This is a genomic window from Rhizobium sp. SG570 (genome assembly GCF_012275345.1).
Lineage (GTDB): Bacteria > Pseudomonadota > Alphaproteobacteria > Rhizobiales > Rhizobiaceae > Rhizobium > Rhizobium lusitanum.
Genome location: NZ_JAAZQI010000014.1, coordinates 56,445 through 113,493 on the forward strand (window position 1 = coordinate 56,445; position 57,049 = coordinate 113,493).

The following is a 57,049-nucleotide window of genomic DNA, read 5'->3' on the forward strand; positions in this document are numbered from 1 at the left end:
TTTTAAGGTCTTCAACGTCAGTGTTCAGGCCATACCACTTGATGACCTTGCCGCTCTCGTCACGGATCGGCACAGCACGCAGCAAGAAAGTACGCGAGGTGCCGTCACGAGCGACCATGCGAGCCTCGACGCCCCCCGCGACCTCGTTGGTCAACAGCCCCGTCCATAGCTCCTGGACACGTTCCCTATCGTCTGGATGGAAGACCCGCATGTATCCGAAGCCCATCGACTCTTCTTTTGTAAGACCGAAGTAGCTCAACCACTGTCGATTGACGTCCTCCAGCCTCCCGTCCGGGCTCGTGTGCCAGGCGTGGGCTGGAAGCGTATCCCACGAAAGACGAAGCTCCCATTCGGCAAGGCGAGCTCTCTCCTGCGACTGACGAAGCTGGGCGTTGATCGAGGCATTCTCGATCCGCACGGCGGCATAGGAGGCCAGATTTTCGAATGCATTGGCCAGGTCCTCGTCGAACTCCGCGACTGTGGAGCTTTCAATCTTCAAGACGCCGAGAACAACCTCCCCGACGAGAAGCGGAACGAGCAGCTCATGGGGCAGACGGGAACCATTCTCGCCCGCCGTGGCGACCGGCATTTTGTTTCCCCGGAGCGAGGACATAACCGACGAAGTGAACGGTGCGGGACCGTCTTCTGTGAGGAAGACTACCTCCGCCCGGCCGACCCCGCCGAACTCAAGACAGGCGGCCGCGAGCGCATCGGCTATACCATCGCGGTCCGCATCGACGGGCAGCGCTCGGAGCATTCGCAAGCCTGATGTTGTGTCCATGACGATGTTCGCCAGAGGTGGTCCCCGGCAAGCAGAGTAGCAGGCCCCGAGATATGGGCAAGCGGCAGCCCGATTTCGTTAAAGTACGATAGCGGACGCCGGTTGCTGGATGCCTCTCGACAGGCGAATGGAACGAGTGCCTTATGCGTGAGAGGCAACGAAAGGGGGGCGGGCATGGATCAGAAGTATCCGCCGCTGTCACCACTCAAGACGGGCGTTCGCGGATTGTGCCCGCGATGCGGTCGAGGTCATCTGTTTAGCGGCTTCCTAACATTACGCAAGGAGTGTGAGGTCTGCGGTCTTGACTATGCGTTCGCCGATCCCGCCGACGGGCCTGCGTTCTTCGTGATCTGTTTCGCCTCCGTTCCGACCGTGCTGCTGGCAGTCTGGCTCGCGGTCGCGCACCACGCCTCGATCTGGGCGCAGATCTTTGTGACGGGGCCATTCATGATCCTGACGTGCATCCCGCCGTTGCGCCCGCTCAAGGGGGTGGCTTGTCGCTAGCCAGTATTTCTACAAGGCCGAGGAGGGGAAACTGTCCCGTGGGGACGACGCTGGCGAAGAATAGGGGATTGCATATGCGTTCAAAAGCCGTCGAGCACCGCACGACGCACGCCTTCCAGGAGGCGCTGAAAACGGTCACAAATGCGATCGGGAAGGCTGGGATGACAGTGTTCGCGGAGATCGATCACGCGAAGGCCGCACGAGATAACGGGCTGTCGATGCCGGAGACGCGTGTAATCGTCTACGGCAATCCGAAGGCGGGAACGCCAGTCATGCTGCACACGCCGCTGACCGCCCTCGATCTGCCATTGCGAATTCTCGTCCGGGAGCTGCCCGGGTGCAGTTCCGCCGTTGCGTTCCATCCGATGGCGGAGATGTTCGAAGAACTTGGAGTCAAGCGCGAACTCGCGGCCCGATTTGATGCGATCCAGCAGGCGATCATCGACGAGGCCTGCGGCGGCTGTCCGACGGCGACTCGCGAACAGAAAGGCACCTCATCCCATTCTTAAAAAGGAGAAGCCGATGAGCAATTCTGTTAACGGAAAAGTGGCGCTTATGACGGGCGGCTCCCTTGGTCTCGGCGCTGCGGTAGCGCTTGCTCTCGCCGACGAGGGCGCGGACGTCGCGATTAGCTACGAAAAATCGAAGGAGCGTGCGGAGGCCGTCGTCGCGCAGATCGAACGGCGCGGCCTCCGCGCCGTGGCGATACAGTCGGACCACGGCGATCCGTCGACCGCCGGACCTCATCGCAAAAGTGGTCGAGCATCTCGGAAAGCTGGACATCCTTTGTGAACAACGCCGCCGTCGCGTGGCAGGGGGCAAGGATTGATGATCCGGAGATCGACAACTTGGCAATGGACCGGCAGTGGGCGATCAACGTGAACGGCGTAGTCGCCAACATCAGAGCGGCGTCGAAGGTTCTCCCTGAGGGCGGGCGCATCATCTCGGTCGGTTCCGGCGTGGGCACGCGCGCGGGCTTTCCTGGAACTGCGGACTATGCGGGCACCAAGGCAGCCCTGATCGGCTACACGACGGGCGTCGGGCGTGATCTTGGTCCCCGAAAGATAACCGTCAACGTTGTCCAGGCGGGGATCATGGCCACCGACATGCTGGCTGGTTCGGAAGACAAGCTGCCCGCAGGCATCCTGGACCTTCATGCCCTCGGACGGATCGCGACTGTAGAGGAAGTGGCGGCCGGCATCGTATTCCTTGCAAGCCCGGCCGCGAGCTACGTGACGGGGTCGGATCTGGACGTTAACGGCGGCTATCTCGCCTAGCTGGCAGTGCTAATCAAAACAGACGTTTTCGAAAGACCGGCTGCTATCACCACGCGACAATCGTGCCGCTTTACGAGGCGGCCGGTATGCGCGGATTGCCGTAGACGCGAGCCACGAACTGGAGGTTCTTCCGATGACATCGTCGTCAGTTATTTCCCTTACGAGACGAGACGCCCTTCTTGCAGGATCCGCCACCGCGTTCGTACTGGCAGTCGGTCAGTCGGCTTCAGCCGCCACCAAATCGAAACAATCAACAACGGAGAACAAGTTCATGGGTACTGTGAAGGTGAAGGACGGAACCGAGATCTTCTATAAGGACTGGGGCCCGAAGAACGCGCAGCCGATCGTCTTCCACCACGGATGGCCGCTCAGCGGCGACGACTGGGACAATCAGATGCTCTTCTTCCTTGGGGAAGGATTCAGGGTCATCGCGCATGACCGCCGCGGTCATGGCCGGTCCTCGCAAAGCCGAACTGGTCACGAGATGGACACCTACGCAGCCGACGTCGCCGAGGTGGCGGAAGCTCTCGATCTCAGGAACGCGGTCCACATTGGTCACTCCACCGGAGGAGGCGAGGTCGTGCACTACGTCGCCCGGGCAAAGCCGGGGAGGGTTGCCAAAGCGGTCATTGCTGGCGCTGTCCCTCCGGTCATGTTGAAGTCCGACAAGAACCCCGGTGGCCTGCCGATCGACGTCTTCGATGGGTTGCGCAAGGCGCTCGCCGCCAACCGCGCGCAGTTCTACATCGACGTTCCGACCGGACCTTTTTATGGCTTCAACCGTCCTGACGCCAAGATCTCTCAAGGTCTGATCAACAACTGGTGGCGGCAGGGCATGATGGGTGCCGCTAACGCACACTACGAATGCATCAAGGCGTTCTCGGAGACGGACTTCACCGAAGACCTGAAGAAGATCGAGGTGCCGGTATTCGTAATGCATGGCACCGACGACCAGATCGTCCCCTACCGGGACGCCGCCCTTCTGTCGGTCAAGCTTCTGAAGAACGGGACTCTGAAAACCTACGATGGATATCCGCATGGAATGCTGTCGACGCATCCCGAAGTGCTGAACCCGGACATCCTGGCGTTCATCAAGGGATGACACGCAAGCGGGGCCGGCAATCGGCCCCGCAACGCTTGCGGCGGTTGCCGTCTCTAGCATCCGCCGAGCCGCCGCGCATACGTTCTAACGCAAACTCACAAGCTCTTCCTGCAACTCCTTAGCCTCGCATAGACGCAAGGAGTACCGTCTGGTCATCGTAGCCGATCAAGCGGACATAGGAGATCAACATGCGGCTCCAGGCAAAAATTGCAGTCGTCACAGGCGCCAACAGCGGCATCGGCCTCGCAGCCGCCAAGCTATTTGCAGAGGAGGGCGCTCGGGTCTTCATGACCGGCCGGCGTAGCGAGCAACTCGACGCGGCCGTCCGCGAAGTCGGTGGGAGCGCCCGAGGCATCCAAGGCGACATTGCCAACCTCGGCGATCTCGATCGTCTCTATGAAATCGTGAAGGCTGAGGCCGGCCATCTGGACATCTTGTTCGCAAACGCTGGAGGAGGAGAGTTCGCACCGCTCGGCGCAATAACCGAGGAGCACTACGACCGGACCTTCGACATCAACGTCAAAGGCACGCTCTTCACCGTTCAGAAGGCCCTGCCGCTGCTGAAAGATGGCGGGTCCATCATCCTGACCGGTTCGACGGCTGCGTCGACGGGCATTCCGGCGTTCAGCGTCTACGGCGCGACGAAGGCCGCCATCCGCAGCTTCGCCCGGAACTGGATACTCGATCTCGCGCCGCGCGGCATCCGGGTGAACGTGCTTGCGCCCGGCGCGACGTCGACGCCCGGCTGGCACGATTTGGCGACGTCGGAGGAAATGAAGAAGGAGATGATGCGGCTGACCTTGGCCGGTATTCCGCTTGGACGAATGGGCGATCCTCGGGAAATCGCCAATGCCGCGCTGTTCCTCGCTTCGGACGAAAGCAGCTTCGTCAACGGATGCGAGCTTTTTGCAGACGGTGGATCGGCGCAAATATAGGCGCGTCCTCTTCGTCGTCGACGCCGGATTTTTTTGCATCGGCACCGTCGAATGTTCTAGTATCGCGCGCCGGCTCGAAGCAAGGCCGATCGGAGCATCGTGATGGACATGTCTCGATACCAGCGCCAGCTTCTCCTGGAGGACGACAGCTTCGTTCTTTACCGCGGCATCTCCGAGGATGGAAACACCTCCGTCCTTATGAAGGCTTCGGTTTCGGCCGATTCCTCACATGGGGGACTACAGCGCTTCGAAGCCGAAATGTCTCTTGCAGATCGGCTCGATCTCGGCTGGGCGGCGAAACCGCTCGCACTCGAAAGTCACGACGGACAGGCGTTCCTCCTGCTAACGGATGGCGGCGGCATGCCGTTGAGCAACTCCAAGGGAGAGGCCTTCGACACCGGTTTTTTCCTTTCCTTCGCGATCAATGTCACCACCGCCCTGAGGAAAGTCCACGCTCGAGGGCTCGTCCACGGGGATCTCAGACCTGCCAACGTGCTCACCGACGCCTCTGGTAAGGTATAGCTCACCGGCTTCGGCAAGGCGGTACCAGTTGGGACCGTGAGCGAAGCATCGGGAGGTTTCCAGAGCGGCCATCTGAATTCGCTGCCCTACATCGCCCCTGAGCAGACAGGCCGGATAAAGCGGTCGGTGGACCCCCGTAGCGATCTGTACGCCCTTGGCGCGGTGTTCTACGAGACGCTCACGGGGGAGCTGCCGTTCGTAGCCGTCGATGCAATGGAATGGGTTCATTCGCACGTCGCGCGGCGGCCGATCCCTCTGCGCCAGCGAAACGAGGTCATCCCACCCGTCCTCGAGCGCATCGTCCTGAAGCTCCTCGCCAAAAGGCCGGAGGACCGATATCAGACCGCGGCGGGTCTCGAAGCCGATCTCCAGCGATGCCTCGGCAGCTGGAACTCGACCGGTCGCATCGAAGAGTTTGAAGTGGCCTCCGGTGACGCTGCAGACCGTCTTCGAGTCCCTGAAGGACTATATGGTCGGGCACGTCAGACGGGCGCCATCCGGGCGGCTTTCGATCGTGTAAGATCGCAAGGCGCGACCGTGGTCGTGCTGGTTTCCGGTCCGGCAGGGGTCGGAAAATCGTCCGTCGTGCATGAGCTGCGAAATTCGCTGGCGCAGACGGGCAGCCTGTTCGCATCCGGCAAATTCGACCAGTACACGCGCGACATTCCATATGCGACGGTCGCGCAGGCGTTCCGAGGTCTTGTCCGTCAGATCCTCAGTTTCGGCGACGCCGACCTGGAGCGCTGGCGGAAGGAGCTCTCCGAAGCCTTGGGGCCGAATGGTCGGCTGATGATCAACCTTGTTCCGGAACTCGTCCTGATCATCGGCGAGCAGTCGCCGGCCCCCGATCTTCAGCCTCACGAGGCCAAAGCCAGGTTCCACCTCGTCTTCCGGCGGTTCCTTGCGGTCTTCGCACGTCCGGAACGACCGTTGGCGTTGTTCATCGACGATGTCCAGTGGCTCGACTCTGCCACTATCGAGCTCGTCGAAACGATCACTCTCGATCCAGAGGTGAGAAATCTGCTTCTCATCTGCGCCTATCGCGACGACGAGGTTCCGCTGCAACATCCGTTCAGTGCGACGCGGAACGCAATGCGGGAGAGCCTGGGCAAACTTGAAGAATTGAGGCTCGGTCCGTTGACGCCCCTGGACCTCCAGCATCTACTGTCCGACATGCTGCGATCGGACGCCCGCTCCGTCGGGCCTTTGGCAAGACTTGTGGTCGACAAGACGGAAGGCAATCCTTTCTTCGTGCTGCAGTTCTTGTCCTCCATGGAGGAGGAAGGGCTGGTCGTGTTCAATGCCGGCGAGGGCAGGTGGCGATGGGACGTCGACCGTATTCAAAACACGCGCATCACCGGCAACGTGGCCGAGCTTGTGGCGTCTAAACTAATCCGCCTCCCTCATCTGACGCTGGAGGCCGTCAAGCTCCTCGCCTGTCTCGGAAGCGGGGCTTCGCTGGCGACTTTGAACATCGTATCCGGCAAGGCCAAAAGACAGATCGTCGCGATCCTCTGGGAGGCAGTTCAAGCCAGGTTCCTGCTGCGTGTCGACGACGGTTTCGTCTTCGCTCACGACAGGGTGCAGGAAGCAGCCTACCTGTTGGTGACGGCAACCGACAGGCCGGTCGCCCATGTCCAGATCGGGCGGGCGTTGATGTCGAACCTGACCCCAGCGGGTGTCCGAGAGCACATATTTGAGGTGATCGATCAATTCGGCCGAGGACTTGGACAGGTCACCTCGGACGGCGAACGCGAGCAGGTGGCCGAACTCTTCTTGGAAGCCGGGATCTGCGCAAAAACGTCCGTCGCCTACCCGTCGGCGCTGAGGTATTTCCGGACAGGTCTGGGACTTCTGAAACCGTCGCACTGGGAAACGCGCTATGACCTCATATTCGCACTCGAACTCCAACGAGCGGAATGCGAGTACCTAACCGGCGATCACGCAGTCGCCGAAGACCATCTTCTCGAATTGTCTCTGCGTGCCAGAAACCTCGTTGACGGCGCGGCGGTGGTGCGCCTCCGGTCGTCGCTTTATGTTACGCTCGGAGATCAGGCGAAGGCGGTCGACGTCGCTCTCGTCTATCTTCGCGACTTTGGCATTGAGTGGTCTCCCCATCCGACCGAACAAGAGCTGCAGGCGGCGATCGAGGCGTTGCGCGGGCTGCTTGCGGACCGTCCGATCGAAGATCTCGCAGACCTCCCAAGAATGACCGACCCCGACTGGCTCGCCGCGATGGATGTCCTCGCATACACAATCCTTCCGGCCATCTTGACCGACGGCAATCTCGAAGACCTCATATATACACAGATGGTCTCGCTAAGCCTGCAGCACGGCAATTGCGACGCCTCCTGTTATGCCTACGTGTCTATCATGGTGGCGCTGGGGCTTCGTTTCGGCGATTACGATTCCGGCGGCCGCTTCGGCGATGTGGGCCTAGCTCTGGTCGACAAGCACGGGATGGACCGCTTCAAGACGCGGACCTACACCTGCTACGCCTGCTTCGTCGTTCCCTGGACAAAATCTCTTCGCATATCGGAAAAATTCAGCAGGAAAGCCATGCAGGTGGGTGTCGCGGCGGGCGATCTAGTCTTTGTCGTTACGACCGCCCAAATGCTGGTTTCGCATCTATTGGTCGCAGGCGCCGACTTGGCACTGGTGGAGGAGGAGGCCGAACGGTTCCTGGCGTCAGCACAAAGGACGGGGTTCAGCCTTGCCGCGGACTCAGCGATCGGCCAGCTACTTCTTATTCGCGAGCTGCGCGGTCGAGGCGGTCCGGAGACGCCGGGTGGCTCGGTGCTTCCTGAGAAGGCGTGCTACCAGCAACATCTGCAGGACGCTGGCGCGCAACTCGTCCTTCCGCTCGCATGGTTTTGGATCCAACAGATGCAGGCGCGATATGTTGCGGGCGACTACCCTTCGGCGATCGAGGCGGAGAGCGAAGCTCGTGCCGTCGCTCTGGCCACCAGGTCTTTCATCGACATTGCCGAATACCATTTCTACGCCGCGCTTATCCATGCGGCCGTCTGCGAGGCCGCAGCAGGCGAGGATCAGCGAGAGCACTTCGAGGCGATAAGGCGGCACCAGAAACAGATCGAGACATGGGCCGATAGCGGGCCGGAGAACCATGGCAACCGCCGCGCGCTTGTCGCTGCAGAAGTCGCACGTCTCGAAAACCGCGAGATCGAAGCCCTCGGGCTTTATGAAGAAGCCGTTCGCTCGGCGAGGCAGTACGGCTTCATTCAAAACGAAGCCATGGCGAACGAACTGGCGTCGCGGTTCTGCGAGGAACGTGGCCTGAAGACGAGCGCGATCGCATTCCTGCGGAACGCGCGGTCCTGCTATCTGGCATGGGGCGCTCATGGAAAGGTCCGGCAGCTCGATCAGGCAAATCCAGGTCTCAACCCGGACGTCAACGGGAAAAGGATGACGCCTGGCTTCGAGGTGCAGCACCTTGATATGGCCGCCGTACTGACGATGTCTCAGGCCGTATCCGGCGAGATCGTTCTCGACCGCCTCGTCGAGCGTCTGATGATCAATGTCGTTGAACACTCCGGTGCGGTCCGCGGACTGCTGTTCCTTCCGAAAGGAGCCGAGATGAGTATCGTCGCCGAAGCGCTCACCGATGACGAGGGCGTTTCGGTCAGGTTCGAGGGGTTCGAGAGGAAGCTACCGGAAACGATCCTCAGCTACGTGACCAGAACACAGGAGGTCGTACTTCTCGACGACGCCCGGAGCGCCGAGCTGTTTTCAGCGGATCCCTACGTCGAAGAGACAGGTTCAAGTTCGATCCTCTGCCTTCCGCTGGTGAAGCAGAAGCAACTGGTCGGAGTGCTCTATCTCGAAAACGACCTGTCGTCCCATCTGTTCACCCAGGGCCAGGTGGCCGTCCTTCAGCTCCTTGCCTCCCAGGCGGCAATTTCGCTCGAAAACGCCTCGTTGTATCGCGAGGCGCAACAAACCCAGGAGCAGGCCCGACTCGTGGCCGAGGAACTTCGCCTTTCGTACGATATGATCCCGGCATTGGCATGGCACATCAGTCCCGAAGGCCTCAATCCAGTGTTCAATAAGCAATGGCACGACTATACCGGAATGACTCCGGCGTGGGCCCGAGAAGCGTGGATAGAGTCATTCCATCCAGAAGACCGAGAAAAGGCGTTCCAGAAATGGACCGAGTGTCTCGAGACAGGAAATGCTGGCGAGGCAGAGCTACGACTTATTCGACACGACGGTGTTTCTCGCTCTTTTCTCGTGCGGGTAAGGCCTGTGCGGGACGAAGGTGGGACAATCCTAAAGTGGGTCGGCACGAGCACGGATATCGACGATCTCAAGAGGATCGAGGAGGCTCAGGAACTGTTGGCCCGTGCGGGACGACTGACGGCGTTGGGCGAGCTCACCGCGTCGATCGCGCATGAGGTCAACCAGCCTTTGATGGCGATCGTGATGAACGCAGCGACCTGTCTGCGCTGGCTAACCGACGACCAGCTCGATGTCGAGGAGGCCCGGCTGGCAGTCGAGCGTATCATCCGGGACGGGCATCGCGCCGGAGACGTGATTACGAGCATCCGCGCGCTGGCGAGGAAGTCGCCGTTGACCATGGAGGAGGTCGATATCAACTCGTTGATCGAAGATGTCCTCCTTCTAACCCGCGGCGAACTACAGCGGCACGGGATCACCCTCGACAAGGAGCTGGATGCAGGTTCCGGATCGGCGGTTGGAGACCGAATCCAATTGCAACAGGTCGTCCTGAATTTGATCCTCAATGCGGTCGAAGCGGTCGCTTCGACAAAAGGGAAGCCTCGTCGACTTCGGGTGCGTTCGGAAAATTCGGGCGGCGGGAAGATCATGGTGACGATCGCCGACAGCGGACCCGGCGTCGACGCTTCAAAAGTGGATCAAATTTTCGACGCGTTCTTCACCACGAAGCCGGAAGGTCTCGGTATGGGACTTTCCATCTGCCGCTCGATCATCGAGGCACATGGAGGTCGGCTGTGGACTACTCCCAACGAGCCCGATGGGAGCGCGTTTTCGTTTACGCTGGTGGCAGCGGGCCTCTTGCATCCCCGTTGAGAATGACTGCGGCCCGATTGGCAGCGACGTTTCCTAACCAGAACTCACAGGAAAACACTCGCGCCTCGATGAGAGAGAGGCGGCAAACCCCCAAAACCATTTGCCGCATCCTGCATCCGATACTCGACCAAGGAGACCGAGATGACCAGAGATAACGAGAAACTTCCACCCGGTGTCCTCGCTGGTGGCTTCCACAAACTGAAGCACGGTCTCTTCGACGTCACTATTCTCAGCGACGGTTTCATCACCCTGCCATCGAGTATCCTGGCGCCCGACGGCACTCCAGAAGAGATGAGCAGCATTCTCGGCCGGCTCGGTGGAGATACAGACAGCGCGCCCCTTCAAACGAACATTCCACTCATCCGCTGGGGAAGCGATTTGATCCTGATTGACACCGGAGCAGGCGCAAACTTCCAATCCAGCGACGGCCGGCTCGCGGATAATCTGTCGTTGATCGGTGTCGATCCAGCATCGATCACAAAGGTCGTCTTCACTCACGTTCATCCCGACCACTCCGGCGGGACCACGAAGGACGACGGGTTTCTCCTATTTCCAAACGCGCAGTATTACGTCAACGAGGCCGAGTGGTCGTTCTGGACGGATCCCGACTACGAAAGGAAGATGCCGGATGTGCTCCATGACTTCGCGCGCGGCGCCCAGCGCGACTTATTTGCGGTCAAGGATAAACTGACGATGGTAAGACCGGGGGATGAGATCGTTTCGGGAATGAAGGTGGTCAGTACGCGAGGGCATACGCCGGGGCACATATCGTTGGAGTTGTCTGGGGACGGGAACCTGTTGATCGCGGGTGACGTCATTCCGAACAACATCATTTCCTTTGAGAACCCCCGGTGGCACTTTGGATTCGATACCGAGCCAGAAGTCGCGCTGACCAATAGAGCCGCGTTGTTGGACAAAGCCGCAACAGAGAAGCTGCGGATACTCGGATACCATTGGACATATCCGGGCGTCGGTTATGTCGAGCGGAACGGTTCGGCCTATCGGTTCGTCAGAGGTTAGAACATCAAAGGATGGCTAAGGGCTCGCTGGGTCGCGCGCGATGACACTCATGTCGTCCTTGTCAAAAACGCGCTCGGCAATGCGTAAGGAGGTCCAGATCGCCTCGCGCCGAGCCTATTGACTCCCTACGACTTGTTCTCTATTTGTTCCAATGTGAGACAGCACCTGCGAATATCCACGATACGGTAACCACCTCGCGCCTCTCCGCCAGCGGCAACGGTTTTCTCGTATCGTGAATTTCTCAGATGTTCGACAAGACTCTCGCCAATAAGGCATACCTCGACGCAGTCTTTCGGCAAGCCTCGAAAAAGAAGTTCCTCCCAAAAGCGACTGTTCGGTGCCCGGCCGATCCTGTGTTCCGAACACAGCTTGCACGCGATCTCGCTTGCCTGCTCGACGTGGACGACAACGTCGCCGCTCTGCTTCGGCGTCGTTGTCAACCTCTTCGCCAAACTCAAGGACTGGCTGTGCCACAAACAGTGAGGCGGAAGAGAGTTGACCGCTGTATAGGACAGATATTTGAAAAAGTTTTCAAACGACCAATATAATTCCGCTTGCTAGTCATTTGGCAAATGACTAGCAATAGGTTTGCTAAACATTTGCCAAATGACTAGCAAGGAATGACATGCGACCTCTTGCACCTTCGTTGAACATCGCATTTGCGGATCTCGTTGAAAACGCACATGAGAAAGCGTTCAACGCCCACTTTCCCGCAAATGGGACATTTCATAAACTGAAGCGCGTGGGGAAGGAGTATTGGTATCACATCATGCGCGACCCGACTGCACCTAGCGGCAGACGAACGAGCTACGCCGGGTTGGTCGGCGATCCTGATGTAGACGCGCTTGTCGAACGACATGGCCACGAACATGCACGTCACAAACTGCAGAAGGAGGCAGCCTCTATGCTGCGCCGATCGGGCCTTCCGGTACCCGATCCCATGGAAGGAAAACTGGCGCAGGCATTCCAGAAAGCCGGCCTGTTTCAAGCCGGCGCGATTCTCGTTGGATCAGTGGCATACCAGGCCTACGGCGGGATTCTTGGTGTCAAATTGAGTGGTGACCTCCACCGCACGCAGGACATCGACCTTGCCCAAGACCGCGAAATCGCGCTTCACGTGAGCCACACGGGCCAAATGCTGGAGGATTTTCAGGATATTCTCAAATCGGTCGATGCGTCGTTCGCGCCAAAGCTCAATCCTAGCTATCCGACCACTGAGCCGACGCGCTACGAGAACGCCAGCAACTACAAGGTTGACCTCCTGACGGCTCACAAGAACTCAGACCGCGATGGTAGAGCGCCAGTATCGATTTCGATTATGCCGGGCGCAGCTCTTCAGCCACTCGATCTGATGGAGTTCCTTATCAAAAAACCGATCCGTTCTGCACTCCTATATGAAGACGGTGTGGCTGTCGTAGTGCCCGATCCAGTTAGGTATGCCCTCCACAAGGTGACCATCAGCCAGATGCGAGGTCTATCGGGTGAGTCGGGAAAGGATAGCAAGGACCGCATGCAGGCCGCAGAACTGGTAAGGGCCATCGAACATGCCGGCCGCACCAGCGAACTCGCAGAGGCTTGGTCAGAATTATGGCGCGACAAGCCGAAGCAACAGAACTTCGTGCTGCGCGGAATCCTATCGCTGCCCGACGACGCTGTTGACATCATCGCGCGCAGCGCCATTCGATACGGAGAGGAACCGTTTCGCGACGGTGAACCACCCACGGCCACACTTCAGCGTCTCATTCGCAAGAAAACCAAGGACGGTTAGGACGGCCATGGCGCATATTTCAGTCGTTAACGTCTTCCCCATTTAGGAATGGTAGCCGGTTTTGTCGACTGGCAAGTGCGTTCGAACAGATGTTCCTTCGGTCAGGCCCAGTTGATGGCGTAAGAGGTTACCGATCTTGTGGCACTTGCTCCATAATGCCGGATATTTGCGACAGGAAGTATTCCACATCTAGGTCAGGGTCGGGCTGAGGGTCTAATCTCCCGGCTTTCATTGCCCGGATTAGCCGAGCAAGTCGCGCCGCCTTCGTCAAAGTTGCACGGACATAGTCTTGTCGCTGATCGTTTGCCGCAACGGTTATGGCTGCCTGCGAATTGGGTGAAATACGAATACGGTGGCGTTGACTAATGCAACGCCGCCGCCCAGCGAACCACGTGAGTGGCAACGGTTGCGACTTGATCGACAACCGTGATCCCGGACACAGCCTTTCGTGGACGGAAGTCATGGTCTCCGTCTTCAAGCCAGAGAATTTCGATCTTGTCGGAGAGCTTGTAGCTGGAAACTTCCTCCCGCGATCCGAAGAGGTCCCGAGTTCCCTGACAGATTAAGGAAGGCGTCTTCATCTCCTCGAGATGAGCGGTCCGCAGGCTTTCAGGCTTCCCAATCGGATGGAACGGATATCCAAGGCAGAGCAGCCCGGAGATCTTTCTCGCATCGCGAATGTCGTCCGCGATCATGCTCGCCACGCGGCCACCCATCGATTTACCCGCGATGACGATCGTTCCCTCCAAACCGAGTTCGTCGATCACGGCTTCGAATTCATGCTTGAGGACTTCTGCGCGGGGCGGTGGCGCCCGCTTTCCTGAAAATCGTCGCGCCGCCATGTAATCGAACTCGAACCGGACGATCCGCAGGCCTTTATCGGACAGCGCTGCAGACATGGTTTCCATCCACGTCGTGTCCATCGCACCACCCGCCCCATGCGCGAGGACGATATTGATCTTGGCGTCTTCGGGGCCGGTGACGAGGAAATCATGAGGCATTCGGGGTTCTCCTGGTTGGTGACATCACAATTTGCAGGATAAAGGCCGCCGCCGACCGTACCGCTGCCGACCGATCGAATTCGACCTGTCGAGCAGACTCTGGACGGACGCCGTTCACGTCATCGGCGGATTCTTGCCGTTCTTATTCCGGCGCAGCGAAAACTCAAATTTGTGATGGTCAAGACTATACGCGGTGGCTGTTCTGCGGTGACCGAGGGGAGGGAGTCCAGTCAAGATTCTCAGTTATCTCATTCTTGCTTCGCTATCGGCTCGAACTCGCTCAGTTTGGCCCGTTCTACCTTCATTTTTTCAGCAGAAACAGGACACTTTAACTTTGCGGCTACATTCAATGTGGCGGGGAAGTTGAAATGTCCGTTTGTGCGCAAAGTTAAAGTGTCACGTTGTCTTTTTCGGCGAACCGGGACGCGATCATCTCGAGAACAGATGACTTTCCGGCACCCCAGTATCCATGAACTCCAATCGTCAGAGGTCGGTCATCACCATCTGTAATGATGTTGATAATCGTTCCAGCAATTGCTTCATTCCGAAGGAGGTCGACCTCAGTTTCGTGATCACTGATGTATCCCAGTCGTTTGTTATGTTGAGAAATTTCCATTGCAACTGACGCCCCATATCGCCTCTGACAATATATTCCTCAAGTTGAATCGATTCGCAAAGGACTGGCATCGGCACGCACAGGATTATCTGTTTCGCTGCATGCGATTAGCTCCGATAGATGACTTTGGCTGTGCGCTTAGGCATTATCGCCGCAGGAAATCCGGCCTGCTTCGACTTACCCGGCAAAAGAATATTTGCCAATTTTCTTTTTGCAGTGCACAATATTTTCACTGCAAACCGGGATGTGAGCCATTGAGGATTTGCGTCTACAAATCGTACGAAGCCCCTGAAATAACGCTTTTTTTGCGAGAAGGTGCGGCGATGCCTGCACACGTCAAAAGCCAACATTGGCGACACTTTAAAGTGGTTATCAGTGCGGAGATGAGAGCGGACCTTCTGACACAAATAGAGGTCGGCAACGGATGTCTTTTGGTCAATCTTGGGGCATCAGTGACGCACTGATTTACCCTGCCGCAGTGCCACAGTATGCGATATCCGATGTGGCCTCTGTTCCGAACGTTCCGCTGGTAACAATCGCTGCCGCGCTTATCGCGATGGTAACCGGTGTTCCGCCGCTCCGCCAAATTTTCTGAGACATTCTTCGGCCTCGTATAGGTTTTCGAGATGATACCGATCCTGAATTCTCGACCATGTCGTGTAGGCAATGTGTGAGCCGCACATCGGTTACCTTTGAGCGGCGTTCCGCCATCCTCCGTAGCATAGTTTTACAGCCGCCCCGGATCCCACTTCAAACTTCTCGGATGCCCACGGCTCGTCGAACTTCAGAGCATTTGCTCATACAAGGTATTTGGAAATGACAAGAGCTAGCAAATAGACGCTGACGAGTGACTGGATACCAGCCACTGTTCGCGGCCAACCCGTTGCTTGAAACTCGTAATTTACAGGTAGCAAGCGAGCGATCCACTCACCGACGCTGATCTGGCCCCAGCCAATCCTAAAGGCCGAAAGAATGCTGAACCAAGCACCGAGGAGGAGGGGATTGCAGTTCTGGCTCGTCAGCTTAACTGGCCGCTTGGCAAGATCTTTATTTATCAGCTCTGGCGGCTTTGGTCTAAATACCCAGATAGCGTGCCGACTATGCGGCGATCGGGAGATGCAGAAAGCGTAGAACAACGAAAAGATTCCAGCTACTAGCCCGCCTGATAGCGCGAGTCGTTCGGGTCTTAAACCGTAGGCGTAGGGAACGCCAAAGAGGAGCCAGTTTATCGAGCCTTGCATGGCATAGGCACGATTATCACGCGCGGCCGACTCATACGCGTTCCTCTCGTTATTCAATGCGTAATTGATTTCCGCAGCCGGGACATTGAGCTTCGCCGCGTCGAGCTTGTTTCTTAGGTCCGCCAATGTCGCCTCGGAGCCTCCGTAGCTTGAGATTGACGTCAGATCCTTTGCATCCCGCAGCGATTCTACCTGTGGCAAATGCCCAGATCGGATATTTAGATTAAGCTTCGCCAATTTGGCCTTAGGAAACGCCGCGCCATCAAGATCGACGTTACGCATTGTTGCACCGCTCAAGTCAGCACTGTCGAATGAAGTATTTGAGAAGTCATCGTTGTCCAAATTGCCAAACCGCATTATCGCTTCCGAGAAGTCCCAATTCCGGAAGTCGCTTTCATAGATCTGTATTCCCCTTAGGTTGGCTCCGTAGAAACTGCCACCCGGCGTCGAGCCGGTTTGCCTTAGCTGCCACATCCCGGCCATTTCAAGGTTCGACCACCGAAGGTCCACGCCAACTATCTCTGAAGAGACTATACGTGCGCCCATCATTCGAGCGTATCTCAGGTCTGCGGCCTTGAAAGAAAGGCCCGTGATCCTTGCTCCGCAAAGGTCGGCTCTTCCATCCTGCGTGTATTCGAAACTTTCGCCGGTTATCGAAGGCGGCATCGGGCTGGCATAGCCTTCACGGGCGAAATTTTCCTCTGTGTTATGGGCGGCGACCCGATCATATGGGGGGCCTACTTTGGGCGTAAGTTGTTGTCTGGCCAAGGCGGCGTTTCCCAACCAAACTGCGTGGTCGGCAATCACCTGATCGAGCTGCGCTTGCGTCAATGCCACGTTGTTGAACTTCCCATGGCATGGCGTTTCGATCTCTATGACAGGATCTTGTGGATCGCCAGTTACCTTAACGGCCGTGATCCAAGCGCTGAGCGTGAATGCTATGACTATGGCTATCAGCGCTAAGCCGATAGGAATCGCCGATGACACGAACCGAACGACTTTCGACATACGACGCCCCCGCCTGCTGCATCCACAAACTACAGTTGAAGAAAAAAGTTTGCAATAAGTTGGAACGAAGCCGAAACCAGTAGGTGATTGGTCCTGTCCGGAAGGCGTTGGTCAGCAATCTTCCGTCAGGGGCTTTGCGGTCACTCGTTGCAACGCTGATCAAAGCCGTGCCAATAAATTCTATAGAACTGCCACTGCACCATTTCTTATAGCACTCAGGCGAAATGGCTCGCTTTCGCTTGTGACGGGTCCGATTGCAATATCGACAAGCGGACCACATTCGAAGCGTCCCTATTTAGACGGCCAGTCCGCGTAATTGAGCTGGACCCATTCGTAGGCCTTGCCTGCCCGCTTGATATAGCCGACACCGGGGAAGGGTAGGTGGGGAGCCGCAATCAACTGACGCTCGGACGCGATGCTCTTGAATGCAGCCTCGCGCGTCTTCTCAGCTACCTTCTGGTCGGTATCAAAAATGATTGTGATTTCCGGGTTCTGAAACTGGACGGCAGAGTGAACAATGTCCCCCACGAAAATAATCTTCTGCCCTTCGCTGTCGAGGGTGTAAAACGCGCTTCCAGGAGTGTGCCCAGGATGAACAGTGCCCGTGAGGCCTGGCGCGATTTCTGCTGTGCCCGTGAAGCCCTTGACCTTGCCAGCCTTGTCATAAGGTCCCAGCATTTCGGATGCCTCCTTTTTAAGAGAGGCATCCGCGCCAGATCCCGAGTCGCGAAGGAAGAAGTCTAGGTCTGGTTGTCCGAGATGAACCGTGGCGTTGGGGAACATGATTTTACCGCCTCGCACGAGGCCGCCTATATGATCAGTATGAACATGCGTGATGAGCACGTCACTGATCTGGGCTGGAGCTACGTTAATCGCGGCGAGAGCCCCTGGTAGCTTCCCTGCAGTTTCGGGACCGAACAAATCACCGGTTCCGGTGTCGATGAGAAGCTTGCGATCTCCGATCTGGACAAGGTACGCATTGATCGATGTGTGTACCGGGTTTGCCAGAAAGTCACCATCCAGAAGGTCGTCGATCTTCTTTTCGGAGGCGCCCTTCAGCAGCTTATGGAGATCAAGGGCTGCCGTGCCGTCGGAGAGCGCGGAAATCTTGGCAGCGCCGACCTTGAACGAATAGACGGTCGGTATTTGCGACACGCTGATTGGCTGATTGATCGCCCCGGCGAAAGCGGGAGCCAGGGGTGCGGTTGCTGAGAGCAGCCCCACGAGAGCGGTGAAAAGAAGCTTCTGACGCGACGACTTCTTGCTTGAATTAAGCAACATGCGAACCTCCCGGTAATTCCTCAAACCTGATAGTTATCATGTATGGTCGTGTCGAGACGTCTCTGTCAAGACGACTGATTATAATGGTTTCTGCAGAAGGTGAGGCGTCGTCGGAGGGCGCGAAGCTAAATGAAGAGTGGACGCACTACCTCTTTGGTTGCGCTTGGAGGCAACTTGCAATGCACCATTCGCCTTTCTAATGTGTCGCCACTTGATACTGTCAACTCCCGACACCGCTGACGAAGCGCCTCCAGGAGTGTCGTCCCGACCCCACCCCGCGAAGCAACCGAATGCCTTCGAAGTAAAAGGGACAGCTTGCGAGCAAGGATGAATTGTGCGGCCATTATTCGCCGAGCGGAATGAACTTCGGTGTTCGGCGGCCTCTGTTCGAAATGCCGAAAATTGAATTCTCGACATTTCGAACAGCGTTCGTGACGGTCGACGATTGTTCGGCATAAGGTGGTAATCCGGTCGGCCGTCGAGCAGGGCAGTCCGTCGCTGTCCGTCAATAGCACCTGGGTATGAATTGCAAATCGGCGAAGGACCGTGGGTATTGCAAGGGCTGCGATGCCGCGATTTGGCCGCTGGCGCCCACTCATGGCTTTGCCATCCACACATGGAGATAACAGATGACCGTCGATGCGAAATATAAAACCAGTGCAACAGCAACGGGCGGCGGCCGCGATGGCCATACTGCTTTGGCTGATGGCACGCTCGAATTCGACCTCGTTATCCCAAGGGAACTGGGCGGCCCCGGTGGTGATGGAGCGAACCCGGAGAAGCTTTTCGCGCTCGGCTATTCGGCATGCTTTCTTGGCGCACTTCGAGTCGGTGCTCAGCAGCTGAAGACGAAGGTTCCTGGTGGCTCGACAGTGTCCGCTACAATAGGCATGGGGCCGCGCACAGAGGGTGGTTTTGGTATCACCGCAGCTCTGGACGTCTATCTGCCCGGCATGACGGAGGCCGATGCCCAGCACCTCGTTGAAGCGACGCACAGCATTTGCCCGTACTCTAACAGCATCAAGGCGACGGTTGACGTAGCATTTTCAGTCAGAACCTGATCCCAAGCGAAATCGGCCGTTCTGTAAAGGAGGGCCGATCGACCGTTCTTCCTTCCTTCCTGCCTGCCTTGCCGCCCTTGATTCCGAACGCAGCTATCCCCATCCAATAGTCCACGGTTATATTATGAGCAGAGATATGTTGTTTAATAGGGAACGCTTGAGCCTGGGCTTGGTTTTGCCAGCTCAGCGAAGAATCCGTTCGGACTTCGAATTTGAGACTCAACTTTCACTGGCCGCGAGAGCAGATCGGGTAGGTTTCGGGTCGCTGTGGGTGAGGGACGTCCCCCTAAATAGTGAGGGGTATCCCGATCCAATCGGACATTCCGATCCTTGGGTGCTACTCGGAGCGTTGGCCGCTACCACGTCGCAAATTCGACTGGCCACTGGGGCGATCGTATTGCCACTCCGCCACCCTTTGCATATCGCAAAATCCGCACTTTCCGTCCAAGCCCTTTCGCGGGGTCGCTTCACGTTGGGGCTTGGCTCCGGGGATCGCCCGACGGAGTACGAGGTTTTCGGCCAGGACATCGAGCAGCGAAAGCTGGTCTTCCGAGACCACTGGCAGCAGCTGGCTGTCGCACTGGGCGACGGTCAGGCAGTCGCCGGGGTAGACGGCAGGATCCGGTCGGAGTTTAGCATTAGACCTCGTGTCGACACCCCGGTCCAAATGCTTGCTGTCGGCTCGTCATCGCAGTCGCTGGAGTGGATTGCCCGGCACTCGATTGGTTGGATGACCTATTACCGAGAACTAGATGCACAAAAGGATCGGATCGCGCTTTGGCATGCTGCCGTCGGTAAGGTCACCGAAGATTTTAGGGGATTTGGGCAATCAATGGCGCTCGAACTGGTTGAAAACGCCCAGTCGCGACCTGAACCTATCAATCTTGGCATTAGGACCGGTCGCCAAGGTCTGATCGAAGCCCTGCAGGCAATGAGAGACGTCGGCGTTCACCATCTAGCGCTGAACATCAACGCGGCTACAAGGCCACCCGCTGACGTTATCGACGAGATCGCGTCCGATGTGATTTCGGCAGTTTGATTGCCGCTTTCGACCTCAAGGTCAACAGGCAAAGATTCCTTAGATTCCGAGTTTTCGGGAGGGGGGTCAACACTTTGGATTCGTTGATTTGTCGAGGTCGCTAATATACGCAATCCACTAACTTCTGACAGAAATCCCCTAACTTCTGGACTAGAAATGCTTCGAAACTCGAAATGTTTTCTTTTCGAGAATTCGAACATTGTCCGGCAATCCCGACTTCTTTTCGGGGCGGTGAACAAAGCCCTCCGATGAAATGTCTCTGGGGCGACAAATCGATGAAGGGTAATCCGTAGCCATCGTACTTGATGGAAGACACATCCCATCACTTCCGCGATGACAATGCCATGGTGTTTGCCAATTGACCCTCATCATCTCAGACATCATCCCAGCTATAATCTGCAACTGAAAAAGCCCACTATGAATTGGGAACCGCGGGCAGATTTGTTGCCTTGCAGCCCATTGCTGCTGGGCCACCTGCCAACCGAAGTTTGGTGCCGGTCCTCGTCTAGCACCTTTGTATGAGTGTGCCCGCTGCCAAAAGCTGCCAGAAAATGGGCGTTTTTGACGGTTGGAGACTCCAATGGACTTCCTTTTCGATTTCACAATTCTCCATGTCTTGATCAGCGTGATCGCTCTCGTCTCCGGTGTTCGGCTGACGGTCGCTTTTACCAAAGGCGACGATCCTTACTCCATAAAGTTCGTCTTCCTGGTCTCTACGGCCGCCAATCTGCTCACCGGGTTCTTGTTTACGTTTCACGGCGTTACCCCAGCAATCGTAATCGGTGCATTGAACGCCGTTATTCTGTTAGGGACAATCGCTGCCAGCGCTCGGAAAAGCAGCACCCGTCTTTGGGGCCTTTCCTACGTAGTCGGCTCACTCGCGCTCCTGTACTTCAACTGTCTTGTCTTTATCGTTCAAAGTTTCCAGAAGGTGCCGTGTCTTCACGCGATGGCTCCGGTCGGGAACGAACCGCCCGTCATCGTCTCGCAAGGCGTATTGTTCTTGGTCGCGATTGCGGCGGGCTATCTCTGTCTCCGTCGAACCAGACGCCCGGCGATCTGAATTCCACGCGACGCCTAAAGTCAGTCATGGCTTCGAGCGCCATGGCCCCCGTATTCAAAACAATAAGAGAGTATCTAATGAGCAAACTCACTGGAAAAGTGGCTTTTGTCACTGGCGGTAGCCGTGGCATCGGAGCCGCTATTGCGAAGAAATTGGCAACAGACGGTGCTCTTGTCGCTATCACCTACGTGACCGGCAAGGCTTCAGCTGAGGCCGTGGTATCGGCCATCGAGACCAACGGCGGGAAAGCTGTTGCCATTATGGCGGACAGCGCGGATCCTGTGCAGGTCGACAAGGCCGTTTCAGAAGCCGGAGAATTACTCGGTCCCATCGATATCCTGGTCAACAATGCTGGCGTGTTCCCGACTGGCTTGATTGGCGATACGACCGATGCCGAATTTGACCGCGCGTTCGCGATCAACGTTCGTGCCGGTTTCGCCGCCACACGAGCGGCGCTTAAAACGATGCCGAATGGCGGCCGCGTCATTTTCATTGGCAGCAGTCTGGCGCTTCGTGTCCAAGGTCCTGGTCTCAGCGTCTACTCCGCAACAAAGGCAGCAGTTGCAGTGATGTCGCAGGCGCTGGCGCGAGAACTCGGACCGCGCGGGATCACAGTCAACACTGTTCATCCCGGCTCGACGAATACAGATATGAACCCAGCCGATGGGCCTTGGGCAGCAAATCAAATTGGTATGATGTCCAACCCTGCCGGTTTTGCGAGCGCAGGGGAAGTTGCGGACGTCGTCGGCTACCTCGCCTCATTCGAAGCCCGCTCAGTGACCGGCGCTGCGTGGACAATCGACAACGGTGCCACTGCCTGATCAAATTGGCCGCGCCGGGTGAAACCCGGTGCGGTCATAAACGTTGGGCGCTGAACGGATGGCCTGGAATGGATTGTCGTCTGTGCAGCCAGAAGATCCCGAGAGAGGGCGAGTCCATGACCCAACCGAAAACGCCGCTCCGCATCTCAAACGCTGGGATGCAGGACAACGCCCACATCATTACGATCGAGACCGAAGATCAAGCCATCTTCATGGACTTCGCCAAGCGTTGGCATGTGGAGGCTCGGCGAGTTTCTCCGACCATTATCTCGCTATTTTTCCCGGCTCGCGATCGTGAATTGCTTGAGCGGTTTGAAGCGGATTTCCCGACGACGCCGAAATAGGTCGCGTCACATACCTGGCTTACTACAAAGACTCCATGCTCTTTGTCACCGCAATAGCCAAAGCGTCTAGCTCGTCGTCCAGCACGCCACGACTTCGAAGCCCCTCTGCTGTTTGAAAGAGATAGTCAGCGGACGTGCCCAAGAAGCCGGAAGCGCTAGCAAGTCGCGAGATAATAACCTCACGTTCGAGGTTCCCGGCATAGTTTGGACTGTTGTGATCGATCGTAAAGGCGATCGCGTTGCCAAATCTATCTCCGTCGGCATCAAAAACGTCGAGCCAGCGTGGAGCGTAGGCGCCGGTGATCATCTCTCTCTTCCAGAGGACCGCCAGCTCGGATTCAAGGTCTGGTTCGGCAATCCGGAACGCGACACCCGCACAGGTCCCTCCCTGATCAAGTCCGAGAACCAAGCCGGGTGTCTCAACAGTGCCTCGGCCCGCAGACACGGAAAGGCAGAACGACCGATGCCAGTCATTGATGACCGCGACGCGACTTTCTTCAAATTTAAATGTTGGGTTCCATATCAGCGAGCCGTAGGCAAATACCCAAACATCACCCGGCGGGCGTACTTCCAAAGTAGCCTGAATACTTTCCGCCCTCTGTTCATCCGTCCAGAGAACGACGGCAGGGGCATCACGGGCAATATGGTCGCCCCAGGTTCCGGCCTCTAACTGTTGCCGTGTTACGCCGACCTGTTTGTCCATTTCGAAGGTTCCGGGCTTGAGAGGCAGGACCAGATGCTCGATTTCATACGGTCACAGTTTGAAGGCCAATGCGGCAGGACGCGATTTACATCTCCGAGTAGCTTGATGACTGAAATACACAACGATGCGAACGCAATCAATCACTAACTTCAAAATTAGAAGCTTATGTGGGTGGTTGCCTCCGGGCTTCGCCCGGAGGCGGGAGTCCCTACTTCGCCAGCGCGGCCTTTTCGATAACCGCGGCGACTTCCTTGGCGTGGACGACCAGCGATGCATGGCTGCCTGCCACTTCCGTCGTTTTTGCCTTGATGCGGCCCGCGAACATCTTCTGCGCTTCCGGAGCCACAGTCTTGTCCTTGGTGCTGATCACATAGAAGTTTGGCTTATCGTGCCATGCGGCGACGGTGACGGGTGCGGTGTAGGCTGTAACGTTGAGAGGAAGCTGCGAGTTCGCCAAGCTCTCGGCGACCTTAGCCGGTAGATCGGCAGCTACCGCCGAAGGGAAAACCTTCGGATCGATATACAGATTACCCTTGTCATCCGGGTGGATGGCGGCCGTTCCCTCGGTTGCCGGGCCACCTTTGGCAAGAGCCGCCAGAGATTCACCGACGTCGGGAGCGAAAGCCGACACGTATACCAAAGCCGATACCTTTGGATCGTCGCCAGCCTGAGTGATGACAACGCCGCCCCAAGAATGGCCGACGAGAACTGTCTTGCCATTCTGCTTGGCGAGCGCTTCCTTCGTCGCCTTTACATCGGCATCAAGCGAAGTCAGGGGGTTCTCGACCAGAGTGACGTGGTAGCCCTTCTTGGTCAGGATATCAGCGACGGGCTTCCAGCTCGTCTGGTCTACAAAGGCGCCGTGAACAAGCACGATATTATGGGCGGCGCCCTTTGGTGGCTCGGCCGCCAAAGCGGGAGCGGCTATCGAGGCTCCGGCCAGGAGGAGAGTTGCTGCAGACAGAAGAAGATTTTTCATTTTTTAAGCTCCATTTGAGTTGCCAAACAACGGTTGGATCATTGAGTGCGCAGGCGTTTTGGCAAAGTTACAACTGCTGATCCGAACTCACTATGTCGGACGGAATTTTACTTCCGCCGCTCGCAAACGCTCTGTAAAATGCCGAGATCGCTCGCATAAGAAGGTAGGTTAGGTGGCTTTGAAACCCCATGACAGCAACGACGATGTTCTTGCTCCAGCGTCCGATTTTACGCCGGGATATGATCTGTTGTCCGATATCCTCCGGTTTGTTCAGCTGTCGGGGGAGTTCGTGTTCACGACCGAACTCAGGGAGGGATCCAATCTTCACATTCAGTCGAATTCCGCCTTCCTTCATGTCGTTCAGGACGGGGAGTTGTCTGTCGAGCTGGACGGGCAAGCGCCCCTCCGACTGTCGTCGGGTGACGTTCTGGTCCTCCCGCATCCAGTCGATTATCGGTTTCGCGAAATTGGCGCGAAGCATCAACTTCACCCCCCTCTAGTTGTCAAAGAATTCGGTCCCGGAGACACGGTTCTCCGTCACGGTGAAGGCGAAACTCGAGCCCGGACAATCAGCGCCACGTTCCAATTCGCAAACCAAAACAACATCTTGCCCCTTCTAGCCTTGCTCCCGGACATGATCCACATCGCCAAAGATGCCGATCAATCGGCCGTGCTGATCCGCGATGTTGCCCAATTCCTGATCGTCGAAACCGCGGCGCGAGAGCCTGGGGCCGCGCTCATGATCTCCCGGGTCATCGACATTCTGATCATCCGTTCAATTCGGACATGGGCGAAGTCGCTGAGTCCGAGACAGGGATGGGTTGGAGCGCTACAAGACGCGCGGATCAGTCGGGCAGTAGCCGCGCTTCATCAAAATCCATCGCGAGAATGGTCCGTGGACGATCTGGCATCTGTCGCTGGCATGTCGCGTTCTCGGTTCGCCCAGCTTTTCTTGATGACGGTTGGAGAACCTCCGCTTCGTTACCTTCACAAGTGGCGGCTGGCGACCGCTTCAGATTTGCTAAAGCGGTCAAGTGTTGCGGTCGGAGAGATAGCTCACAGGGTAGGCTACGATTCCGAGGCAGCCTTTAGCAGAGCTTACAAGGCGATGTACGGGGTCAGTCCACGAGACGCACGCTCCACCTGACTGGTTGGTCGTCCCGGAAGCTTCATTTGGATCAGCCCCCAGGATGCCGCTTAGTTCTTGAGGAAATCCTTTAGGTAGCCAATGAGGGCTTCCGGCTTCTCTTCGGCGATGAAGTGGCCACTTCCTTCGACGTGAATAGTTGTCGATCCTGGAGCCCGATCGTCAAGCGACGCCTTCAGCCGTTTAAAACCAGGCCCACCAAGGCCGAGGACCGGCATAGTCAGCTTGCCATAGGTGCCGTCATCAGCGATGTCTTGGAGGAATGCCTGATACCACCCGTTGGTGGCGCGAATTGCATCACTACTCGCATAGGCCTGGGCGTATACGGCGCGGTCGGTAGCGTCGATAGCAGACTCGTCCTCAGCCATATAATGGAAGAACCATTCCTGCTCCAAATGCTCGCGACCTTCCATAAGCCTCTCTGGAAGGCCCTTCACCTGATGGAAAGCGAACCACCAAAGGTAGACGTTATCTTGGTCAGCCTTTTCATTAAATGATCCAGGAGCCGGTAGCATGGGAATTTTGAAATAACCGGCTGACGGGTGGCCTACATCCAGCATGACGAGCTTGGAGGTCTGCTCCGGATGGTTGGCGGCAAAGCTGAAAGCGACCATTGCCCCGATGTCGTGGCCGACAATATTTGCCGACTTGAGGCCGAGCTGCTTCACAAGTTCAGAAATGTCCAAGGCCATCGTCTTTTTGTCGAAACCACCCCCAGGTCGCTCGGAAGCGCCCATTCCCCGTAAATCGACGGATATGACCCGGTGCGTCTTGGCAAGCTCAGGCATGATCTTGTGATAAGACCACCATGTTTCCGGCCAGCCGGGAAGCAGGATGATTGGATCCCCTTCGCCTCCGGACACGTAGTGCAGCTTTATTCCGTTGACGGTCGCAAAGTTGTCGGTGAAGCCGGGAAGGGTCTTGACGAGTGCTGCGTCGGAGACGTCTTGCGTCTGACCGCTGGGGGTCTGTGCCGATGCCACGCTTACGCTTGATAGCGCCACACCAAGGGCGACAATATAAGGGCGAATGTTCATGGCTGTTATCCTGCTTGAGCGGCGGAACGAACGAAAAAGCCTCCCGCGCATGAGCGGGAGGCTCCGTTGTCAATCCTTCTTCGGGAAGATCGTACCAACTTCGCGGCCGAGATTATATTCGAGGTCGCCACGCGTCTGAAGGCCACGGTCAAGAAGCTGCTTCGTGATCGACGGAAACTCCGGTCGGGTTGCTGCACCCCAGAACGCATCCGAATGCAGCGGGTATTCCGCGTCCGGAAGTAGCGTATACTTGTTCACGTATTCCTTGATTTCCTGCAGCACGCGACGCTCCCACTTCGATACGCGAAGGGCGTACGCGTCTACGAATGCCGCAAAATCCTTGTCAGGGATCGCGCGGTTTACGTAGCCGTACTTCTCAGCAATCTCCGCGTTGAAGTCTTCGCCGCCGTAGAGAATTTCAAAGGTGCGGCCACGACCAACGAGCGTCGGCAGGCGACCAGCTGCTCCGCCGCCGGGCAGGGCGGTGAAGCCGACTTCCATCTGACCGAGAATTGCTTTCTCAAGGCTTGCGAACCGAAGATCGGTCGCAAGAAGGAATTCGCTACCTGCGCCGCGAGCAATGCCGCGAATTGCAGTAATCGTGACGACCGGGAGATGCTGCATGCGCACGAGGATATCGACCCAGGCTGCATAGCCAGTGGGGCTCGGCAAAGCTTCGGCGATTGCGGGATCCGCAACGAGGTCATAGTGCGCAAGGAAGAAGTCTTCGTCAGCACTTTCGAACACGACGACGTTGACCGTCGTGTTTGTTTCGAGTTCAGTGAGAAGGAGCTTCATCTCGCGCATCATGTCAGGACCAATGACATTGACGGGCGGATTGTTGAAGGCGACCTTCCAATACTGTGGCGTAACCTCAGTCAGATGAAACTGGGTCGGTTTGAAGTCTTTGATGAACATTAAAGTCTCCGAAAGTTTGGCCCGCGCTTGGGTGAGGGGCGCTGCCTACTGAAAAAGATTGGATTTCCGCCAGCTGACGGGCTCGAATTTTGTTGCAACTCGCTAGCAGCGGCCTTACGCGACGAGCGTCGCCTTCATGCCGATGTCGAGCTTCAGGATCACCGCGATGGTGCACGTCGTACGGGCACGCTCGGCGCAGTAGTCGAACCGCTCCTGGGAAATGCCTGGGACCCTTGCTTCGCACGTCACGAAAGAACTCTTGATCGCCGGATGGCCGTCGTCACCATACCCAAGCTCGACCTCGACCGACGTCTGGATGCTTTCAGCTTCGAAACCGATCATGCCGAAGTTGTTGGCGAGGGCCTGATTAAAGCAACCGGCCTGTGCGGTTGCCAGGAGTTCTTCTGGGCTTCCACCGGGCGTGCCCTCGAAACGGCTGGAAAAGGAATAGGGCTTTTCCTTGAACATGTCTGTCCCGGTGGAGAGGGTTCCCGAGCCCTGTTTCCAGTTGCCCTTCCAGTTTGAAAGTCCGGTCGCCTTCATCGTTCAATTCCTTCTCAACAGTTGGCACTTGGCGTTGGTCCTTCGCCTGGGGTGGGACGTTTAGGCCAACGGCCGGAGACGTGCGGGTTCCGGCGTGAAAGGCGCTGACGCGCCAAAGGGTTGCCGCACCAGTGATGGTGCGGAGTGTTGTCCCGGGTCTTCAAATTCTAAGGTTGATGGCGACCGAGTGTGTCTTCGCACTCTCGATCGCGTCAGCGTCAGCTCCGTGACGGTGCCAATTTGACGTATCGCCATGCCTTTGTTTGAACGGCGATCGCAATAGCCTCTAAGGCAGTTTCATGGAGACGGCGCTTACCCTCTCCATGTACGAAACATCCGATACCTGAGCTATCATACAAAGGTCGTAGCACTCTCAAAGCGATCGATAATCGACGCCAAAAGAGCTGCTAAATGCTCGAAATCTCTACGTCTTCCTCCCCGAGAGCGTTGTCCGGATCTGAGGTAACATTGCGGAGTGAGACCAGCACGACGGTCGCCGTGATCAAGGTAATGACCGTGAGGATCCAGAGCAGGGAGCTGAATGCATCACTATAGTCCAGCACCAGTCCAATCGACGTTCCCGGCGGTACCAAGGTCTGTGCGCCTGCAAGGTCGCCGGTAACCAGCCGCTGCGCAATCTCGGCAGAGCTGGGGCCGAGAGCGGAGGGAAGATGACTTTTGGTGAGAGCTGACAGAACGGCGGTGACAATTGCCAGCGCCACACCTTCTCCAGCCACACGCGTCGTGCTGAAGATGCCAGTAGCCATCCCGGCTCGTTCCTTTGGGACAACGCTGACGGCAAGCCCGTCCATCAATCCCCAAGGCAAGCTTATTCCGACACCGATCATTAAAAGCGGAATGGTCAAAACACTCGGTGAGGATCCTACCGGCGTCTGGCTCAGCCAGAAAAGACCTGCGGCGGAAACGAGCAGGCCGCCGCTGCAGACGGTTGCGGGGGCGAGCCATCGTGTGAGGACCCCTGCCGCGATCGGTAGTACCAGAAGTGGGCCGGAAAGCGCCATCATGAGCTGCCCGGCCGCGATCTCGTTCATGCCTTCTATGCCAACGAACCGAACCGGGAGCAGCACCAGTAGCACGACGAATGCGTAGGCTGGAGCGGCAGCCAGCAATTGAACGCCGACAAAGCGCGGATAACGAAACAGGGTCAGATCAAGCATCGGGTGCTTCGTTGAACGCTCGACAAAGTAGAACCCTATCATCAGCAGCGCGGAACCAATCAAAGGTCCAGCCACAGTCAGATCGCTCCAGCCAATTGCCGGACCTCGAAGGACCCCGTAGGTGAAGAGCGTTAGTGCGAGCGTAAATGTTATTGCGCCCATCCAGTCCAGTCCGGCCGCGTCTGGGTTCCGGGTCTCACGCAGGAATGGTATCCCAATTGAAAGAGCCAGGAGAGCCAACGCTACAACGAGCCCGAAGATCGAGGGCCATCCGAGAGCATCGATCATGGCGCCAGATGCAATCGGGCCGAAAGCCAGACCGACCCCAAAGCTCGCGCCGACCACGCTGAACGCACGCATTTGCGCCGTCCCCTCGAATTCCTGGGCAAGGGATGCCATGCCAGCGGAAAATGCCGCTGCGGCCCCTAAACCCTGCAGTGCTCGAAGGCAATCAAGCACGATGATGTTTGGCGCGAACGCCAAAGCCGCGGAGAATACTGTAAAGGCAACCAGGCCAAGCACGTAAATCCGCTTCCGGCCAAAGAAATCGGCGAGGGCGCCGAATGCCATGAGCGTGCTCCCGAAGGTCAGCATGAATGCGTTAGTGACCCAGTTTAACGCGACAGGGTCACCGCCAAGTGTTCGGCTTATTGCGGGAATTGCCACAGCTGGACCAGTGAAGGTCAGCGGCATCACGGCAGACGAGCAGCAAATGGCGAAGAGCACGATGAGGCGTGTTGGAAGGCCTCGTCGGCTATCTTGAAAAGTTTTGTCCATAGGGACTCCGCAGGTTTTGGAGGTCAAGGTTCGAGCCGTAGACAATCCTGTACATTGCCCAGACTCTCAGGATAGGTTCTCTCTAATCTTAGGATTAGACCCGCGTCTTTCCGTTCTTTCACGAAAGACACGCTCGAATGGTGGATCATGTGGACCAGTTCAACGGACTAGCCGCATTTGTAAGAACGGCAGATCTCGGTAGCTTCGCGGCCGCTGGAAAAGCACTTGGCTTGACGCCGTCGGCTGTAGGTAAGGCCGTGACGACTTTGGAGAGGCAGCTTGGAGTAAGGCTCTTTCAACGATCGACCCGAAGTCTTCGTTTGACGGAAGAAGGTCGGCTCTTCCATGATCGGTGCAGACGGATTCTCGATGATTTTGAAGATGCTCGAGCGTCGCTTGCTCGCGCTCTTGCCACACCAAACGGGCGGCTTCGTGTAAGCGTGCCGTTGGTGAGCTATCATTTGCTGCTCCCGGTGATCCCGGAATTTATCAAGCGATTTCCAGACGTCGAACTTGATATCGATTTCAATGATCTCATCGTGGATCTCATTGATCAGGGAATAGATGTCGCGATTAGAAGCGGCGATTTGCCGGACTCCCGGCTCACGTCGCGGGCGCTCCGACCGTTTCGGATGTTGCTTTGTGCCGCTCCCGATTATCTGGCCGAATACGGCACTCCGCTGCGGCCCAAGGATCTGGACCATCATCTTGCGATCCGGTTTCGATATCCGAACACCGGCAAGCTGCAGCCTTGGCCGCTCCGAGTCTCGGAGTATGATTTTGAGATGAGGGCGCGTACGGTTCTGACGTGCAACAACATGGAGGCGCTGCGCGGTGCCACAGAGAGTGGGCTTGGGATAGGCTTCATGCCAGATTTCCTTGCCCGAGCGGCGATTGCTGCGGGGCGTTTGCAGCCTCTTCTCACCGATTTTCTCGATGGCCCCGGCCAATTTCATTTGCTTTGGGCGTCGAACCGACACTTGTCGCCGAAAGTCCGCGTTTTCGTGGATTTTCTAAGTGAGCGCCTTTTTTCGAGCCACTGCGCCATTGAGGCGTGAACCCGCGATAGATCTCTATGCGGGCTCGCTCTGCACGATCAAATCAGTTCGTCGGATGAGTTCCGCTACCGACCTGACCTGCATCTTCCTCATCACGTTTCCGCGGTGAATTTTGACGGTTACTTCGCTGATTCCAAGTTCGTACGCGATCTGCTTATTCATAAGTCCCCTGCACACCACCATCATCACTTCGCGTTCGCGGGGAGTTAGAGTGGCAGCGAGGGCTCGAACGTCGTCGGCCTCAGATGCACTCTTTATTTCCTCGGCGCTTCGTGCGAGGGCGATCGAAATGGCATTGAGAAGGACGTTCTCCCGGAACGGCTTTTCGATAAAGTCCGATGCGCCAGCCTTCAGGGCTTGGACGGCGACGGGGACATCCCCGTGACCGGTAATGAATATGATAGGGACCTTTCGACCCAACCGTTCGAGATGCTCCTGAAGTTCAAGGCCGCTTAGTCCGGGCATGCGCAGGTCCAGCAGGATGCATCCCGGACCCTCGGTGACTGGCTCGTCCAGAAACTGCCGGGCCGACCCATAGGCACGGGTTTTCATGTTCAACGAATGGAGCAGGTCGACGATGCCGATGCGAAACTCATCGTCATCATCGATGACGAAGATTGTTGGACGGAGATCCGCTTGAAAGGTCGCTTGATGTTGCATCTTTACGTCCTTGGCGTTTGCCGCTCTGAAGAGAAGAATGACGGTTTTGGAGACGATGAGGGGAACGTTTGTTGGGAGGTCGCGAAAGCGCTATGTGGAATATGACTGTTCAGCCGCGCGTTCACCTTGTGCCAAGCAACTTCTCGAGATGGCCGATGAGGAGCCTCAGATCGACCGGCTTCCCGAGAAACGCATGTGCTCCGGCTTCCATTGCCGCTTTCCTGATGGCGTCTTCCTGATGAGAGGTCATGAAGATGATAGGCGTCGGATTTTTGCCACTGCGCAAGATCGCCTGTAACTCCAACCCGGACAGTCCATGCATTTTGACGTCCAGCAAGATGCAATCGATCAACGGTCGCTCGCCATATGTCAGGAAGTCTTCGGCCGAGGAAAATGAGCGACTCTCGTACCCGTACGACCTCAGGAAGTCCCCCATGGCTTCGCGAATCGACTGGTCGTCGTCCACAATCGCGATGATGCAACTGGAATTCATCGTCTTCTATGCCTTTGACTTTATTCGAAGGCTTCATCCTATCCGCGCCACCATTTGGGGGACATCATACATACGTGTGAGGCGACCTTTGCTCTCAACCGGAAGTGCGATTTCGAACGTGGCGCCGCTGTTATCGTTGTTTCTGACCGAAAGTTTGCCGCCTCTGGATTCGACCATTGACTTGCAAATCGCGAGGCCCATTCCCATCCCGAATGGCTTTGTCGTGAAGTAAGGCTCGAAGACATTTTCAATTGCTTCACTCGAAAGGCCGGGGCCGGTATCGCTTACCGACATCACAACGAAACCGGTCTCCGACGTCGATAGCCGAACGGAAATCCGACGTACCCGTGAACCTGCCTCTTCCATGGCTTGCATCGCGTTTGTGATTAGATTGATCAAAACCTGTTGGAGTTCGCTTTTCGATGCATTGGCGGGCGGGAGGTTTGGGGGGGACATCAGGTCGACTGAGACATTCTGCCGTTCGATCTCGTACTCCAAGAGCGTTCTGGTCTCCTCGACAAGCTCTAGAAGATCAACTTTTTCAGAGGCGATCGGCGTCCGTGAAAGCATCGCTTTTGTGGTTTTGACAATCTGGCTCGCTCGTTCACCATCTCGCATGGTGCGCTCAGCTGCACGGATTGCCGCGTTGAGATCCGGCGGATTGCGGTTCAACCAACGCAAGCACGCTTGAGCGTTCATGAGCAAAGCACCAAGAGGCTGATTAAGCTCGTGCGCCAACGATGCCGACAGGGCCCCAACCGCAGAAGCACGGGAGGCACGAGCCAACTCGGCCTGGGCCGCCATCATAGTAGCCTGCGCGGCTTCTCTTTCGGTTATATCGACAAGTCCGATGACGATACGATCTAGTCCCGATTGGTCCTCCGGAAACTCTACGGCCATAAGGATCACAGATTCCTCGCCGTGGAAATTTCGAATCCGGCCCTTCGATTCGAAGCGCCGCTGCCCATTGAAAAAGGCGTTTACAAAGCCGAACAGCGAGGGGCAGTCGTGGGGAATGAAACGGGATATAGGGCCGAGTGCTTGTTCGTGCGTGATACTCCCCAATATTTCCAACGCCGCGTCGTTGACCGCGACCGTCCGGATCGCATCGGTGCATGTTTTTGAGAAGTCCGGATTGGCGCGACTATAGGCGCACAGGTCGACGACACCGTTTGACCGGAGATCTTCCAGCAGGGCGTTTAGCGCCGTTAGATCCTGCTCCCACAGGGCAACGCCGCTCTGTTTGAAGATGGATCGGTAGCGGTACTCGCTGCTCCTAGTCCGGTTGTGAGATGCGAGAAGGGCTAGTCGGCTTGTTTCATTCTTGAAGAGCAACGCGGTCGTAATGATGAGTGCCGAAAGGGAGCCGACAAGTCGCAGAAACGTTGCGAGGTCATTGTCGATACCGTGGGACAGGAAGAACGAAGTCACGCAAAGCGTGGCGCACATGGCAGCCGCCGCAAGAATTCCAAGGCGTGAGAGGAAGTCAGCCGCCACGAGCATAATGATCACATAGAAGACGGCGACCGCGCTTTCGATGGTGGTGAATGTATCGATCAAGAAAACAGCGAACGCGTTGGAAACTGCCGCGATCGCCAGTGCGACGTCGTTCTCCTGTTCGATGGTAGATCGCTCCCCAGGGAGCCACTTCCACAGCCTGACCAAGACAGGTTTCCTTCAAGCAAAACGCCAAAGTCGTCGCTGGCTGCGAAACGCGGTACTTAACCAGCAGATCATCTCAAGCCTGACAGTCATCAGGTTTAAGACATATAGTAACTTTTGTTCGGAAGGGAAACTTGTATTTCACCCGAATTCGGCAATTGACGTTTTTGCCCGTGACATTTGCGTGATCAGGTCCGAAAAACCAAAAGTCCGCTCCGGCGGGGAGCGGTCTTGGCGGTTGGCTCCGCTGGCCAGGCGAGGGGTGATACCCGGCCGTAGGTGGAACGGGGAAAGTGCTCCACCTTCGCCCCAGCTGGGAGAGTAGGGCGATGGCCGACCGTAAACGGCATTGGGGGCGCGGCATATCATACAGAAGTGTGAGATCAGGCGACCCCGGCGGACGTTAAGAGTCGAATGTCCGAGTTACTGTTCGAGCGCCATTGAATTTCGATGCTTCAGATTGTTCAGGTGCTTCGACACAACACCCTAATGAAGATTGAAAAGGATAATTTCATGTCAGCAGCGCGTTCCACTCACCCCGTACTATCAGGCGCGTTCGACGATAAGGCTGTAGCCGAAATATCGTCCGCCTTGGCTGTACTGCTCGCCGATGCTTTCGCTCTCTACATCAAAACCAAGAATTTCCACTGGCATGTACGTGGCCGCCATTTCAGGGATTACCACCGGCTATTGGACGAGCAGGGGGAGCAAATCTTTGCGATGACCGACGCTCTCGCGGAGCGTTCCAGGAAGATCGGGGGGACGACGATCCGTTCGATAGGGCACATCGCCCGCCTTCAGACTATTAAGGACAACGATCTGGATCTGGTCGACCCCGCAGCGATGATTTCCGAACTTTGTGAAGACAACAAGCAGCTTGCCGCGGACATGAGGCGGGTCCACGAGCTGACTTCGGGTCTAAACGACTTCGCCACGACGAGCGTGTTGGAGAACTGGATCGAGGAGACCGAAGGACGCGCATGGTTCCTGTTTGAGACCGCTTCCGATTGAAGACCGAGCCTGTGCGACAGGTAGAATTGCTCGGCTATCCGAGCAATTCTACCGCCAGCGCGATCCCTTGGCCGCCGCCAATGCAAAGGGCGACGATCCCCTTCTTCAAGCCGTCGCGCCGCATCGAATGCAGGAGCCTGGTCGTCAAGATCGCGCCGGTAGCCCCAATTGGGTGGCCATGGGCGACGGCGCCGCCCTCGACATTCACTATCTCTTCCGGAATGCCGAGCGACTTAATAACGGCCAAGGGAACGGCGGCATAGGCCTCATTGATCTCCAGTCGGTCTACTTCCGCCAACCTCCAGCCCGCACGCTGCAGGGCGAGATTGATCGCTGGGACCGGACCCAAGGCAAACCTCTCCGGTTCCACAGCGCCCACGGCGAACGACACGATACGAGCAATCGCGCTAAGGCCCTTGCGCTCAGCGTAGTCCTGATCCGCGATGACCATAGCCGAGGCTCCGCTATTCAAGCCGGGAGCGTTACCCGCCGTAATCGATCCGTCGGCCCTGAACACGGGCTTCAATCTGGAAAGAATGTCGACAGTCGTGTCCGGGCGAGGAGCCTCGTCGACCTCGAATGTCACGAGACCCTTCTTTGACGGAACGGATATTGGTACGATCTCGGCTGCGAACTTTCGGTCAAGTTGCGCCGCGACAAACCGTTGGTGAGAGCGAGCTGCCCACCTGTCCTGATCGGCTCGGCTGATATCGAGTTCGTTGATAACGTCCTCGGTATGCCAGCCGGAATGCTTGCCCGAAAAAGCGTCATGAAGCCCGTCGGTGAGCATGCTGTCCAAGATCTCCGCATTGCCCATGCGGTAGCCGCCCCTGGCCTTTGACAGTAGGTAAGGGGCCCTATCCATGTTCTCCATTCCCCCTGCGACGGTCAGCTCCGCGTGGCCAAGTAGGATATCCTTGGCCGCAGAAACGAGGGCCTCAGCTCCAGAGCCGCAAACCCGGTTTACGGTCGATGCAGCCGCGCTAACTGGCAATCCGCCAGCTATCGCAGCTTGGCGAGCTGGATTCATCTTGTTGCCAGCTTGAATCACATTGCCCATGTAAACGCTTGAGACGTCTTCGCTTTTGACGCCGGATCGGAATACGGTTTCCTTAATGACGGCCGCGCCAAGATCGGCTGCTGGAAGGGCCTGAAGGCTACCTTCAAATTTTCCGATCGCGGTACGAAGAGACTCGATAATGACAACACGATGAGTCATGGAAATCTCCAATTTTCAGCAAGGGGCGAAGTTGCGCCGCCAAAACCGTCTCACATCACATAATTATCTTGCTTCAAAATTTGAAGTGAATAATGTCAATTTTATTATCTGATGTAGTCCGGACTTCCGAAAACCTTTCGTTGAAAGGGCTCAGAAGTCGCGATTTTAGATTAGCTGAGAGAGCGATATGATGTTCTTCCTTGCCCTTCTGATTGGGATCGTTGCTGGTTCGAGGGCATTGATTGCGCCGTCAGCGGTTGCGTGGGGTGCATATTTTTCATTGATCGCTGTGAGCGCGACACCACTCGCTTTTATGGGGTATCGGTTTACGCCATGGATATTCACGGCGCTTGCGGTTGTTGAGCTTGTCGCTGATAAGCTGCCCTCAACGCCAAGTCGAAAAGTTCCTGTTCAGTTCGGCACGCGTATTCTTATGGGAGCGCTTTCCGGCGCGACCATCGGGGCGGCAGGGGACTCACTTGCGGCTGGGCTGGCGGTAGGCATTATGGGAAGCGCCATTGGCACACTCGGCGGCGCTGCCTTGCGAGCACGGTTGGCACGCTACTTTGGCTCGGATCGACCGGCTGCCTTGGTCGAAGACGTTACAGCAATCGTGCTCTCGCTAGCCGTTGTTGTGCTCTGCTAAGCTTTGAGAAGATCCGCAGCAACTTCGTCGAGGATTTCGGTCGCGAGTTCCTGATCATCAACGGCTCTGGCAAGCACGACGGCGCCAACCATAGCGGCCAGCGTGCGCAACGCTTCCTTCCTGGCATTTTGCTTGGATGACCACGGAAATCGTTCGACCATCCTGGCGACTATCCCGGTGACATGACGTGTGAAGGTTGGCTTGAAAGCTGGCTCGCGAGCAACCTCTGCGCCAAGGGTCGCCATCAGGCATCCGTTGCCGGGGTCCGAGCAATGGTCTTCCGACAGATATGCCCGCACAAAATTCTCCTTACCTCTTTCGCTCTTCTCGAACGCATCCGTGAGTTCGACCGTGCTGTTCGAAATGTGCCCAAGCGTCTCGGCGATAAGCGCCTCTTTCGAGCTGAAGTGGTTGTAGAAGGGGCCGTGCGTCAACCCGGTCGCCTTCATGATCTCACCTACGCTCACGCCTGAAAATCCACGCCGCCTGTAGGCTCGAGCTGCCGCGTCTAGTATCCGAGCGTGTTTTTCTGCCGTTTCTGCTGCCGGATATCTCACCGCGATCTCCCTAAGATTTCGATTGACACTATACATGATAACCGTCATGCATCAACAACCAAACATGATGATCGTCATGCTTGGCGGTATTTTCTGGCGATCGCCGGTTTTGAAGATTCAAACAGGGCCGTAAGCTATCGACCCACACGGAGTAACAATGACTACGAACAAAAACAAAGGCACTGCCGTCATCACAGGTGCTTCCGCTGGTATTGGCAAGATCTATGCACAGCGCCTTGCTAAGCGCGGGTACGATCTAATTCTTGTCGCTCGCCGGGCTAACCTCCTCGAAGAAGTGGCAACCTCCATCCGAGCCGACTTCGGCGTCGAGGTCAAAACGGTCGTGGCAGACCTAGCGGTTCGCGCGGATCTTGACGCCGTCGCTAACCTGTTCTCGGCCGATGACAGTATTTCGCTTCTCGTCAACAACGCGGGAACGTCGACGCTGGGATCGCTGACGGCGGTCAAGCAGACCGAAATTGACGCGATGACTGGGCTGAACATCGGTGCTCTCGTGCGTCTCAGCCTTGCGGCCCTCCTCGCGTTCAAGTCCAGGGACAAGGGTACCATCATCAACATCGGCTCCGTACTCGGCTTCCACACCCTGCCAATCAGCAGCATCTACAGCGGTACAAAGGGCTTCGTGAACAACTTCACGCGCGGTCTTCAGGACGAAGTTGCTGAGACCAACGTCAAGGTCCAGCTCGTTCTGCCAGCAGCGACTGCTACTGACATCTGGCCGCTCTCCGGTGTACCCATCTCCGCTCTGGACCCCAATACGGTGATGGATGCTGAGCACATGGTCGATGCAGCGCTGACTGGCCTGGATCAGGGGGAGACGATTACGCTTCCGTCAGTTGAGGATCACCAGCTCTTCGCCGAGTATGATGCTGCCCGTCTTAAGCTTTTGGTAGCATCGCAAAGCAGCAAGTCGGCTTCCAGATACGCGTCCGGCAAGTAACAAGGACCGAGCAGGGGCGGCTATGACGGCCGCCCCCGGACAAGAACGCTAACCACTCTTTCGGCACTTGGATCCTGCTTATAGCGCGGCTAGCCCGCCCTTCGTAGCTGGAACAGGTGCCGGATTTTTTCGGCCAACCTATGCGCGTGATTGTCATTTGACGACGTTCTCAGGGCGCCGATCAGCTTGTGCTCGGCCTCGAGCCGTTGCGACAACATGACACCCAGTTCCTCGGCCAAGATTGGTCGCTCTCGCATAAGTTCAGCGAGCGTTTCCTGGGCGATCTCATACACCACAGCAAAGGTCAGGGCGGTGATTTTTCCGACCTCCTCGACGTCGGTAAGGACGCCGCCTTCACCGAAGCAGTCGCCGGGGGCCAACCGAGTCAGTTCAGTCTCGATACCCTGCTCGTGACGGGTGACGAGGAGAACGCCAGTTCGTACGATCATGAGCGAACTCAGAGTAGAGCACTGCTCCGCGATGATCGTGCCCTTCGCATAGGTCTTCCGGACCATGGCGGCGGACAGTGTCGCACGCTCGGCATCCGTTAAGGGGGCAAACAGCGGTATTGTATTCAGCAAACCAGAAGCCGACCCAGGTTGCGAGCCGTGCGCCTGATCGCTGTGTTGGGCAGGTACTGTTGCGGATAGGGCTGGCAGTTCCTGCCCGGCAAGCGGAAGGGAGGCGGCTCGACAGTGCCGGAAAGCGAGATCGTAAAGTTCGTTAGTGGCAGGGGCGACCGTAGTGCGGTCGGCGACACGACAGGAGAGTTCCACGACTATCGCATTGTTGGAGATGCTGGAGATCGTGACCGATGGGGGAGGGAACTTAAGAATGGAATTGCTACTCATGAGGACGTTGCGCATAACCTCTTCGATCGCGGCGGGCGTTCTCACTGGTGCCACGCTGAGTGAAAGAGCGATCCCGTGGCTTTCATCGGGCGTCGACAAGTTTGTCAACGTCGCCTTCGCAAGGGCACTATTTGGAATAATAACGAGATCGTTCGACCCGCTTAAGAGATGAGTCGACCTCCAATTGGTTTCGACAACCCGCCCCTTGGCTCCATCCGATAACTCGATCCAGTTCCCTACGCTGTACGGTCGTCCCAGGTTCAAAGCGATACCCGAGAAGACGTCGTTAAGTGTGCTCTGCAAGGCGAGACCGAGAATGACCGCGAACACACCCGATGTCGCTATCACGGTGCCTACCGGAACACCGAAGACATAGGCAACCACAGAAAGGCCAGCACCAAGGTAGATCGATCCCACCAGAACGTCTTGCAAGAGCCTGCCTTCGCGAGAGTGTTTCTCGAAGGCCCTGACCATGCGGACCAAGCTCACTAGAACCATCGCCCCGCCAACCCACCACACAGTCTTTGCGGTTCCCACGAAGAGGCTGTGAGCCATGGTGGAAACGCTGCTGCCCGGTTGATACGGCTCGATGTCGTTGGTGATAAGCAGAGCTGTCAACGAGACGAAGAAGACGACGTGGACGAGAAGTCTCAGCGATGGGTGCTGTCTGAGAAATGCCGCACTTAGGAAGATATCCGCGACCAGAAGGAGACAGAACTGAGCAGCTGGAGTATGGGCAATGTCCGAAATCATGAATGATCACAACGCTGTCTTGGAGGAAATGCCACGTTTGGCCTAGACTGCAGCGCTAGGACCAAAGAGTTCTCGCCCGTTAAAGTAGCGGTTGAAAATTAGCTTCAAAAATAAAAGCTAAATACGGCGGTTTTGGGTCGATGTTTGCGGTCTTGTGTGTCTGGTTAGGACCCAGCTGGTGCGGTCGGCGGGGTCCAGCCCCTGTCGAGTTCGTCCAAGAAGGCGCCCCTATTGCCGAGCATTGCGTCTTCAATCGCGCCGGTAATTTCCTTCACCTTCGCGACATATTCCGGGTTGTCGAAGACCGGTATGTCCTCGCGCCACAGCGGGGCTAGTTGCCGCAAACCAGCCCGGTCGTGCTGGACAAAGACGTTCTTACTCTTCTCGACGTCGTAGGGATGCATGCCCGTAGCGCTCAAGGCGTATCCCGCCGCTCGTACAGAGCTGTCGAATACCTCGCGAACGATGTCTGTGGCTCCGGCCTGGTAAAGCCTGTACACGTCCGCGCGATCTCTTGCTCGGGCTACGATATGCAAGCTGCTGTTCTCTCGGCGGGCATGCTTCACTATCTCAAGCGCTCTAGGCATGTCGTCGATGGCGACCACAAGTACCTTTGCTTCCCGCAATCCCGCTGAGTGCAGGAGATCCGGCCTGCTTGCATCGCCGAAAAACGACCGCATCCCCATCTTCCTCAACCCATCGACGATATCCGCCCGATAGTCCAACACCACGGTCTTGTGGCCATTGGCGACCAAGATCCGGTTGATGACTTGTCCAAAGCGACCCAGACCCGCGATTATGATGTGTGCCTGCTCTGGAATCTCATCCGACTGTTTGCCCTCGACCCGGTTGAAGCGAGGAATAATCAGCTTATCCAGGAGTATGAACAATACCGGCGTCAGCATCATTGAGAGGGCGATCACAAGAAGAAGGATGGCAGCGATACTCTCGGCAAGGACCGCACTTTGAACGGTGAATGATAGAAGCACGAACCCGAACTCGCCCGCTTGGGCAACTCCAAGCGCGAACAGCCATCTGTCAGCGCCTTGAAGCTTGAACATTCGCCCGAGTCCATACAACACAGCGGCCTTCGTCGCCATGACCGCAGCTGTCAACGCGGCTACCAAGGGGAGTTGGTCCCATAGTAGTGTGAAGTTTACGCTTGCGCCGACCGTGATGAAAAACAGTCCAAGGAGAAGGCCTTTGAACGGCTCGATATCGCTTTCGAGTTCATGACGGAATTCACTGTTTGCGAGCACGACGCCCGCGAGAAAGGTGCCCAATGCCGGAGAGAGCCCTACCAGCGTCATCAACAACGCGATCGCGATAACGAGCAGTAGACCGGCGGCCGTGAATACCTCCCGCAGCTTGGAAGCTGCGATTATCCGAAAGAACGGACGCGAAAGGTAGTTTCCTGCGACCACAACAAATCCGACTGCTGCCACCGTTATTAGCGTGACCTCCCAACCAGGCATGCCAGACATCCAGTCCGCCGCCTGCGATGCGTGGCCACCGGAGTGAGACGCAGATTGCGACGCAATCAGCTCTGGACGAGCAAGAAGCGGGATCACGGCCAATATCGGAATGACGGATATGTCCTGAAAGAGAAGGACGGAGAAGCACGATTGCCCACCATCGGATTTGAGGAGGCCTTTCTCCCCTAGTGTCTGTAGGACGATTGCAGTGGACGACATTGATAAAACAAAACCCGCCACCATCGACACATCCCAGGGGACACCAACGGCAATTCCCAAGAGGGTAAGGACGCCACCCGTAACCAAGACCTGTAGGCCGCCCAGACCAAGCAGCCTTGTCCTCATGTCCCAAAGGGTCCGCGGCTGAAGCTCGAGACCTACGAGGAACAACATCATGACGACCCCGAATTCTGCGAATGTCTGCAGGTCCTCGGTTTCATTACCAACGAGATGGAGCAAAGGACCGATTACGACACCGGCTATGAGATATCCAAGGACGGATCCTAGTCCTAGCCGTTTGGCGATGAGAACCGCAACGACCGCCGCCAAAAGGTAGATGAAAGCCTGGAAGAGAAAACCATTCATGCTTCCATCTCCTTCCCCATAGGAATGTGGCTGTAATCAAGAAAGTTCTCGCGCGAAGGTATCGCGGGATCGAGCCGATCATCTCGCAGTGCTTCGAGAAGCGACCGATAGGCGAGTATGTGGCGAGGTGCTCGCCCATCGCTATTCGCGTCGATCGCACCGAAAAGTACAAACGGCGGAAGAAATGTCATGCCGCAGACCTCTACCGATCTCTGTAGCGGGCTGAGCAGCGTTCTAAGTCCATGCATTCGATTGACGTCTGCGTCATAGGCGGCAGGCCGTCCGCCTGCGGTGACGACAGCAAGGAATTTCTTGCCCTGAAGTTTGTCACCGCCAGGTCCGTAGGAAAAACCATACTCCAATACGAGATCCTGCCATTCCTTCAAAAGGGAGGGTGTCGAGTACCAGTACAGCGGAAACTGGAAAACCACTGTGTCGTGGGCCAATAGCCGCTTCTGCTCGATGTCGATATCGATCCCGAACGTTGGATACTCCGCGTACAAATCTGCAAACGTTACGTCAGCGACAGAACTCGCGGCTTTTGCCATCGCGAGATTTACTCTGGAGTGACGCTGGCCAGGGTGTGCGAATAGAACCAGGACGCGGCTCATCGGACCTCACTTCATTGATTAAAAACGTGCTGCCGAGACGAAGGTCAACCCAATCGGAGGGACGGGAGGAGCGGCCAATTCGCCTGGAGCGGGGACTGCCGGTGGCCGAAAAATCCGAGCCCGAGCTGAGGGCTTATCAACACACGCGATCGTAGGCAAGTAGCTTTCTTTTTTGAAGCTGCGTTGACTTGAGGCAATTAGCTTTATATTTTGAAGCTATTATGTCCATCAGGAAGCGGAGATGCCGATGCCCGACCTATTGTACCCAAGTAATGAGACTGCGCTTCTCGTGATGGATCCGTACAACGACTTCCTGAGTGAGGGGGGCAAGCTCTATGATCGAATCAAGGACGTCGCGCAAACCGTTGGCCTCTTTGACAATCTACGAGAAATAACCAAGGCGGCCAGGTCGGTCGGAATTCAAGTCTTCATCGTTCCCCACCATCGATCACATGAGGGGGACTATGGTAACTGGAAGCACAAGAACCCCACACACGTCGTTTCAGACCGCCTCAAGACATTCGCGGCTGGAACTTGGGGCGGGGAGTGGCACCCAGATTTCGGTCCCCACCCTGGCGATGTCGTAATCAAGGAACACTGGTCTCAGAGCGGTTTCGCAAACACGGACCTCAACGAGCAGCTCCGACAGCATGGTGTCGAAAAGATAATCCTCGTTGGTCTGAGAGCCAACACCTGCCTGGAATCGACCGGTCGATTTGGGATGGAGCTGGGGTACCACGTCACGCTTGTTAAGGACGCGACTGCGTCCTTTTCCATGGAGGAGATGCACGCAGCGCACGAGGTGAACGGTCCGATGTTCGCTCACGAAATTTTGACGACGAGGGAGGTCATCTCGAATTTTGTGACCGCAGCTTGAGCCCCAGTTTTCCGACAGATCCGCAATCCTTCGATATCAACGCATGACAGTGAGACGCGCCATGAGAATCTATCCAACTGATCGCACTGCTCTTCTGATCGTAGATCCCTACAACGACTTCATGACCAAGTGCGGCAAGCTGTTCGAGGCTATCAAGGACACCGCGGAGTCGGTCAACTTCTTCGACAACCTCCGCCGAATTATCAAAGAGGTTCGGGCTGCCGGAATCTCGGTATTAATCTTGCCTCATCACCGGTCCCACGAGCACGAGTTCGATAACTGGAAGCATATGACACCGTTCCAGAAGGCGGGCGTACCTCTCAAGGCATTCGAAGTTGGGACATGGGGAGGCGAGTTCAACGAAGAATTCGGCCCGCAGAAAGGCGATGTCGTTGTCCAGGAGCACTGGGCACAAAGCGGCTTCGCCAATACTGACCTCGATCTCCAGCTAAGACAGCGCGGTATTGAGAAAATCATCCTCGTTGGCGTGATTGCAAATAGCTGCATCGAGTCGACGGCACGCTTCGGAATGGAGCTTGGCTATCATGTGACGCTTGTCCGCGATGGCGCTGCCGCCTTCAGCCACGAAGGAATGCATGTTGCGTTCAACATCAATGGACCCACGTACGCACATTCGATCCTGACGACCGAGGAATTGCTGGCAAAGATTCCTGTGGCCGCCTGAGCTGCTGCCCTATTCCACGCCCCCTCATCACTGACGACACGCGACCGCGAGGGACTATGAAAGCTGCGTTTTACGAGCATCAAGGGGATGCAAAGGACGTTCTGCAGGTGGGCGCCCTGATTGATCCGACACCCGGCCCAGGCGAGGTCCGGGTGTCCATTCGCGTATCCAGCGTAAATCCTACCGATCTTAAGGCGCGTGCCGGGTACGGCGGGGCCCCCATGGCGTTTCCGCGCATCATTCCACATCAGGACGGGGCAGGGATAGTCGACGCCGTTGGCGAGGGAGTACCCGTATCTCGGGTTGGGGAACGGGTATGGATATACGAAGCGCAAGCTGGACGCCCCAGCGGCACCGCAGCCCAGTTCACCATTGTACCGGCCGAGCGGGCGGTCCCGCTACCGGACAACGTTCCATTTGAAACGGGTGCCTGCCTGGGCATTCCCGCACTCACTGCTCACCGTTGTCTTTTCGCCGACGGCGACATACGCGGCAAGCGAGTGCTAATACAAGGTGGGGCTGGCGCGGTCGGCAATGCTGCCATCCTCCTGGCAAAGTGGGCAGGTGCATGGGTTGCGACGACCATCAGCCGCCCCGAGCAAGCGGATGTTGCTCGAGCGGCAGGCGCCGATCTCATTATCAATCGTCGGACGGACGACATCGCTGCTGTCATCCAGTTGGCCACTGGCGGGAGCGGCGTTGACCGCATTGTGGAGGTTGACTTGGCTGCAAACATCCAAGCCAATCTGGCCTGTATTGCGACAAATGGGGTGATATCGAGCTACGCTGCCGGTGATCCCAAATCAGCAGTTGCTCTACCTGTTTTGAAAGCGATGCTGAAGGCAGTCGTGGTACGGTTTGTCTTTGTCTATTCGGTCCCAAGCGAAGCGAAACAAGAAGGCGTCGATGCGTTGACTGCTTGTCTGGAGGCTGGTGTCTACAAGCCGACAATCGCCGCTCGGTACCCCCTTGAGGAGATCGCGGGGGCCCATGAAGCGCAGGAATCAGGCAAGCTGATCGGCAAGATCCTGATAACGATCGGTTAGTCGGCTGACCGCTTGAAATCATAGCGCTTGCAGACCTTACGTCTGCAAGCCGGTGAGTTTCTTCAAAGCGACAATGACGACAAAGCATCATTAGCACTATTTCCTTGGTGCTTCGCCTGCTCTTCAACCTGCTTGCGGATCTCGTCCTCGATTTGTTGGCGGGCGTCCGCCGACAGCTGTGCAAGGGAATCTTCGGACAGGTTGTGCGCCGCCAGATATTTTGCGCGGATCATCTCCGCTGGATTCATATTTGCCCATTTATGAAGCTCATCCACCAGGTCCTCATGGCGTGCGTCGCTATCGTCGCCAGAAATGGAAAGGCCGCTTTTATCGCCTTGAGAAGCGGCAATGTCTTCGGGGACGGTTTCCGCCGATGTCGATCCCCCAACTGAATTGATAAGGTCGCTGAAATCAGATCCATCGCCACTCTGGCGTTTGCCTTTGGCGGTCGAGGTCGAAAAGACGCTTGTTGTGTCGTCGATCTTCATAATATTCCCCAAAATTTCGCTGAGAAGGAACGGGAATCTGCGGAAAATAGCGATTCCTTGGTTCAATTTTTGAAGTTTCTCTTGCGCTTGTCAACGGATCCGCCCATTTTATCGGTGGGTGAAATGTTGGATGCAAGGGAAGTTGAGCTTCGAGCGGGTGGGACCGTCTTGGTGCTCAAGTGCATTCTTATGACAAAGGAAGATTAGATGAGCTGGGATGGTGTATCGGACACGACGTGTCCTATCGCCCGAGGGCTGTCTATCGTAGGCGAACGATGGACGCTTCTCATAATGAGAGAACTTAACATGGGCTCTCGTCGTTTCGATGACATTCAAGCGCAGACAGGGATGTCTTCGCACCTGCTGTCATTGCGGCTGAGGCAACTGGAAGCCGATGGCGTTATTGAGCGCCGGTTGCCGGACAATGGCTCGAAACGTCACGAATATTACGCCACGCAGAAAGGTCAGGAACTCGATCGCGTCTTGATGGCTGTCAGAGCGTGGGGACTTAAGTGGGGCGAGTACGGCCCGGATGAAGAGCCCGCGACAACGCTGGTCTATAAGGAAACAGGCAAGCCGGTTCGCGATAATCTGATGACATTTGGAGATAGTGACTTGGAAAGGTTCGCGAAAACCGAAACGGTCATGAGTGAAGCCTTCTCGAAGGAGCGGCAGCGGAAGCTGGCCGCCTTCAAGGAGGCGAAAAGCATTAAGAACGCAGCTGCCCACGCCTGACGCCGCTTTCGTTACCATCATTTTGATGCCACAGATTCGCCCGACACCGAGTCCGTGTCGACGGAAACAACCACCGACAGCCCAGGAGCCAACTGGGCAGAGAGTGGTTGTGATCCGTCGACGGAAACCCGGACGCCCACCCGTTGCGCCACCTTGGTAAAGTTCCCGGTTGCGTTGTCAGGCTTTACGACTGCAAACTCCGAACCGGCGGCGGGAGAAAAATTTTCGATCCGCCCCTTCATTTCTGCATGCCCAAGAGAATCTACGGTGAAAATCACCGGCTGGCCGATCTTCATTCCCTCGAGCTGTGTTTCCTTGAAGTTGGCGATGACCCAGACGTCCTGCGGGACAAGCGCCACGAGCTGTGTTCCGGCGGCCACGTACTGACCTAGCCTGACGCCAACCTCTCCGAGCCTACCCGCTTTCGCTGCTGTTATGGAGGTGTGCTGGAGATCGATATCGGCAAGGTGTACAGCCGCCTCAGCACCGCTGACCGCAGCCTGCAAGGAAGCGCGGTTGACGATGATCGCCGCTAGGTTTTGTCTCGATACCTCAAGTGCCGCCTGGGCTTGGTTGACGGCGGCTTTTGCCTGGTCGAGCCCAGCTTGCGCAGCTTCGGAGTCGCTTGTGGTCGATATTCCCTTCGTAACGAGGTTTTCGATCCGGTCCCAAGACAGTTGAGCATGCTTTTCGGCGGCCTTCGCGCTGTCTATCTGAGCATCGCTGGAAGCAATGCTGGCTCGTGCCGACAGCTCCTGCTGCTGCGAATTCAACAGAGCCGCCTTCTGACCATCGAGAGCCGCTTGCGCCTGCTCAAGGCGTTGCACATATATCCGGTCATCGATCTTGGCGATCAACTGACCCTCTTCGACCTTCTGGTAGTCCTTGACTGGGACATCGGTTATGTAACCACTGACCTGTGGGCTGACGATTGTTACGTATCCCTTCACATATGCATTGTCCGTTGTCTCGACGGACGTATCGAAGGGCGGCAGATGCCACGCGTATAGCAACAGCAAAACGCCGCCGATCCCAACGAGAACCGCAATCACTTCGAGTGGAGAACGAATGAGCTTGAACATGGGCGGAATTCTTTCATGCGACTGCGGCGGATGGTGCAGACGATCTTGCTAGTTTCGAGTGTAGGGATTGATATGTCATGTGAATGAGCATCAGTGCGAGCGCCACCACGGCTATCGCTCCCGCAACGAAGAAGGCATCACCGAACGCGAGGGTATTTGCTTCCCTGGTGACCTGCGCTGAAAGAAGGGTCAGTCCTTCGCTATTCATCAGCGTCGGGTCGCCCACGACCTTCGCGTAGGGTGCAGCCAGGGTGCTCAAGCGGTTCGCCACGATAGGGTTCGTTAGCGTGATTTGTTCCGCCAGAATGCTGGAGTGGAACTTCTCCCGTATCGTGATGAATGTTCCGTATGACGCCGTCGCAACCAATGCGCCGATAACTTGCGTGAACATAAAGACCACGAAGAAGGTCACCACATATGCAGGGCCCTTGGCAAAGGCGGAATTGAAGAAGTCAGCCAGCGTTGGAGGCACAAACATCGCCGAGCCCATCGCAACAAGAGCTTGGCTTAGGTACATTTGCTCCGGGCGTGTAAGGCTCGTGGTCTGGCTGTCGATAAACGCGCCCGTCGCAAGAATTACGAGCGCTACGACCTGAATGCTTCGGCTGTATCCCCGGTTGAGTAGTGCCGCGCACACGAACCCACCGACCACGGTGAAGACCAGGATGATCAGGTAAAGCATCTGTAGCTGATCGAAGAGCAGTCCGATGTTCTGGTACCACAGCATCACGATGGCAGACTGTTCTCCCGTCAGCAGACGGAAGATTAGCAAAATGCCGAAAATATGGATGTTGCGCCAAGAAAGAAGCCACCGAAAATCGACCAATGGATGCTCTCGGCCCAGCTCGATCATGGCGGCAATGAACAAGGAAGCAACAGCGACAACAAGCATAACTCCCAGCCATGGAGCCTCGAACCACCAATAGGGCCGCCCCACCGAAAGTGCGACCGCCACACAGCCGTAACCAATCGCGATGAACAGGTAGCTGACGACGTCCGTACGGACGATGACCTTGACGCGTGGTGGCGCCGTCAAGGGCAGGAGAAAGATGATCGGAAGCACGAGAAGTGCCAAGGACATCTCAAGTGTGTACAGGCCACGCCAACCCCCGAAGTCAATGAGGGTTGGCGAGACAAGGCGTGTGAGTGGTGCCCCAAGCATAGAATTCATCGTCACCAGACAGAGGCCGACGGTGCCCCGCTTCTGCGGCGGGAAAATCTCCAACATGTAGAGAAAACCAAGCGTGGCGAGTGGTGCGGCCGCGATGCCGCTGAGGAAGCGGACGACAATCGCCGACTGGAGATCAGAGATGAAAAGATTGAGTGCCGATGCTCCGATGAAGCAAATCACCGCGACTTTGGCGAGGGCGCGGACGCCATATTGCATGCGAACTTTAACCAGGAGGATGCCAAGGCTAACGTTCGGCGCCATGTAGGCGGCTGACAACCATGCGGCCTCGGTCGTCGTCGCAGCGATGGAGCCCTGTATCTGATTCAGGTTCGCAAGAGCGAGGTTCATACCCAAGCCTTGCGTCAAGAACAACATTACTGAAGACAGGAAATAGAGCACCGATCTCCACGGTGCCATCGGCACGAATGGCGGCGAGCCCGGGGGGGCTTCAACCAGATCGGGCGTAGCCGTTGGTTCAGGTACTCCCCAATCGCTCTTTTTCCGAATGTCTTTCCTGGCCTCCGGCATGGAAATGACGTTGGATTCAGTGCTCTCAAGTCCTCTAACAGCCATTCTCAGGCCACCGATGCCGGTTGAAGGGATAGGAAACGATGCAAAGCGGCGACAACCTGTGCACCTTCCCCAATTGCCGCGCCGACTCTCTTCGTGGATCCGGACCTCACGTCGCCGATCGCAAATACGCCGTGCACTGACGTCTCAAGCTCTTGGGAAGCGGGCGATATTTCAGATGCACCGGTGGTGACAAAACCTGCCTGGTCAAGCGACACGCCGCAACCAGCGAGCCAGCCGGTTGCCGGATCCGCACCGATGAAGAGAAACAGGTTCCTGGTATTGGCATGGCTTTTCTTGCCAGTCGTCCTGTCGACAAGGGAGAGGCCAGCCAGCCCAGAGCCGTCACTCTCCAACCGGTCGATTTCAGTGTTGTAGTGCATGGTAACGTTCGGAGCCGATTGAATCCGATCAATGAGATAGCTCGACATACTTGCAGCAAGACTTTCACCGCGCACAAGCATTTGGACAGATCGAGCGTGAGATGCCAGGTAGACGACAGCCTGGCCTGCGGAGTTACCTCCGCCGACAAGGTAGATGTCCTGATCTTTGCAAAGATTTGCTTCGATCGGGGAAGCCCAGTACCAGACGCCGCGGCCCTCTAGGTCTTTGAGACCAGCGATATCGGGACGACGGTAATATGCGCCGCTGGCAAGCACGATAGATCTGGCACGGACGTCATGACCGTCCGCAGTCTTGAGCACGAAATATCCCTGCGGCCGCGTGCAATCCAGGGATTTCACTTCGGTGGGGATCATCATTTCCGCGCCAAATTTTTGAGCCTGACTGTAGGCGCGGGCCGTCAGCGCGAATCCAGAGATGCCAGTTGGAAATCCAAAATAGTTTTCGATGCGGGCGCTCGCTCCCGCCTGCCCGCCGAATGACCTTGCGTCGCAAACGGCAACGGTTAGACCCTCGGAGGCAGCGTAGACCGCCGTTGAAAGGCCCGACGGCCCGGCACCGACGACCGCAACATCGTAGTGATTTCGACTGGGTTCCGACATCATGCCCAAAATTGAAGCGATTTGCTCGGAGGTCGGGTTCTCCAGGATCGTGCCATCCGCGAGAATGACGAGTGGCAAGGCGGTGGGCTTCGTTTGCGAGCGTTTCAGAAGTTCCGCGGCGTCTTCATCTGATGACGGATCGATGGAAACGAAAGGGTGTCCGTTTCGCCGAAAGAAGCCTTGTAATCGAACAACGTCGTGATGATCTTCCGGACCAATTATGGTCGGACCAACAGTCGCCCCTTCGATGAGATTGACGCGTCGAAGAATTAGCGCTCTCATGATCCGCTCGCCGATTTCAGCGTTGGCGATGAGTAGGGACCGGAGACGATCCGGCTCGATCAACAGTGCCTGTGTTTCACCCTCAGCGTGACCGTCCACCAGCGCGGTGCGGCCAGACAAATTTCCCGTCTCCCCGATAAATCCGCCAGGGCCATATTCGGCGATCGGAGTGACCTGGCCGAATATATTTTTCACTTGGACGGTAGCGTGCCCGTCCAGGATGACAAAGAGACCTCGGCTTTTCTGACCGGCCGTCAAAATGGGCTCGCGATCCCGGAATTGCACAAGCTTTCCGAACCCTCTCAGGATTTCGAGTTCCAGGGGATTGAACACCGGGAACGTCTGCTCGTGTCTTGGACCAGTCGTATTCAGCAGAGTGTTATTGGACATCTGTGGCTCCTGAAGATTTAACGAGCGCTCACGCGAACGATCAGCTTGCCGAAGTTCTTCCCTTCGAGGAGACCAATTAGTCCCGTCGGGGCATTTTCGAGTCCATCAATGAAGTCCTCCTGATAGCGGACCTCACCGTAAGCGACAGCGCTCCAATTTCTTCGTAAGCCTCAAGCCGGAAGTTGCCCGCCATGGGCCTGCCGCTGGGGCGAGACGCTAAGACTATCTGGGAGGCGTTGAAATCGTTCATGCCGAAGTCCTACTGAGATCAGCTTCGTACGCTCAAGGAGGCAGATCGCCAACGTCCTGCTGGACCGCATATAGCGACTTCACACAAGTTCGCGCAACGAAAACTTCAGAAATTGAAGTAACCACTTAATGTTATGCCATTGCTGATGGCAATCAGGTATAGTGGGCGAATTTCCCGTGTTTGAATGAGGCAAAAGTGTAATCACGATGCAAGGCATACAGTTTGGGCATGACCCGTTACGTGTCGCCGAGGAGTGGAAACGACAGGGCCGCCAAGTCGCGCTAGCAACGGTAATTGCGACGTGGGGATCCGCACTAAGGCCAGTCGGCAGCCATCTCGTTGTTGATGAAAGTGGCAATTTTGAAGGGTCGGTGTCTGGAGGTTGCGTCGAGGCGGCGGTCGTTTTCGAAGCGCAGGAGGTCATCGTCGACGGCCGACCCCGGGTGGTGAATTTTGGCGTGGCAGATGAAACCGCGTGGTGGGTGGGACTTTCGTGTGGGGGTGAACCGCACCGGGTTTGCCGGAGGCTCCATCAACTTCTGAGAAAGTGGAGCCTCCGGCAAACCCGGTGCGGTTCAATGTCGATACGCCCGAAGCCTTAATGGCCGCTGGCGGCGCGTTTGAAGACAGCTCCCACCAGCTTGACGTTCAGAAAAACACTCCGAAATGCTCGACCCCCTTTTGGTTTTCCGCTATTGAATGAAGCTTGAAATGATGGGCGCTGCCGCGGAGCGAGAGCGCCGAAAAGTTGAGTATATTCAGTAGGGGAGAGGGATGCGTTATCCTGCATCTGAGACTGCCGAGAAGCACGAGCGGATACTAGACCAAGCTGCCCGGCTTTTCCGCGAACGTGGAGTCAGCGAAGTATCGGTGAACGACCTGATGAAGGCTGCTGAACTCACTCATGGGTCATTTTATAACCACTTCCAGTCCAAGCAACATTTGGTTTCTGAATGCGTCGACTACGTGAACGTTGCTGCCCTCAATCGGATCATGAGCAACGAGCCTACGAAGGAGGGTCGTGGGGCATTCGCCTCGCGATACCTAAGCGTTGAAGCGAGAGATAACCCGGGATCCTACTGCCTCATGTCGTCACTCGTCTCGGAACTCACAAGAGACGAGACGGCGCGGCCCGCTGTGACGCGTTACATTGGTGCGTTTATCAATAAGGTTGCCAATCATTTCCGCTGGCCCCGAAGCAGCGATCCGCGAAAGAAGGCGATCCGAATGACTGCGTCTCTCGTCGGTGCCATGGTGCTCGCACGGGCGGTCGATGACGACGCTTTTTCAAAAGAAATCCTGGAAGAAGTTATCGGTCAGCTTTCTGGCGATATTTGAGCAGATTGAACACGAGCGAAGTCCTGACCGGGGGTCCCAGCCAGAGCGATGCAATTCGTCTTCGGACTTGAAGCTTTAAAAAATGAAGCTATAAAAAGACGGTCGCTCTGTGCGGACACTCGCGCCGGTCGCGGCAGTCCGCACAGAGCGACGTTTACGCATTCCTAGTCACCGCGATGCCGCAACCTCGATTGTTTGGACTGCCGCAACACGACACCCGGATCGGTTCGACATTGTCGTCTCTGAGCGGACGTCCGACACAACCTAAGATCGACAAGAGAAGGCACTTAGATGCTCACCCTGTATTTCCACCCAACTTTGCCTTTGCGTTCTTGCTTGCGGCGGCAACGGCTGTTCCTCTCATCGCCGGACGTAGCAAACTCGAATGGAACGAAACGATATGCTCAACTATAAAACCGCACTAATCATCGGAGCAGGCCCCGGCATCAGCGCTTCGCTAACGCGGTCTCTGGCTGCCGCGGGCATCAACGTGGCCATGGCAGCCCGAAATGTCGAGAAGTTAAGTGCTCTCGCAAAGGAAACCGGAGCACGGGCGTTTCCTGTCGTCGATGCCGCAGACCCGTTCTCTGTCGAGCAATTGTTCGGCGAGGTCGACGAGGCAGTCGGAGCGCCAGATATCGTAGTTTACAACGCCAGTGCCAGGGCGCATGGCCCCTTGGTGGATCTGAAACCTGCTGATGTGCATCGGGCTCTGGATATCACCGCGTTTGGCGGATTCCTCGCCGTTCACCATGCTGCGAGGAGAATGGTTCCGAAGGGGCACGGGGTGATCCTCCTCACTGGAGCCTCCGCATCCATAAAGGGTTTTCCGCAATCAGCCGCATTCGCCATGGGGAAGTTCGCATTGAGAGGGCTCGCTCAAAGTGCCGCGCGTGAGCTTGGGCCGAACGGGATCCATGTCGCTCATTTCATCATTGACGGCGGCGTGAGGAAGTCGGGTGTGAGCGATGAAAAGGATGGGTTGCTGACACCCGACGCGATTGCCCAAACTTACATCGACGTGATGAAACAGCCGCGTGATGCCTGGTCGCATGAGATCGATCTGCGGCCATGGGCGGAAAAATTCTAACCAATTAAAGCTGCCCTTCCTTCGGATCGGCAAATCAATCGTGCTGGCACGCGGCACCAAACCTGATAATCATCAGGTATAAGCTATGAAACGGAGAGTTTGATGAAGACGGTTCGCTTCCACAAAACAGGTGGCCCTGAAGTCTTGGTCTATGAAGACGTTCCCGATCCAAAGCCCGGTCCGGGACAGGTTTTAATCAAGGTTGAGGCAGTCGGCGTGAATTTCGCGGATGTCCTGAGGCGACGTGGAGATCCTTATCCAATGCCTTCGCCGGTTCCATTCACCTTGGGTGGTGAAATCGCCGGAATCGTCGAAGCCTTGGGTGAAGGAGTTACGGGGATTTCCGTAGGCACTTCGGTGTACGTTACCTGCCGAGAGGGAGGGTATGCACAGTACATTGTCGCTCCCGCTGAGAGCATAGTCCCACTCCCAGCTGGGATTTCTCCGGCCGAGGCTACAACGCTTGTCATTCAGGGCCTGACAGCGGTCTTTGCGATCAAGGAAAACGGCCGGTTCGTGAAGGGTGAGACGGTCCTTATCGAAGCGGCAGCTGGCGGCGTCGGTTCGTTCGCCGTCCAATTGGCGAAGGAATACGGGGCCGGGAAGATCATCGCTGCGGCCAGCAGCGAGGAAAAGCGGCAGTTCGCTCTAGATCTGGGCGCCGATGTCGCCGTCGACTACACCGATCCGAATTGGGCACAGGTGGTCAAGGAGATGACCGGAGGTCTCGGAGCTGACATCATTCTGGAAGTAGCTGGTGGGCAGACCGTGTTCCAAGCCCTGGATGCGCTGGCACCGTTCGGAAGGATGGTGGTCTATGGGATGGCGAGTGGCGAGGCGGTTCAGGTCGACCCCCAAGCGCTGGTTATCGAAAATCAGTCCATCACCGGCTTCTACATCGGCGGGTACTTCCGCAGGAAGCCGGATCTAGTGAAAGCCGAAATTGCGGAGCTGGTTAGGCTCGCGAGAGAAGGAAAACTGAAACTGCCCGTCGGGACCGTTCTGCCATTGTCGAAGGCAGTTGAAGCGCACAAGCTTCTCGAAGGCCGCAAGACGACAGGCAAGATGGTTCTCGAACCGTGGGCGGTTTAGTTTTGGTGGGCGGACAATCTAGTCCGCTTGGTATCTTCGTCGCGCGGTCTGCCATCGAGGCTTCGCGCCTGGCCTGTCATTCAAAAGGACAGCTATAGCGTGCCACCGGTCCGGGTTTGACTGGATGGTCGGGTAAAACTTGGTTGCTTCACGCGGGACGGCCCAATTGCCCTTGCAACAACCCTCCGATGTGCAACAACTCCATCTGAAGTTGATTCTCTTGGGGGACTGTCGTGGAAGCTAGACCTTGCCAGATTGTTGAGTTTTTTGACGGCACGAAGCAGATGATGGTCCCGTTGTTTCAGAGGCCTTATGAATGGGAGGAAAAACATTGGCGTGAACTCTGGGAAGATCTCCTTGAGCAATATGAGCGCCAGGAAAGCGAGACGATTGCGCCGCATTTCACCGGAGCGATCGTCACCGCGCCAGCAAAATCGAACCCTGTGGGGGTTTCGAAGTACCTTGTCATTGACGGCCAACAACGCATGACAACCGTCTCGATATTAATTTGTGCAGTTCGTTCGCTTCTGGATCCTACCACGCCAAAATATCGAAAGCTCTCAAAGCTTCTTATCAATGAGGACGACGAGGGTCTCGATTACTACAAGCTTTTGCCGACCCAACCAGATCGGCTGGCCTTTCAACAACTTATCGCCTTAGAGCCGGTGCTGGAAACTCGGTTCGCGGACGCTTTCGAGTTCTTCCGCAAAAAAATACAAGGGACGGATTCTGACGGGAACGCCATTCAAGTTGAGAGACTGATCGAGACTGTGCAAACGGCGACTGACGGTGGTCGCAATCCACCTTAGCAATTCAGACGATCCGTATCTGATCTTCGAGAGCCTGAACGCTAAGGGTGCGCCGCTTACCCAAGCCGACCTGATTAGAAACTATCTCCTCTTACGCTTGCATAGTGAAAACCAACAAAAGGTGTACGAGGCGGCATGGCTGCCTATGCAGACGCGCCTTCAGGGGGATCATCTGACCGAGTTCATGCGCGTCTTCTTAATGATGGATGGCGAGTGGGTGGGAAAATCCTCGATCTACACTGTGCTAAAGACACAGGTCATCGACGTGAATGACGGCAATATTTCCGAATATCTTCACCGGATGCAGCGGCTGTCACAGCTCTACAGCTACATCGTCGGCCTTGCCGAGTTTGCCGACGCCGAGGTTGCTTCTCGGTTAAACCGGCTCCGTCGTTGGGAAGTTGCGACAGCAAATCCACTGATACTGAAGATGCTTGAATGGCACAGTGTCGGCAAGATTTCCTCTAGTGAAGTGCAGTCGGCCTTGGATGCAATCGAATCCTTCGTCATTAGGCGTGCTGTCTGTGGCGCACCGACCAACCAGCTGAAGCGTGTATTCCTAGCCTTGGTCAAGGACTTGCCGGAAGAAAGCCCTAGTGCCCAACTTATCGCCAACCTCGCAGCTGGCACGTCAGGGCGTCGCTGGCCCAAGGATGACGAGCTTGAACGGGAACTGCTTCGCTACCGAGCTTATTCGAACCCGGTGGATCGCTGCAAACTGCTGCTTGAGTCGATCGAAACCTCCTACGGCCATAAGGAGACGATCGACTTCGGGGTGGCTTCTATTGAGCATGTCATGCCGCAAACCCTGAACGAGGACTGGGTCCAAGTTCTTGGTGAGGGAGCGTCAGGCGTCCACGAGCGTTGGAAGGACCTGCTCAGTAACCTCACGCTCTCGGGATACAACAGCGAACTCTCAAACTACTCGTTCATTAAAAAGAGGCCGATGCTGCAATCGAGCAATTTCATGATGAACAGATGGATTGCAGAGCAAACCGACTGGACAGAAGTTCAGATGGAAGAGCGATCTCAGATACTGTTCGGGAAGATGAAGAACATATGGAAGCGGCCGTCCTAAAAAAGAGAATGAGCTTCATACAAAGGAGCGGGGCGGACGATGTTGCCCGAAGGAACGACCGAATATGTGCTTGGTCTGTTGCAACGTCCCGTCTGCATTTGACGTCAACGGACATCCTGCCGATCGTTTTTCACGCGTACCCGGGAATGAATTTGGCGAATTCGCTTTGCTAACTGTTTCATTGAGTTTCCTGACCCGGGACACGCCCCCTCGAACGGCCGACCCATATGACTAAGAATGACCCAAAAACCAAGAAGGCTATTATCGCCGCCACTATCGCCGCGTTGATATACGGTTTGAGGTCGAGTGCGTCGGCGCCGAGCCTAGCTTTACGCACATCGTCTGACGTGACCGCAGCCTGCTGACCGCCAAAGCGATCCACTGCGTAGTTTGCGAGAGCGGCGATCTCAGCATCGCTCAGGGACTTCCCGAACGCAGGCATCCGCATCGAGCCGGTGGCTGTATTCGCAGACGCGCCGTTCAGGACCACCTGTATCAGGTTCATGGCCTGAAGGTCGTTGACGGCTCCGCTTCCTTTGAGATCAGCATGCGGCGTCTGCATACCCCTGCCGTCCCAGCCATGGCAGCTGGCGCACGAGCCCTCGAACACGGCCCGTCCAAGCGTGTTAGTACCGCCCGGAACATACGCAATGTCTTGCAGTGCGGGTGGATTGGTATTCACGACAGGGTCATGCTCGGACGACTGAGGCGGCAGGGACCGAAGATAGACTGCAAGAGCATGGATGTCAGGCTGAGTTAGGTGGCTTAAACTCAGCCTGACAAC

51 protein-coding genes and 3 pseudogenes (2 of these 54 only partly in view) are annotated in these 57,049 nt (G+C 56.5%); 30 read left to right on the forward strand and 24 right to left on the reverse strand.

Features of this window, described 5'->3' with window-relative positions:
• Positions 1–499 carry the 5' portion of a PAS domain S-box protein gene (locus FHT28_RS25260; protein ID WP_246704937.1) on the reverse strand. Its footprint begins 1,151 nt before the window's first position, so only the first 499 of its 1,650 coding nucleotides appear in the window; it begins with the start codon at positions 497–499; its stop codon lies beyond the left edge, outside the window.
• A gap of 45 nt (positions 500–544) precedes the next feature.
• Between FHT28_RS25260 and FHT28_RS36355 the strand changes: the two genes are divergently transcribed.
• The 10 genes and pseudogenes from FHT28_RS36355 to FHT28_RS25300 all read left to right on the forward strand — a co-directional run bounded on the left by FHT28_RS36355 (position 545) and on the right by FHT28_RS25300 (position 12,979).
• Entirely contained in the window at positions 545–769 is a 225-nt protein-coding gene (locus tag FHT28_RS36355) for a hypothetical protein (protein ID WP_246704938.1), read from the forward strand.
• 186 nt (positions 770–955) lie between these two features.
• Positions 956–1,349, forward strand: a pseudogene (locus tag FHT28_RS25265) (DUF983 domain-containing protein).
• Entirely contained in the window at positions 1,324–1,794 is a 471-nt protein-coding gene (locus tag FHT28_RS25270) for a DUF302 domain-containing protein (protein ID WP_348645015.1), read from the forward strand. Before FHT28_RS25265 ends, FHT28_RS25270 begins: the two are co-directional and overlap by 26 nt.
• Positions 1,795–1,807: 13 nt before the next feature.
• A pseudogene (locus tag FHT28_RS25275) lies at positions 1,808–2,562 on the forward strand (SDR family oxidoreductase).
• Positions 2,563–2,833: 271 nt separating this feature from the next.
• Positions 2,834–3,664 carry an alpha/beta hydrolase gene (locus tag FHT28_RS25280; protein WP_168597643.1) on the forward strand — a complete coding sequence of 277 codons (831 nt, stop codon included), beginning with the start codon at positions 2,834–2,836 and terminating at the stop codon, positions 3,662–3,664.
• A 182-nt stretch (positions 3,665–3,846) separates the two neighbouring features.
• On the forward strand, positions 3,847–4,599 hold the full coding sequence (locus FHT28_RS25285; RefSeq protein WP_197072860.1) for an SDR family oxidoreductase: 753 nt from the start codon (positions 3,847–3,849) through the stop codon (positions 4,597–4,599).
• 102 nt (positions 4,600–4,701) lie between these two features.
• Positions 4,702–5,121 carry a serine/threonine-protein kinase gene (locus FHT28_RS36360; RefSeq protein ID WP_246704939.1) on the forward strand — a complete coding sequence of 140 codons (420 nt, stop codon included), beginning with the start codon at positions 4,702–4,704 and terminating at the stop codon, positions 5,119–5,121.
• A 126-nt stretch (positions 5,122–5,247) separates the two neighbouring features.
• Positions 5,248–10,191 carry an AAA family ATPase gene (locus FHT28_RS25290; RefSeq protein WP_348645016.1) on the forward strand — a complete coding sequence of 1,648 codons (4,944 nt, stop codon included), beginning with the start codon at positions 5,248–5,250 and terminating at the stop codon, positions 10,189–10,191.
• Positions 10,192–10,332: 141 nt separating this feature from the next.
• Complete coding sequence (locus FHT28_RS25295) at positions 10,333–11,211, forward strand: MBL fold metallo-hydrolase (RefSeq protein ID WP_168597644.1); 879 nt, start codon at positions 10,333–10,335, stop codon at positions 11,209–11,211.
• A 625-nt stretch (positions 11,212–11,836) separates the two neighbouring features.
• On the forward strand, positions 11,837–12,979 hold the full coding sequence (locus FHT28_RS25300) for a GSU2403 family nucleotidyltransferase fold protein (RefSeq protein WP_168597645.1): 1,143 nt from the start codon (positions 11,837–11,839) through the stop codon (positions 12,977–12,979).
• A gap of 362 nt (positions 12,980–13,341) precedes the next feature.
• Here FHT28_RS25300 and FHT28_RS25305 read toward each other — a convergent pair whose 3' ends face one another.
• From FHT28_RS25305 to FHT28_RS25320, 4 genes are all read right to left on the reverse strand, one after another.
• Entirely contained in the window at positions 13,342–13,980 is a 639-nt protein-coding gene (locus FHT28_RS25305; RefSeq protein WP_037201667.1) for an alpha/beta family hydrolase, read from the reverse strand.
• A 388-nt stretch (positions 13,981–14,368) separates the two neighbouring features.
• Positions 14,369–14,596: a P-loop NTPase fold protein gene (locus FHT28_RS35895; protein WP_210255861.1), complete on the reverse strand. Its 228-nt coding sequence runs from the start codon at positions 14,594–14,596 to the stop codon at positions 14,369–14,371.
• Positions 14,597–15,393: 797 nt separating this feature from the next.
• Positions 15,394–16,845, reverse strand: coding sequence for a pentapeptide repeat-containing protein (locus FHT28_RS25315; RefSeq protein WP_168597646.1), 1,452 nt, complete (start codon positions 16,843–16,845; stop codon positions 15,394–15,396).
• 291 nt (positions 16,846–17,136) lie between these two features.
• Positions 17,137–18,126, reverse strand: coding sequence for an MBL fold metallo-hydrolase (locus FHT28_RS25320; RefSeq protein ID WP_168597647.1), 990 nt, complete (start codon positions 18,124–18,126; stop codon positions 17,137–17,139).
• 629 nt (positions 18,127–18,755) lie between these two features.
• Here FHT28_RS25320 and FHT28_RS25325 point away from each other — a divergent pair.
• From FHT28_RS25325 to FHT28_RS25345, 5 genes are all read left to right on the forward strand, one after another.
• Positions 18,756–19,187: an organic hydroperoxide resistance protein gene (locus tag FHT28_RS25325; RefSeq protein ID WP_168597648.1), complete on the forward strand. Its 432-nt coding sequence runs from the start codon at positions 18,756–18,758 to the stop codon at positions 19,185–19,187.
• A 136-nt stretch (positions 19,188–19,323) separates the two neighbouring features.
• Entirely contained in the window at positions 19,324–20,226 is a 903-nt protein-coding gene (locus tag FHT28_RS25330; RefSeq protein ID WP_168597732.1) for a TIGR03571 family LLM class oxidoreductase, read from the forward strand.
• A gap of 580 nt (positions 20,227–20,806) precedes the next feature.
• Complete coding sequence (locus FHT28_RS25335; RefSeq protein ID WP_168597649.1) at positions 20,807–21,289, forward strand: hypothetical protein; 483 nt, start codon at positions 20,807–20,809, stop codon at positions 21,287–21,289.
• A 77-nt stretch (positions 21,290–21,366) separates the two neighbouring features.
• Positions 21,367–22,110 carry an SDR family NAD(P)-dependent oxidoreductase gene (locus FHT28_RS25340; RefSeq protein WP_168597650.1) on the forward strand — a complete coding sequence of 248 codons (744 nt, stop codon included), beginning with the start codon at positions 21,367–21,369 and terminating at the stop codon, positions 22,108–22,110.
• A gap of 68 nt (positions 22,111–22,178) precedes the next feature.
• Entirely contained in the window at positions 22,179–22,454 is a 276-nt protein-coding gene (locus FHT28_RS25345; protein WP_168597651.1) for a hypothetical protein, read from the forward strand.
• 22 nt (positions 22,455–22,476) lie between these two features.
• Here FHT28_RS25345 and FHT28_RS25350 read toward each other — a convergent pair whose 3' ends face one another.
• Complete coding sequence (locus tag FHT28_RS25350) at positions 22,477–23,157, reverse strand: gamma-glutamylcyclotransferase (RefSeq protein WP_168597652.1); 681 nt, start codon at positions 23,155–23,157, stop codon at positions 22,477–22,479.
• Positions 23,158–23,365: 208 nt separating this feature from the next.
• Positions 23,366–24,136: an alpha/beta hydrolase gene (locus FHT28_RS25355; RefSeq protein ID WP_168597653.1), complete on the reverse strand. Its 771-nt coding sequence runs from the start codon at positions 24,134–24,136 to the stop codon at positions 23,366–23,368.
• A 172-nt stretch (positions 24,137–24,308) separates the two neighbouring features.
• On the opposite strand from FHT28_RS25355, the gene FHT28_RS25360 reads away from it, so the two are divergent.
• Complete coding sequence (locus tag FHT28_RS25360) at positions 24,309–25,283, forward strand: AraC family transcriptional regulator (RefSeq protein ID WP_168597654.1); 975 nt, start codon at positions 24,309–24,311, stop codon at positions 25,281–25,283.
• 50 nt (positions 25,284–25,333) lie between these two features.
• Here the strand turns inward: FHT28_RS25360 and FHT28_RS25365 are convergent, their stop codons facing one another.
• From FHT28_RS25365 to FHT28_RS25380, 4 genes are all read right to left on the reverse strand, one after another.
• A complete protein-coding gene (locus FHT28_RS25365) occupies positions 25,334–26,320 on the reverse strand; it encodes an alpha/beta hydrolase (RefSeq protein ID WP_168597655.1) in 987 nt (328 codons plus the stop codon).
• 69 nt (positions 26,321–26,389) lie between these two features.
• Complete coding sequence (locus FHT28_RS25370; protein WP_168597656.1) at positions 26,390–27,238, reverse strand: enoyl-CoA hydratase/isomerase family protein; 849 nt, start codon at positions 27,236–27,238, stop codon at positions 26,390–26,392.
• Positions 27,239–27,352: 114 nt separating this feature from the next.
• Complete coding sequence (locus FHT28_RS25375; RefSeq protein ID WP_168597657.1) at positions 27,353–27,781, reverse strand: OsmC family peroxiredoxin; 429 nt, start codon at positions 27,779–27,781, stop codon at positions 27,353–27,355.
• Positions 27,782–28,188: 407 nt separating this feature from the next.
• Complete coding sequence (locus FHT28_RS25380; protein ID WP_168597733.1) at positions 28,189–29,736, reverse strand: MFS transporter; 1,548 nt, start codon at positions 29,734–29,736, stop codon at positions 28,189–28,191.
• Positions 29,737–29,885: 149 nt separating this feature from the next.
• Between FHT28_RS25380 and FHT28_RS25385 the strand changes: the two genes are divergently transcribed.
• Complete coding sequence (locus FHT28_RS25385) at positions 29,886–30,794, forward strand: LysR family transcriptional regulator (RefSeq protein WP_168597734.1); 909 nt, start codon at positions 29,886–29,888, stop codon at positions 30,792–30,794.
• A 15-nt stretch (positions 30,795–30,809) separates the two neighbouring features.
• On the opposite strand, the gene FHT28_RS25390 is transcribed toward FHT28_RS25385, so the two are convergent.
• The 3 genes from FHT28_RS25390 to FHT28_RS25400 all read right to left on the reverse strand — a co-directional run bounded on the left by FHT28_RS25390 (position 30,810) and on the right by FHT28_RS25400 (position 33,612).
• Positions 30,810–31,454: a response regulator transcription factor gene (locus FHT28_RS25390; protein ID WP_113182917.1), complete on the reverse strand. Its 645-nt coding sequence runs from the start codon at positions 31,452–31,454 to the stop codon at positions 30,810–30,812.
• A gap of 121 nt (positions 31,455–31,575) precedes the next feature.
• Entirely contained in the window at positions 31,576–31,947 is a 372-nt protein-coding gene (locus FHT28_RS25395) for a response regulator (RefSeq protein ID WP_168597658.1), read from the reverse strand.
• A gap of 33 nt (positions 31,948–31,980) precedes the next feature.
• Positions 31,981–33,612, reverse strand: coding sequence for an ATP-binding protein (locus FHT28_RS25400; RefSeq protein ID WP_168597659.1), 1,632 nt, complete (start codon positions 33,610–33,612; stop codon positions 31,981–31,983).
• Positions 33,613–34,122: 510 nt separating this feature from the next.
• Between FHT28_RS25400 and FHT28_RS25405 the strand changes: the two genes are divergently transcribed.
• Positions 34,123–34,620, forward strand: coding sequence for a DNA starvation/stationary phase protection protein (locus tag FHT28_RS25405; RefSeq protein ID WP_210255867.1), 498 nt, complete (start codon positions 34,123–34,125; stop codon positions 34,618–34,620).
• Between the two features lie 34 nt (positions 34,621–34,654).
• Here FHT28_RS25405 and FHT28_RS25410 read toward each other — a convergent pair whose 3' ends face one another.
• The gene (locus FHT28_RS25410; protein ID WP_168597660.1) at positions 34,655–35,839 is read right to left on the reverse strand and encodes an acetyl-CoA C-acyltransferase; all 1,185 of its coding nucleotides are present in this window, start codon (positions 35,837–35,839) and stop codon (positions 34,655–34,657) included.
• A gap of 187 nt (positions 35,840–36,026) precedes the next feature.
• Here FHT28_RS25410 and FHT28_RS25415 point away from each other — a divergent pair, with 187 nt between their 5' ends.
• A complete protein-coding gene (locus tag FHT28_RS25415) occupies positions 36,027–36,485 on the forward strand; it encodes a DUF4126 domain-containing protein (protein WP_168597661.1) in 459 nt (152 codons plus the stop codon).
• On the opposite strand, the gene FHT28_RS25420 is transcribed toward FHT28_RS25415, so the two are convergent.
• The gene (locus FHT28_RS25420) at positions 36,482–37,090 is read right to left on the reverse strand and encodes a TetR/AcrR family transcriptional regulator (protein WP_210255863.1); all 609 of its coding nucleotides are present in this window, start codon (positions 37,088–37,090) and stop codon (positions 36,482–36,484) included. The two genes, FHT28_RS25415 and FHT28_RS25420, sit on opposite strands and share 4 nt — an antisense overlap.
• Before the next feature lie 109 nt (positions 37,091–37,199).
• On the opposite strand from FHT28_RS25420, the gene FHT28_RS25425 reads away from it, so the two are divergent.
• A complete protein-coding gene (locus tag FHT28_RS25425; protein WP_168597662.1) occupies positions 37,200–38,003 on the forward strand; it encodes an SDR family NAD(P)-dependent oxidoreductase in 804 nt (267 codons plus the stop codon).
• Between the two features lie 89 nt (positions 38,004–38,092).
• Here FHT28_RS25425 and FHT28_RS25430 read toward each other — a convergent pair whose 3' ends face one another.
• The 3 genes from FHT28_RS25430 to FHT28_RS25440 all read right to left on the reverse strand — a co-directional run bounded on the left by FHT28_RS25430 (position 38,093) and on the right by FHT28_RS25440 (position 42,278).
• Positions 38,093–39,607 carry a mechanosensitive ion channel family protein gene (locus FHT28_RS25430; RefSeq protein WP_168597663.1) on the reverse strand — a complete coding sequence of 505 codons (1,515 nt, stop codon included), beginning with the start codon at positions 39,605–39,607 and terminating at the stop codon, positions 38,093–38,095.
• Positions 39,608–39,771: 164 nt separating this feature from the next.
• Positions 39,772–41,667, reverse strand: coding sequence for a monovalent cation:proton antiporter-2 (CPA2) family protein (locus tag FHT28_RS25435; RefSeq protein ID WP_168597664.1), 1,896 nt, complete (start codon positions 41,665–41,667; stop codon positions 39,772–39,774).
• A complete protein-coding gene (locus tag FHT28_RS25440) occupies positions 41,664–42,278 on the reverse strand; it encodes an NAD(P)H-dependent oxidoreductase (protein WP_168597665.1) in 615 nt (204 codons plus the stop codon). The genes FHT28_RS25435 and FHT28_RS25440 overlap by 4 nt, the downstream gene beginning before the upstream one ends.
• A 247-nt stretch (positions 42,279–42,525) precedes the next feature.
• Here FHT28_RS25440 and FHT28_RS25445 point away from each other — a divergent pair, with 247 nt between their 5' ends.
• The 3 genes from FHT28_RS25445 to FHT28_RS25455 all read left to right on the forward strand — a co-directional run bounded on the left by FHT28_RS25445 (position 42,526) and on the right by FHT28_RS25455 (position 44,886).
• Complete coding sequence (locus tag FHT28_RS25445) at positions 42,526–43,155, forward strand: isochorismatase family cysteine hydrolase (RefSeq protein WP_168597666.1); 630 nt, start codon at positions 42,526–42,528, stop codon at positions 43,153–43,155.
• Between the two features lie 61 nt (positions 43,156–43,216).
• Positions 43,217–43,840 carry a cysteine hydrolase gene (locus FHT28_RS25450; RefSeq protein WP_246704941.1) on the forward strand — a complete coding sequence of 208 codons (624 nt, stop codon included), beginning with the start codon at positions 43,217–43,219 and terminating at the stop codon, positions 43,838–43,840.
• Positions 43,841–43,896: 56 nt separating this feature from the next.
• The gene (locus FHT28_RS25455; protein ID WP_168597668.1) at positions 43,897–44,886 is read left to right on the forward strand and encodes an NADPH:quinone reductase; all 990 of its coding nucleotides are present in this window, start codon (positions 43,897–43,899) and stop codon (positions 44,884–44,886) included.
• Positions 44,887–44,948: 62 nt separating this feature from the next.
• Here FHT28_RS25455 and FHT28_RS25460 read toward each other — a convergent pair whose 3' ends face one another.
• On the reverse strand, positions 44,949–45,374 hold the full coding sequence (locus FHT28_RS25460) for a hypothetical protein (protein ID WP_168597669.1): 426 nt from the start codon (positions 45,372–45,374) through the stop codon (positions 44,949–44,951).
• Between the two features lie 207 nt (positions 45,375–45,581).
• On the opposite strand from FHT28_RS25460, the gene FHT28_RS25465 reads away from it, so the two are divergent.
• A complete protein-coding gene (locus tag FHT28_RS25465) occupies positions 45,582–46,109 on the forward strand; it encodes a helix-turn-helix domain-containing protein (protein ID WP_281408465.1) in 528 nt (175 codons plus the stop codon).
• A 17-nt stretch (positions 46,110–46,126) separates the two neighbouring features.
• On the opposite strand, the gene FHT28_RS25470 is transcribed toward FHT28_RS25465, so the two are convergent.
• The 3 genes from FHT28_RS25470 to FHT28_RS25480 all read right to left on the reverse strand — a co-directional run bounded on the left by FHT28_RS25470 (position 46,127) and on the right by FHT28_RS25480 (position 50,608).
• Positions 46,127–47,191, reverse strand: coding sequence for an HlyD family secretion protein (locus FHT28_RS25470; RefSeq protein ID WP_168597671.1), 1,065 nt, complete (start codon positions 47,189–47,191; stop codon positions 46,127–46,129).
• A gap of 13 nt (positions 47,192–47,204) precedes the next feature.
• Positions 47,205–48,779: an MFS transporter gene (locus FHT28_RS25475; protein WP_168597737.1), complete on the reverse strand. Its 1,575-nt coding sequence runs from the start codon at positions 48,777–48,779 to the stop codon at positions 47,205–47,207.
• 158 nt (positions 48,780–48,937) lie between these two features.
• Positions 48,938–50,608 carry a cyclic nucleotide-binding domain-containing thioredoxin-disulfide reductase gene (locus FHT28_RS25480; protein WP_168597672.1) on the reverse strand — a complete coding sequence of 557 codons (1,671 nt, stop codon included), beginning with the start codon at positions 50,606–50,608 and terminating at the stop codon, positions 48,938–48,940.
• Between the two features lie 456 nt (positions 50,609–51,064).
• Between FHT28_RS25480 and FHT28_RS25485 the strand changes: the two are divergent.
• The 6 genes and pseudogenes from FHT28_RS25485 to FHT28_RS36900 all read left to right on the forward strand — a co-directional run.
• A pseudogene (locus FHT28_RS25485) lies at positions 51,065–51,361 on the forward strand (XdhC family protein); the annotation flags it as partial.
• Positions 51,362–51,632: 271 nt separating this feature from the next.
• A complete protein-coding gene (locus FHT28_RS25490; protein WP_113182890.1) occupies positions 51,633–52,196 on the forward strand; it encodes a TetR/AcrR family transcriptional regulator in 564 nt (187 codons plus the stop codon).
• A 400-nt stretch (positions 52,197–52,596) separates the two neighbouring features.
• Entirely contained in the window at positions 52,597–53,286 is a 690-nt protein-coding gene (locus tag FHT28_RS25495) for an SDR family NAD(P)-dependent oxidoreductase (protein ID WP_168597674.1), read from the forward strand.
• Between the two features lie 102 nt (positions 53,287–53,388).
• Positions 53,389–54,378, forward strand: a complete 990-nt coding sequence (locus tag FHT28_RS25500; protein ID WP_168597675.1) for an NADPH:quinone oxidoreductase family protein — start codon at positions 53,389–53,391, stop codon at positions 54,376–54,378.
• A 233-nt stretch (positions 54,379–54,611) separates the two neighbouring features.
• Entirely contained in the window at positions 54,612–55,187 is a 576-nt protein-coding gene (locus tag FHT28_RS25505) for a DUF262 domain-containing protein (protein ID WP_168597676.1), read from the forward strand.
• Positions 55,168–56,265 carry an HNH endonuclease family protein gene (locus FHT28_RS36900; RefSeq protein WP_168597677.1) on the forward strand — a complete coding sequence of 366 codons (1,098 nt, stop codon included), beginning with the start codon at positions 55,168–55,170 and terminating at the stop codon, positions 56,263–56,265. Before FHT28_RS25505 ends, FHT28_RS36900 begins: the two co-directional genes overlap by 20 nt.
• Positions 56,266–56,443: 178 nt before the next feature.
• Here the strand turns inward: FHT28_RS36900 and FHT28_RS25515 are convergent, their stop codons facing one another.
• Positions 56,444–57,049: the end of a cytochrome c gene (locus FHT28_RS25515; RefSeq protein WP_168597678.1), read on the reverse strand. The gene runs 777 nt beyond the window's last position; 606 of the gene's 1,383 nt are visible here — the last part of the coding sequence; the start codon falls outside the window, past its right edge; it ends in the stop codon at positions 56,444–56,446.

What these genes read in the sequence shown, in the direction of transcription:
- FHT28_RS25280 (WP_168597643.1), top strand. Translation starts at nt 2,834, where the DNA reads ATGGGTACTGTGAAGGTGAAGGACGGAACCGAGATCTTCTATAAGGAC.
- FHT28_RS25390 (WP_113182917.1), bottom strand. Translation starts at nt 31,454, where the DNA reads ATGCAACATCAAGCGACCTTTCAAGCGGATCTCCGTCCAACAATCTTC.
- FHT28_RS25350 (WP_168597652.1), bottom strand. Translation starts at nt 23,157, where the DNA reads ATGGACAAACAGGTCGGCGTAACACGGCAACAGTTAGAGGCCGGAACC.
- FHT28_RS25335 (WP_168597649.1), top strand. Translation starts at nt 20,807, where the DNA reads ATGGACTTCCTTTTCGATTTCACAATTCTCCATGTCTTGATCAGCGTG.
- FHT28_RS25490 (WP_113182890.1), top strand. Translation starts at nt 51,633, where the DNA reads ATGCGTTATCCTGCATCTGAGACTGCCGAGAAGCACGAGCGGATACTA.
- FHT28_RS25500 (WP_168597675.1), top strand. Translation starts at nt 53,389, where the DNA reads ATGAAGACGGTTCGCTTCCACAAAACAGGTGGCCCTGAAGTCTTGGTC.
- FHT28_RS25465 (WP_281408465.1), top strand. Translation starts at nt 45,582, where the DNA reads ATGAGCTGGGATGGTGTATCGGACACGACGTGTCCTATCGCCCGAGGG.
- FHT28_RS25430 (WP_168597663.1), bottom strand. Translation starts at nt 39,607, where the DNA reads ATGATTTCGGACATTGCCCATACTCCAGCTGCTCAGTTCTGTCTCCTT.
- FHT28_RS25355 (WP_168597653.1), bottom strand. Translation starts at nt 24,136, where the DNA reads ATGAAAAATCTTCTTCTGTCTGCAGCAACTCTCCTCCTGGCCGGAGCC.
- FHT28_RS25315 (WP_168597646.1), bottom strand. Translation starts at nt 16,845, where the DNA reads ATGTCGAAAGTCGTTCGGTTCGTGTCATCGGCGATTCCTATCGGCTTA.
- FHT28_RS25480 (WP_168597672.1), bottom strand. Translation starts at nt 50,608, where the DNA reads ATGTCCAATAACACTCTGCTGAATACGACTGGTCCAAGACACGAGCAG.
- FHT28_RS25455 (WP_168597668.1), top strand. Translation starts at nt 43,897, where the DNA reads ATGAAAGCTGCGTTTTACGAGCATCAAGGGGATGCAAAGGACGTTCTG.
- FHT28_RS25325 (WP_168597648.1), top strand. Translation starts at nt 18,756, where the DNA reads ATGACCGTCGATGCGAAATATAAAACCAGTGCAACAGCAACGGGCGGC.
- FHT28_RS25330 (WP_168597732.1), top strand. Translation starts at nt 19,324, where the DNA reads ATGTTGTTTAATAGGGAACGCTTGAGCCTGGGCTTGGTTTTGCCAGCT.
- FHT28_RS36355 (WP_246704938.1), top strand. Translation starts at nt 545, where the DNA reads ATGGGGCAGACGGGAACCATTCTCGCCCGCCGTGGCGACCGGCATTTT.
- FHT28_RS25420 (WP_210255863.1), bottom strand. Translation starts at nt 37,090, where the DNA reads ATGACGGTTATCATGTATAGTGTCAATCGAAATCTTAGGGAGATCGCG.
- FHT28_RS25440 (WP_168597665.1), bottom strand. Translation starts at nt 42,278, where the DNA reads ATGAGCCGCGTCCTGGTTCTATTCGCACACCCTGGCCAGCGTCACTCC.
- FHT28_RS35895 (WP_210255861.1), bottom strand. Translation starts at nt 14,596, where the DNA reads ATGGAAATTTCTCAACATAACAAACGACTGGGATACATCAGTGATCAC.
- FHT28_RS25415 (WP_168597661.1), top strand. Translation starts at nt 36,027, where the DNA reads ATGATGTTCTTCCTTGCCCTTCTGATTGGGATCGTTGCTGGTTCGAGG.
- FHT28_RS25450 (WP_246704941.1), top strand. Translation starts at nt 43,217, where the DNA reads ATGAGAATCTATCCAACTGATCGCACTGCTCTTCTGATCGTAGATCCC.
- FHT28_RS25300 (WP_168597645.1), top strand. Translation starts at nt 11,837, where the DNA reads ATGCGACCTCTTGCACCTTCGTTGAACATCGCATTTGCGGATCTCGTT.
- FHT28_RS25380 (WP_168597733.1), bottom strand. Translation starts at nt 29,736, where the DNA reads ATGGACAAAACTTTTCAAGATAGCCGACGAGGCCTTCCAACACGCCTC.
- FHT28_RS25495 (WP_168597674.1), top strand. Translation starts at nt 52,597, where the DNA reads ATGCTCAACTATAAAACCGCACTAATCATCGGAGCAGGCCCCGGCATC.
- FHT28_RS25445 (WP_168597666.1), top strand. Translation starts at nt 42,526, where the DNA reads ATGCCCGACCTATTGTACCCAAGTAATGAGACTGCGCTTCTCGTGATG.
- FHT28_RS25435 (WP_168597664.1), bottom strand. Translation starts at nt 41,667, where the DNA reads ATGAATGGTTTTCTCTTCCAGGCTTTCATCTACCTTTTGGCGGCGGTC.
- FHT28_RS25370 (WP_168597656.1), bottom strand. Translation starts at nt 27,238, where the DNA reads ATGTTCATCAAAGACTTCAAACCGACCCAGTTTCATCTGACTGAGGTT.
- FHT28_RS25395 (WP_168597658.1), bottom strand. Translation starts at nt 31,947, where the DNA reads ATGAATTCCAGTTGCATCATCGCGATTGTGGACGACGACCAGTCGATT.
- FHT28_RS25295 (WP_168597644.1), top strand. Translation starts at nt 10,333, where the DNA reads ATGACCAGAGATAACGAGAAACTTCCACCCGGTGTCCTCGCTGGTGGC.
- FHT28_RS25405 (WP_210255867.1), top strand. Translation starts at nt 34,123, where the DNA reads ATGTCAGCAGCGCGTTCCACTCACCCCGTACTATCAGGCGCGTTCGAC.
- FHT28_RS25345 (WP_168597651.1), top strand. Translation starts at nt 22,179, where the DNA reads ATGGATTGTCGTCTGTGCAGCCAGAAGATCCCGAGAGAGGGCGAGTCC.
- FHT28_RS25340 (WP_168597650.1), top strand. Translation starts at nt 21,367, where the DNA reads ATGAGCAAACTCACTGGAAAAGTGGCTTTTGTCACTGGCGGTAGCCGT.
- FHT28_RS25475 (WP_168597737.1), bottom strand. Translation starts at nt 48,779, where the DNA reads ATGGCACCGTGGAGATCGGTGCTCTATTTCCTGTCTTCAGTAATGTTG.
- FHT28_RS25365 (WP_168597655.1), bottom strand. Translation starts at nt 26,320, where the DNA reads ATGAACATTCGCCCTTATATTGTCGCCCTTGGTGTGGCGCTATCAAGC.
- FHT28_RS25470 (WP_168597671.1), bottom strand. Translation starts at nt 47,191, where the DNA reads ATGTTCAAGCTCATTCGTTCTCCACTCGAAGTGATTGCGGTTCTCGTT.
- FHT28_RS25375 (WP_168597657.1), bottom strand. Translation starts at nt 27,781, where the DNA reads ATGAAGGCGACCGGACTTTCAAACTGGAAGGGCAACTGGAAACAGGGC.
- FHT28_RS25460 (WP_168597669.1), bottom strand. Translation starts at nt 45,374, where the DNA reads ATGAAGATCGACGACACAACAAGCGTCTTTTCGACCTCGACCGCCAAA.
- FHT28_RS25320 (WP_168597647.1), bottom strand. Translation starts at nt 18,126, where the DNA reads ATGTTGCTTAATTCAAGCAAGAAGTCGTCGCGTCAGAAGCTTCTTTTC.
- FHT28_RS25410 (WP_168597660.1), bottom strand. Translation starts at nt 35,839, where the DNA reads ATGACTCATCGTGTTGTCATTATCGAGTCTCTTCGTACCGCGATCGGA.
- FHT28_RS25305 (WP_037201667.1), bottom strand. Translation starts at nt 13,980, where the DNA reads ATGCCTCATGATTTCCTCGTCACCGGCCCCGAAGACGCCAAGATCAAT.
- FHT28_RS36360 (WP_246704939.1), top strand. Translation starts at nt 4,702, where the DNA reads ATGGACATGTCTCGATACCAGCGCCAGCTTCTCCTGGAGGACGACAGC.
- FHT28_RS25425 (WP_168597662.1), top strand. Translation starts at nt 37,200, where the DNA reads ATGACTACGAACAAAAACAAAGGCACTGCCGTCATCACAGGTGCTTCC.